Source organism: Halomarina salina (assembly GCF_023074835.1).
In the GTDB taxonomy this organism is placed as follows: Archaea; Halobacteriota; Halobacteria; order Halobacteriales; family Haloarculaceae; genus Halomarina; species Halomarina salina.
Genome location: NZ_JALLGW010000001.1, coordinates 278,322 through 333,957 on the forward strand (window position 1 = coordinate 278,322; position 55,636 = coordinate 333,957).

At 69.0% G+C, this 55,636-nt stretch carries 58 protein-coding genes (1 of these 58 running past the window's edge); 28 read left to right on the forward strand and 30 right to left on the reverse strand.

What is annotated here, in order from left to right; genetic code table 11:
- Positions 1–18: 18 nt before the first annotated feature.
- From MX571_RS01445 to MX571_RS22630, 5 genes are all read right to left on the reverse strand, one after another.
- Positions 19–975 (reverse strand): TIGR03557 family F420-dependent LLM class oxidoreductase, encoded by a 957-nt coding sequence (locus tag MX571_RS01445; protein ID WP_247413813.1) that lies wholly within the window; start codon positions 973–975, stop codon positions 19–21.
- Between the two features lie 103 nt (positions 976–1,078).
- Positions 1,079–1,573: a DUF7519 family protein gene (locus tag MX571_RS01450; protein ID WP_247413814.1), complete on the reverse strand. Its 495-nt coding sequence runs from the start codon at positions 1,571–1,573 to the stop codon at positions 1,079–1,081.
- Entirely contained in the window at positions 1,570–2,847 is a 1,278-nt protein-coding gene (locus MX571_RS01455; RefSeq protein ID WP_247413815.1) for a DUF58 domain-containing protein, read from the reverse strand. The genes MX571_RS01450 and MX571_RS01455 overlap by 4 nt, the downstream gene beginning before the upstream one ends.
- On the reverse strand, positions 2,844–3,392 hold the full coding sequence (locus tag MX571_RS01460) for a DUF7269 family protein (RefSeq protein WP_247413816.1): 549 nt from the start codon (positions 3,390–3,392) through the stop codon (positions 2,844–2,846). Before MX571_RS01460 ends, MX571_RS01455 begins: the two co-directional genes overlap by 4 nt.
- Positions 3,389–4,306, reverse strand: a complete 918-nt coding sequence (locus MX571_RS22630) for a DUF4129 domain-containing protein (RefSeq protein WP_247413817.1) — start codon at positions 4,304–4,306, stop codon at positions 3,389–3,391. Before MX571_RS22630 ends, MX571_RS01460 begins: the two co-directional genes overlap by 4 nt.
- Positions 4,307–4,388: 82 nt before the next feature.
- Between MX571_RS22630 and MX571_RS01470 the strand changes: the two genes are divergently transcribed.
- Positions 4,389–5,099, forward strand: coding sequence for a metallophosphoesterase family protein (locus MX571_RS01470; RefSeq protein ID WP_247413818.1), 711 nt, complete (start codon positions 4,389–4,391; stop codon positions 5,097–5,099).
- 229 nt (positions 5,100–5,328) lie between these two features.
- On the opposite strand, the gene MX571_RS01475 is transcribed toward MX571_RS01470, so the two are convergent.
- The gene (locus tag MX571_RS01475) at positions 5,329–5,562 is read right to left on the reverse strand and encodes a YgdI/YgdR family lipoprotein (protein WP_247413819.1); all 234 of its coding nucleotides are present in this window, start codon (positions 5,560–5,562) and stop codon (positions 5,329–5,331) included.
- Positions 5,563–5,766: 204 nt separating this feature from the next.
- Between MX571_RS01475 and MX571_RS01480 the strand changes: the two genes are divergently transcribed.
- Entirely contained in the window at positions 5,767–7,257 is a 1,491-nt protein-coding gene (locus tag MX571_RS01480; protein WP_247413820.1) for a helix-turn-helix transcriptional regulator, read from the forward strand.
- Here MX571_RS01480 and MX571_RS01485 read toward each other — a convergent pair whose 3' ends face one another.
- The 3 genes from MX571_RS01485 to MX571_RS01495 form a co-directional block, all read right to left on the reverse strand.
- Positions 7,258–7,881: a DedA family protein gene (locus tag MX571_RS01485; RefSeq protein WP_247413821.1), complete on the reverse strand. Its 624-nt coding sequence runs from the start codon at positions 7,879–7,881 to the stop codon at positions 7,258–7,260.
- A gap of 65 nt (positions 7,882–7,946) precedes the next feature.
- Positions 7,947–8,846: an ABC transporter permease subunit gene (locus MX571_RS01490; RefSeq protein ID WP_247413822.1), complete on the reverse strand. Its 900-nt coding sequence runs from the start codon at positions 8,844–8,846 to the stop codon at positions 7,947–7,949.
- A gap of 2 nt (positions 8,847–8,848) precedes the next feature.
- Positions 8,849–9,751, reverse strand: a complete 903-nt coding sequence (locus tag MX571_RS01495) for an ABC transporter ATP-binding protein (RefSeq protein WP_247413823.1) — start codon at positions 9,749–9,751, stop codon at positions 8,849–8,851.
- A 436-nt stretch (positions 9,752–10,187) separates the two neighbouring features.
- Here MX571_RS01495 and MX571_RS01500 point away from each other — a divergent pair, with 436 nt between their 5' ends.
- Positions 10,188–11,999 carry a BCCT family transporter gene (locus tag MX571_RS01500; RefSeq protein ID WP_247413824.1) on the forward strand — a complete coding sequence of 604 codons (1,812 nt, stop codon included), beginning with the start codon at positions 10,188–10,190 and terminating at the stop codon, positions 11,997–11,999.
- 15 nt (positions 12,000–12,014) lie between these two features.
- Here the strand turns inward: MX571_RS01500 and MX571_RS01505 are convergent, their stop codons facing one another.
- Positions 12,015–12,482: an ASCH domain-containing protein gene (locus MX571_RS01505; protein ID WP_247413825.1), complete on the reverse strand. Its 468-nt coding sequence runs from the start codon at positions 12,480–12,482 to the stop codon at positions 12,015–12,017.
- A 46-nt stretch (positions 12,483–12,528) separates the two neighbouring features.
- Entirely contained in the window at positions 12,529–13,356 is an 828-nt protein-coding gene (locus MX571_RS01510; RefSeq protein ID WP_247413826.1) for a PspA/IM30 family protein, read from the reverse strand.
- A 421-nt stretch (positions 13,357–13,777) separates the two neighbouring features.
- Between MX571_RS01510 and MX571_RS01515 the strand changes: the two genes are divergently transcribed.
- The gene (locus MX571_RS01515; RefSeq protein WP_247413827.1) at positions 13,778–14,023 is read left to right on the forward strand and encodes a DUF8593 domain-containing protein; all 246 of its coding nucleotides are present in this window, start codon (positions 13,778–13,780) and stop codon (positions 14,021–14,023) included.
- Positions 14,024–14,246: 223 nt separating this feature from the next.
- Entirely contained in the window at positions 14,247–14,978 is a 732-nt protein-coding gene (locus MX571_RS01520) for a CFI-box-CTERM domain-containing protein (protein WP_247413828.1), read from the forward strand.
- On the opposite strand, the gene MX571_RS01525 is transcribed toward MX571_RS01520, so the two are convergent.
- The 3 genes from MX571_RS01525 to MX571_RS01535 are packed head-to-tail and all read right to left on the reverse strand — an operon-like array spanning position 14,938 to position 17,747.
- Entirely contained in the window at positions 14,938–15,483 is a 546-nt protein-coding gene (locus MX571_RS01525) for a hypothetical protein (protein ID WP_247413829.1), read from the reverse strand. The genes MX571_RS01520 and MX571_RS01525 overlap by 41 nt on opposite strands.
- The gene (locus MX571_RS01530) at positions 15,476–16,000 is read right to left on the reverse strand and encodes a hypothetical protein (protein WP_247413830.1); all 525 of its coding nucleotides are present in this window, start codon (positions 15,998–16,000) and stop codon (positions 15,476–15,478) included. Before MX571_RS01530 ends, MX571_RS01525 begins: the two co-directional genes overlap by 8 nt.
- 7 nt (positions 16,001–16,007) lie before the next feature.
- Entirely contained in the window at positions 16,008–17,747 is a 1,740-nt protein-coding gene (locus tag MX571_RS01535) for an Nramp family divalent metal transporter (RefSeq protein WP_247413831.1), read from the reverse strand.
- A 302-nt stretch (positions 17,748–18,049) separates the two neighbouring features.
- Here MX571_RS01535 and MX571_RS01540 point away from each other — a divergent pair, with 302 nt between their 5' ends.
- A complete protein-coding gene (locus tag MX571_RS01540) occupies positions 18,050–18,241 on the forward strand; it encodes a hypothetical protein (protein WP_247413832.1) in 192 nt (63 codons plus the stop codon).
- 43 nt (positions 18,242–18,284) lie between these two features.
- Here the strand turns inward: MX571_RS01540 and MX571_RS01545 are convergent, their stop codons facing one another.
- Together MX571_RS01545 and MX571_RS01550 are read right to left on the reverse strand one after the other, a co-directional pair.
- Complete coding sequence (locus tag MX571_RS01545) at positions 18,285–18,980, reverse strand: hypothetical protein (protein WP_247413833.1); 696 nt, start codon at positions 18,978–18,980, stop codon at positions 18,285–18,287.
- Positions 18,981–19,161: 181 nt separating this feature from the next.
- A complete protein-coding gene (locus MX571_RS01550; protein WP_247413834.1) occupies positions 19,162–19,674 on the reverse strand; it encodes a GNAT family N-acetyltransferase in 513 nt (170 codons plus the stop codon).
- Between the two features lie 244 nt (positions 19,675–19,918).
- Here MX571_RS01550 and MX571_RS01555 point away from each other — a divergent pair, with 244 nt between their 5' ends.
- From MX571_RS01555 to MX571_RS22280, 3 genes are all read left to right on the forward strand, one after another.
- Positions 19,919–22,141, forward strand: coding sequence for a type II/IV secretion system ATPase subunit (locus tag MX571_RS01555; RefSeq protein ID WP_247413835.1), 2,223 nt, complete (start codon positions 19,919–19,921; stop codon positions 22,139–22,141).
- Between the two features lie 66 nt (positions 22,142–22,207).
- A complete protein-coding gene (locus tag MX571_RS01560; protein ID WP_247413836.1) occupies positions 22,208–22,624 on the forward strand; it encodes an EamA family transporter in 417 nt (138 codons plus the stop codon).
- A 217-nt stretch (positions 22,625–22,841) separates the two neighbouring features.
- Positions 22,842–22,976 carry a DUF7503 family protein gene (locus MX571_RS22280; RefSeq protein WP_282594446.1) on the forward strand — a complete coding sequence of 45 codons (135 nt, stop codon included), beginning with the start codon at positions 22,842–22,844 and terminating at the stop codon, positions 22,974–22,976.
- A gap of 15 nt (positions 22,977–22,991) precedes the next feature.
- On the opposite strand, the gene MX571_RS01565 is transcribed toward MX571_RS22280, so the two are convergent.
- Together MX571_RS01565 and MX571_RS01570 are read right to left on the reverse strand one after the other, a co-directional pair.
- Positions 22,992–25,085, reverse strand: a complete 2,094-nt coding sequence (locus tag MX571_RS01565) for a hypothetical protein (RefSeq protein WP_247413837.1) — start codon at positions 25,083–25,085, stop codon at positions 22,992–22,994.
- Positions 25,086–25,113: 28 nt separating this feature from the next.
- Positions 25,114–25,803, reverse strand: a complete 690-nt coding sequence (locus MX571_RS01570) for a DUF7504 family protein (protein WP_247413838.1) — start codon at positions 25,801–25,803, stop codon at positions 25,114–25,116.
- Positions 25,804–26,307: 504 nt separating this feature from the next.
- Here MX571_RS01570 and MX571_RS01575 point away from each other — a divergent pair.
- From MX571_RS01575 to MX571_RS01605, 7 genes are all read left to right on the forward strand, one after another.
- Positions 26,308–28,179, forward strand: a complete 1,872-nt coding sequence (locus tag MX571_RS01575; protein ID WP_247413839.1) for a type II secretion system F family protein — start codon at positions 26,308–26,310, stop codon at positions 28,177–28,179.
- Positions 28,176–28,931 (forward strand): DUF7289 family protein, encoded by a 756-nt coding sequence (locus MX571_RS01580; protein ID WP_247413840.1) that lies wholly within the window; start codon positions 28,176–28,178, stop codon positions 28,929–28,931. The genes MX571_RS01575 and MX571_RS01580 overlap by 4 nt, the downstream gene beginning before the upstream one ends.
- Positions 28,931–29,407 (forward strand): DUF7266 family protein, encoded by a 477-nt coding sequence (locus MX571_RS01585; RefSeq protein WP_247413841.1) that lies wholly within the window; start codon positions 28,931–28,933, stop codon positions 29,405–29,407. Before MX571_RS01580 ends, MX571_RS01585 begins: the two co-directional genes overlap by 1 nt.
- The gene (locus tag MX571_RS01590) at positions 29,404–30,102 is read left to right on the forward strand and encodes a DUF7263 family protein (protein ID WP_247413842.1); all 699 of its coding nucleotides are present in this window, start codon (positions 29,404–29,406) and stop codon (positions 30,100–30,102) included. Before MX571_RS01585 ends, MX571_RS01590 begins: the two co-directional genes overlap by 4 nt.
- Positions 30,095–30,556 carry a DUF7262 family protein gene (locus MX571_RS01595; RefSeq protein ID WP_368408968.1) on the forward strand — a complete coding sequence of 154 codons (462 nt, stop codon included), beginning with the start codon at positions 30,095–30,097 and terminating at the stop codon, positions 30,554–30,556. Before MX571_RS01590 ends, MX571_RS01595 begins: the two co-directional genes overlap by 8 nt.
- Entirely contained in the window at positions 30,553–31,086 is a 534-nt protein-coding gene (locus MX571_RS01600) for a DUF7261 family protein (RefSeq protein ID WP_247413843.1), read from the forward strand. The genes MX571_RS01595 and MX571_RS01600 overlap by 4 nt, the downstream gene beginning before the upstream one ends.
- Positions 31,087–31,256: 170 nt before the next feature.
- Positions 31,257–33,362: a WD40/YVTN/BNR-like repeat-containing protein gene (locus tag MX571_RS01605; RefSeq protein WP_247413844.1), complete on the forward strand. Its 2,106-nt coding sequence runs from the start codon at positions 31,257–31,259 to the stop codon at positions 33,360–33,362.
- A 187-nt stretch (positions 33,363–33,549) separates the two neighbouring features.
- On the opposite strand, the gene MX571_RS01610 is transcribed toward MX571_RS01605, so the two are convergent.
- The 3 genes from MX571_RS01610 to MX571_RS01620 all read right to left on the reverse strand — a co-directional run bounded on the left by MX571_RS01610 (position 33,550) and on the right by MX571_RS01620 (position 34,985).
- Positions 33,550–33,687: a lamin tail domain-containing protein gene (locus MX571_RS01610; protein ID WP_247413845.1), complete on the reverse strand. Its 138-nt coding sequence runs from the start codon at positions 33,685–33,687 to the stop codon at positions 33,550–33,552.
- Positions 33,688–33,914: 227 nt separating this feature from the next.
- Positions 33,915–34,262 carry a hypothetical protein gene (locus MX571_RS01615; protein WP_247413846.1) on the reverse strand — a complete coding sequence of 116 codons (348 nt, stop codon included), beginning with the start codon at positions 34,260–34,262 and terminating at the stop codon, positions 33,915–33,917.
- A gap of 381 nt (positions 34,263–34,643) precedes the next feature.
- Positions 34,644–34,985, reverse strand: a complete 342-nt coding sequence (locus MX571_RS01620; protein ID WP_282594526.1) for a CBS domain-containing protein — start codon at positions 34,983–34,985, stop codon at positions 34,644–34,646.
- 365 nt (positions 34,986–35,350) lie between these two features.
- On the opposite strand from MX571_RS01620, the gene MX571_RS01625 reads away from it, so the two are divergent.
- The 4 genes from MX571_RS01625 (at position 35,351) to MX571_RS01640 (ending at position 39,864) form a co-directional block, all read left to right on the forward strand.
- Positions 35,351–36,868 (forward strand): aldehyde dehydrogenase family protein, encoded by a 1,518-nt coding sequence (locus tag MX571_RS01625; RefSeq protein WP_247413848.1) that lies wholly within the window; start codon positions 35,351–35,353, stop codon positions 36,866–36,868.
- A gap of 104 nt (positions 36,869–36,972) precedes the next feature.
- Positions 36,973–37,614 (forward strand): helix-turn-helix domain-containing protein, encoded by a 642-nt coding sequence (locus MX571_RS01630; RefSeq protein WP_247413849.1) that lies wholly within the window; start codon positions 36,973–36,975, stop codon positions 37,612–37,614.
- A 103-nt stretch (positions 37,615–37,717) separates the two neighbouring features.
- The gene (locus MX571_RS01635; RefSeq protein WP_247413850.1) at positions 37,718–38,077 is read left to right on the forward strand and encodes a group I truncated hemoglobin; all 360 of its coding nucleotides are present in this window, start codon (positions 37,718–37,720) and stop codon (positions 38,075–38,077) included.
- Between the two features lie 263 nt (positions 38,078–38,340).
- The gene (locus tag MX571_RS01640; protein ID WP_247413851.1) at positions 38,341–39,864 is read left to right on the forward strand and encodes an alpha/beta hydrolase; all 1,524 of its coding nucleotides are present in this window, start codon (positions 38,341–38,343) and stop codon (positions 39,862–39,864) included.
- Positions 39,865–39,957: 93 nt separating this feature from the next.
- Here the strand turns inward: MX571_RS01640 and MX571_RS01645 are convergent, their stop codons facing one another.
- Positions 39,958–40,173, reverse strand: coding sequence for a hypothetical protein (locus MX571_RS01645; RefSeq protein WP_247413852.1), 216 nt, complete (start codon positions 40,171–40,173; stop codon positions 39,958–39,960).
- A 176-nt stretch (positions 40,174–40,349) separates the two neighbouring features.
- Between MX571_RS01645 and MX571_RS01650 the strand changes: the two genes are divergently transcribed.
- From MX571_RS01650 to MX571_RS01665, 4 genes are all read left to right on the forward strand, one after another.
- Complete coding sequence (locus MX571_RS01650; protein ID WP_247413853.1) at positions 40,350–40,916, forward strand: DUF6684 family protein; 567 nt, start codon at positions 40,350–40,352, stop codon at positions 40,914–40,916.
- Positions 40,909–42,441 carry an FAD-dependent oxidoreductase gene (locus MX571_RS01655; RefSeq protein ID WP_247413854.1) on the forward strand — a complete coding sequence of 511 codons (1,533 nt, stop codon included), beginning with the start codon at positions 40,909–40,911 and terminating at the stop codon, positions 42,439–42,441. The genes MX571_RS01650 and MX571_RS01655 overlap by 8 nt, the downstream gene beginning before the upstream one ends.
- A gap of 96 nt (positions 42,442–42,537) precedes the next feature.
- The gene (locus MX571_RS01660) at positions 42,538–43,050 is read left to right on the forward strand and encodes a DUF2243 domain-containing protein (protein WP_247413855.1); all 513 of its coding nucleotides are present in this window, start codon (positions 42,538–42,540) and stop codon (positions 43,048–43,050) included.
- Positions 43,051–43,230 (forward strand): hypothetical protein, encoded by a 180-nt coding sequence (locus tag MX571_RS01665; protein WP_247413856.1) that lies wholly within the window; start codon positions 43,051–43,053, stop codon positions 43,228–43,230. It begins immediately after the preceding gene.
- A gap of 66 nt (positions 43,231–43,296) precedes the next feature.
- Here MX571_RS01665 and MX571_RS01670 read toward each other — a convergent pair whose 3' ends face one another.
- The 8 genes from MX571_RS01670 to MX571_RS01705 form a co-directional block, all read right to left on the reverse strand.
- On the reverse strand, positions 43,297–43,764 hold the full coding sequence (locus MX571_RS01670; RefSeq protein ID WP_247413857.1) for a hypothetical protein: 468 nt from the start codon (positions 43,762–43,764) through the stop codon (positions 43,297–43,299).
- Positions 43,761–44,036, reverse strand: a complete 276-nt coding sequence (locus MX571_RS01675; protein WP_247413858.1) for a hypothetical protein — start codon at positions 44,034–44,036, stop codon at positions 43,761–43,763. The genes MX571_RS01670 and MX571_RS01675 overlap by 4 nt, the downstream gene beginning before the upstream one ends.
- A 270-nt stretch (positions 44,037–44,306) precedes the next feature.
- Positions 44,307–44,807: a YciE/YciF ferroxidase family protein gene (locus MX571_RS01680; RefSeq protein ID WP_247413859.1), complete on the reverse strand. Its 501-nt coding sequence runs from the start codon at positions 44,805–44,807 to the stop codon at positions 44,307–44,309.
- 590 nt (positions 44,808–45,397) lie between these two features.
- Positions 45,398–46,192, reverse strand: coding sequence for a TrmB family transcriptional regulator (locus MX571_RS01685; protein ID WP_247413860.1), 795 nt, complete (start codon positions 46,190–46,192; stop codon positions 45,398–45,400).
- On the reverse strand, positions 46,193–49,189 hold the full coding sequence (locus MX571_RS01690) for an MMPL family transporter (RefSeq protein WP_247413861.1): 2,997 nt from the start codon (positions 49,187–49,189) through the stop codon (positions 46,193–46,195).
- 285 nt (positions 49,190–49,474) lie between these two features.
- Positions 49,475–50,935, reverse strand: a complete 1,461-nt coding sequence (locus MX571_RS01695; RefSeq protein ID WP_247413862.1) for an MATE family efflux transporter — start codon at positions 50,933–50,935, stop codon at positions 49,475–49,477.
- The gene (locus MX571_RS01700; protein ID WP_247413863.1) at positions 50,932–51,540 is read right to left on the reverse strand and encodes a TetR/AcrR family transcriptional regulator; all 609 of its coding nucleotides are present in this window, start codon (positions 51,538–51,540) and stop codon (positions 50,932–50,934) included. The genes MX571_RS01695 and MX571_RS01700 overlap by 4 nt, the downstream gene beginning before the upstream one ends.
- Positions 51,537–51,956 (reverse strand): DUF7575 domain-containing protein, encoded by a 420-nt coding sequence (locus tag MX571_RS01705; protein ID WP_247413864.1) that lies wholly within the window; start codon positions 51,954–51,956, stop codon positions 51,537–51,539. Before MX571_RS01705 ends, MX571_RS01700 begins: the two co-directional genes overlap by 4 nt.
- 342 nt (positions 51,957–52,298) lie before the next feature.
- Between MX571_RS01705 and MX571_RS01710 the strand changes: the two genes are divergently transcribed.
- The 4 genes in view from MX571_RS01710 to MX571_RS01725 are tightly spaced (at most 47 nt apart) and all read left to right on the forward strand, a layout consistent with a single transcriptional unit that may run on beyond the window.
- Positions 52,299–53,333 carry an ABC transporter ATP-binding protein gene (locus MX571_RS01710; protein ID WP_247413865.1) on the forward strand — a complete coding sequence of 345 codons (1,035 nt, stop codon included), beginning with the start codon at positions 52,299–52,301 and terminating at the stop codon, positions 53,331–53,333.
- Positions 53,326–54,114, forward strand: coding sequence for an ABC transporter permease subunit (locus MX571_RS01715; protein WP_247413866.1), 789 nt, complete (start codon positions 53,326–53,328; stop codon positions 54,112–54,114). The genes MX571_RS01710 and MX571_RS01715 overlap by 8 nt, the downstream gene beginning before the upstream one ends.
- Complete coding sequence (locus MX571_RS01720; protein ID WP_247413867.1) at positions 54,111–54,965, forward strand: ABC transporter permease subunit; 855 nt, start codon at positions 54,111–54,113, stop codon at positions 54,963–54,965. Before MX571_RS01715 ends, MX571_RS01720 begins: the two co-directional genes overlap by 4 nt.
- Positions 54,966–55,012: 47 nt before the next feature.
- Positions 55,013–55,636, forward strand: partial view of a TetR/AcrR family transcriptional regulator gene (locus tag MX571_RS01725; protein ID WP_247413868.1) — the 5' portion only. 93 nt of this gene lie beyond the right edge of the window; only the first 624 of its 717 coding nucleotides appear in the window; the start codon lies at positions 55,013–55,015; the stop codon falls past the right edge of the window.

A 55,636-nucleotide genomic window follows, 5' to 3' on the forward strand; every position in this document is an offset into this window, starting at 1 on the left:
CCCGACGCTTCCGCCCGCTCAGAACGACGGCAGCACTTCTTCTTCGTAGAAGTCGAGCGCCGCCTGCTGGTCGTCGCCGATCTGGTGGACGTAGACGTGGTCGTAGCCCGCGTCGACGCTCTCCTGGATGCTGTCGATGTGCTGCTGGGCGTCGTCACCGAGCATGATGCTGCTCTCGCGCATGTCCTCTTCGCTCACCATCTCGCAGGCCTGCTCGAAGTGCGTCGGCGTCGGGAGGTGCGCGTTCAGTTCGCCGGGGAGCGCGCTGTTGGGCCACTGCTGGTGGGCCGTCCGGGCGGCTTCGTCCTCGTCCTCGGCGACGCAGGCGTGGAGCTGCGTGTACCGCGGCCCCTCGCCACCCGCCTCCTCCCACGTCTCGACGACGTCCTGCGGGCCGACCGACCAGAAGCCGTCGCCGAACTCGGCGGCGGCGGCCGCGGCGCGGTCGCCGAACGCCGAGACGCAGATGGGCGGGTTCTCCTCGGGCAGGGTGAACAGCTTCGCGTTCTGCACGTCGTAGAACTCGCCGTGGAAGCTCGTCTGGTCGCCCGTCCACAGTTCGCGGATGACCTCGACTGCCTCGTCGAGCATCCGCAGGCGGACCTCGTGTTCGGGCCACTGGTCGCCGAGGACGTGTTCGTTGAGCAGTTCGCCGGTGCCGACGCCGAACACGAACCGGCCGTCGAACATGTCAGCGGTGGTCGCCGCCGCCTGCGCGAGGATGGCGGGGTGGATGCGCATCGTCGGGCAGACGACGCCGACGCCCACCTCGACGTCCTCGGTGACGGCGGCGACGCCGCCGAGCGTGCTCCAGACGAACGGGGACTCGCCCTGCTCGCCGACCCACGGGTGGAAGTGGTCCGAGATGGAGAGGAAGTCGAATCCGACCTCCTCGGCCCGGCGCGCCTGGTCGACGAGCGCCATCGGCTCGTGTTCCTCGCTCGACAGCGTGTACCCCAGTGACAGGTCGCTCATAGTGGAGCGTCTCGGGGAGCCACCGTATTCGGTCTGCCCGCAGGTGAAAGGGAGGGCGGAGACATTTCACTCACCGAGCCTCTGCGCACAGGCCACAGTGCGCTCAGCGCAGCGCCGACGCGAGCAACACCGCACCCACGAGCAGCAACACGAGCGCACCGACCGGTCGCCCCCCGCCGACGGCGAGGTAGACGCCGTACCCGACCCCGGCGGCGACGCTGGCGACGCCGCCCGCGACGGCCGCGTGGACCGACAGCGCCCGCTGGGAGACCGCCTCGCGCCCGACCGTTTCCCCGAGAGCGAGCGCCTGGTTGGCGGCGTCCCACGCGACGAGGAAGCACGTCGTCGCCGCGACGACGAACACGACGCCGACGCCCGTCAGCGCACCGACGACGACGCCCCCGAGCGACGCGACGAGGCCGAGCGAGACGACGCGGCCCGCCCCGACGGCCGTCCCCCCGGCGAACAGGAGCGTCCCGAGCAGGCCGAAGACGAGCGCGTTCGGCGACGTGAGGAGCGTCACCGCGCCGACGGTGCCGACACCGCCGACCAGTGCCGCGTCGTTCGTCGACGGCCGGGTGTCGACGACGCTGCTCACGCCGACCACCGCCGGACGGCGTTGGCGACCGTCGACTGGAACGACTCCTCGCCCCAGTCGACGACCGGGATGCCCGCCTCCCGGAGCGTCGAACAGCGTAGCGACCGCTCGACGCGGGCGAGCCGCTGGCCCGACGTCCCACCGACCGTGGGGTCGGGGCTGACGACGGTGACGCGGTTCCCCGACGCGTCGATGCGTCGGGCGGCCTGCATCGCGTAGTCGTCGACGAGCGGCGTGCAGAACACCACCTGCGCGTCCGTCGGGAGCGTCCGGCGGAGCCGCCTGATGGCGATGACGCCGAAGAACGGGTCGTCGTCGTCGGGCAGCGGCGCGAGCGCCTCGTGCGTGCCGAGCAGGTCGCGGACGCGAGCGCGGTGGCCGCTCCCGGACCCCGGCGCGAGCCAGCACTCCGTCGGCGACAGCGCGGCGACGCCGACGCGGTCACCGACGAGGCGGCGACCCTCGTACACCGCCCCGGCCGCCTCGATAGCGCGTTCGAGGACGGTCCGGTCCGCCGCGTCGCTGGCGACGTACCCCGACGGTCGCGCGTCGAGGAGGAGGACGACCGTCGCCGAGCGCTCGCGCTGGAACTCGACGGTCGAGAGGTCGCCCGTCCGGGCGGCCCGGTTCCAGTCGATGCGGTTGAGCGGGTCGCCGCGGCGGTACTCGCGGATGGTGTGGAACGCGACGCCAGCACCGCCCTCGGGCGTGACCGTCTGGCCGGTGATACCGGCCGCCGTCGCCCGCAACGGGAGCGCCGCGGGAATCGGGAGCGCGGGCACACAGCGCAGGTCGGTCGCGACGGGTATCTCGGTGTGTCTGGCGGCGTCGCCGCTGCTGTCGTGGGCGACGACGTACAGCGGGTCGAACGTGTGGTGGCCCCGCTCGGCGGTCACCTCGTAGTCGAACGTCGTCGACTCGCCGGGGCGGAGCGCGGTGGCGTGTCGAGGCGACCCGTCGGCCACCGACAGCGCCTCGGGAACGCCGTCGATGAAGCGCAGGTCGGGGGCGGTCGACTCACCCTCGTTGGTCACCGAGACGCTGACGACGACGTCCTCGTCGCGTTTCGGACTCGCGGTCGACAGGGTCCGCTCGACGGCGAGGTCCACGCTCGGAGGCGTCCCCGCTCGACCGTGGGCCGCCAGCGCGACTGCGACCACGGACGCGAGCACGAGGCTCGCCTGCCCGGTGAGGACGCCGACACCCGCGAGTCCGAGGGCGGCGGCGGCCATCCCGCGACGCTGCCCGGTCCGGCGCGTGAGCGGGAGACTCATCGACCCCCCGCGACCCGTCGGTCGAGCACGGCGACGACGTGGGCGGCCTGTCGTCGGAACGCCGAGTCGCTGGTCACGAAGAACCTGACGCGGTCGGCGACGGTCACGCTGGAGTCGGCGTCCGAGCCGAAGAACGCCGCCGCGTGCGCGTCGTCGGTCCACGTCCCCTCCGCGAGCCGTCGGCGGGCCTGCTCGGGCGTGTCCCCGTCGTAGCGCGTGAGCACCTCGACAGCGACTTCTCGGAGTCGGTCGCGGACCGCGTCGCGGTCGGTCGCCCCGCCGATGCGGCCGTGGCGGGAGGCAGACGCCAGCGACTCGTCGAACTCGTCCCCCGGCACCGTCGCGGCCTGGCGACGCTCGGGCGTCGGCAGGACGGGCGCTTCGGAGGGGCCGAGCCCCTGGCGGGCGGCCTGGAGGGCGACGAGCACCGCGACGAGACCGACGACGGTGACGAGCGCAGACGGGAGCGGGACGGTCACGAGGCCGACGGCGGCGACGAGACCGACGACGACTGTCACCACGCCGACGGCGACGGCCTTCCTCATCGGTCGTCACCGTAGGTCCGCTCGATGCGGCGGAGGGCGGTGGTCGCTCGCTGCTCGCGGCCCTCGTCGACCGCGACGCCGCCGTAGCGAGTGCGCTCGAACAGGCGGGTCAGTTCGCCGACGTCGTCGCGGCTCATCCCCGCGTCGACGGCCGCCGCGGCGAACTCGCCGGGCGTCGACGTCTCGCGGGAGAGGTCGAGCGGGTCCGTCATCTCACGCCACGCGCGGTAGATGGCGTTCTCCACGTCGCCCGTGGCGTCGATGCGGTCGGCGGCGCGACCGGCCGCCGCGCCCACCTCCTGGACGCTCGGCTCGGGGTCGTCGAGGTCCGGGTCGGTCGGGGCCTCGTCGCCGTCGCTCCCCAGCAGCGACCGGAGGACGACGGCGACGACCGCGAGGAGGACCACGCCGATGACGGCGAGCATGACGACCGACGGGTCGGTGACGACCTGCGAGACCTCGGAGTTCCCGCCGCCACCGCCCGGCAGGACGGTGCGCAACTCGCCGAGCATCCCGTTCTCCCCGGAACTCCCCTGTCCGCTCGTGAGCCACTCCAGCAGGTAGTAGAGGAGGAGGAGGACCGCCGTCACGGCGAACGCGACGAGCGCCACCGTCTTGACGAAGTCGAGTCCCTCGGTCCAGATGCGGTAGAGGATGCCGACGAGACCGAGTAACAGGAGTACCCCGACGACCAGTTGCGCGAGCCACGTCGGGAAGAACTGCTCGTCCGGTTGCTCGGCGGGCGGCCGCCCACCGAGGTCCATCTCACCCTGTTCGCCGTCGGTGAGGCCCGGTCCCTCGCTCTGTCCGGTGAGGGGACCGTTCGTCGCCGAGTCGAGCGTCGCCGCGCCGACTGCGAGCGCGAGCACCGCGAGGATGGCGACGACGAGCGGTACGAGGCGTTCGCGCTGCACAATCCGGGTAACAGGTCACGTGGTTTAAGGATTCACACATCCCGTGCCAACGCTCAAACGGGAGCCGACCCGACGTGGAGACATGCGAATCGGCCTCGTCTCGGACCTCCACGCCAACGCCGTCGCGCTCGATGCCGTCTGCGACGCGCTGGCCGACGACACCCCCGTCGACCGTCTCGTCTGTGCCGGCGACATCGTCGGCTACAACCCGTTCCCGGCCGACTGCGTCGAAGCGCTCCGCTCGGGGCGGGCCGCCGACCGAGTCGGTGCCGACACCACCCACGTCGTGGAGGGGAACCACGACCGGGCGGTTCGGACGCCCGACCGCTACCGGCACAACGAGATGGCGTTCGCCGGGCTCCAGCACGCTCGCGACCACCTCGACGACGACCAGCTCGCCTGGCTCGGCGCGCTCCCCGTCGAGACACGGCTCGCGGACGGGCGGGTCCGCGTCGTCCACGACCACCCGACCGACCGCGACCGGTACGTCAGACCGGAGCAGTTCCCGGCGCTCGCGCCGCACCTCGGCGACGAGTCGGTGTTCGTCCTCGGACACACCCACGTCCAGCACCACGAGTGGGTGGACGACACGCTCGTCGTCAACCCCGGCAGCGTCGGCCAGCCACGCGACGGCGACCCGCGCGCCGCGTTCGCCGTTCTGGACCTGCCCGAGGACGGCGCGCCGTCGCTCACCGAACACCGGGTGCCGTACGACGTCGAGCGGGTGCGTTCGGCCGTCGCCGAGGCCGGACTCCCCGAACGGACGGGGCGCCGCCTGGTCGACGGTCGGTAGTCCCGCGTAGTCGTCACGCGCGCGAACGGACCCCGGGCTCTGGGCTAGAAGCAGCGTGCTACGGACCGTACAGCCGCGTCGTACGGCCCGCACGGTACAGCGACGGCGACAGGACGCTCGGTCCGGTCCGTCAGCGGGCCGGCGACGGCGCTCGCGATACGGTCCGAGACGGGTGCGTCGCTATCGGGTTCGGCAGGAACGTCGGGCGACAGCTATCGTAGCGTGTCGCTCAACCGACCGCGTCGTACGAGGCGAGCGAGTAGTCGCTCTCCTCGGAGGCGACGTCCTCACCGCCAGCACCGCTGTCGTTCGCTGGCGTGTCCTCGGGCGCTATCGTCGTGATGGTGCCGTTCCCAGCCCCATCGGTCGAGTTGTTCGTGGCACTGGGGCCAGCACACCCGGCGACGACCAGCATCCCGGTCAGGAGCAGCGCCGCGAGGATGGTTCGAAGAGTCGGTCTCATGTGCAACTGGACGGAGGACAGCATCCCGAATAAACCGGGTCAGTCGTCCCGACGTTTGCAGGCCCAGACACCTATCGTTGCAGACCGTTTCACGGGCAGAGTCCGGCCTCACAGCCCGAGAGACAGATAGACGCGCGAAAACAAGTCCGATTCGCGACAAAAAAGGTCTATGGTACCAGACGTTAAGGGATAGATTACGAGCACATGCAGAGGCCTCCGCACACGACCACCGGTCGAACCCTCGCTCTAGTCGTCTGTCTCCTCCTCTCTAGCCTCGCCGTCAGCGGTGCCGTCGGCGCCGCCACCCCCGTCGGAATCGACTCAGTCGAGTTCTCCGGAAACGGCGTCGTCGCGACGGACAGCGGTGTGACGTACATCGCCGGCTGGCAGAGCGAAACGATAAACGTCGGCCTCTCCGGGAGCGAGACGGCGCAGGTGTGCGCACGACTCGGCGGCGAGAACGCCGAGTCGCTCGCCTGCCAGTCGACCACCGGAGGTGGGAGCGTCAGTCTACGCGTCTCCAACTGGGGTTCGACCGGCGAACAGACCCTCACGGTCACCGCGAGCAACGGGTCCGGCGTGATGGACAGCGCCACGCGGACCGTCCACATCCTGTCGGCGGGCGGTGACGTCGACGAGGACGGCCTCTCGAACCGGGCGGAGTCCCAGCGACAGACGAACATCCTCTCCTCGGACACCGACGGCGACGGCCTGAGCGACGGTGACGAGGTGAACGTCTACGAGTCCAACGCGACGAACCCCGACACCGACGGCGACGGCATCCAGGACGGCGCGGAGGTCAGCAGCGAGAACGGCTACGAGACCGACCCCACGAACCCCGACACCGACGGCGACGGCATCGAGGACGGGAAGGAGCAGACGTCGCTCGGGACCAACCCCGCGAAACCCGACACCGACGAGGACGGCATCCCCGACGGCGAGGAGATCGTCAACGGCTCGGACGGCTACCAGACGAACCCGACGAACCCGGACTCCGACGGCGACGGCCTCACCGACGGTGCCGAGGTGAACCAGCACGACACGAACCCGACGGACCCCGACACCGACGACGACGGCATCGAGGACGGTGCCGAGTTGAGTTCCGACAACGGCTACCAGACGAACCCGAACAAGTCGGACACCGACGGCGACGGTCTCAGCGACGGCGAGGAGATCAAGAACTACGGGACGGACCCGACCGTCCCCGACACGGACGGCGACGGCGTCCCCGACGGCGAGGAGGTCCAGCAGGGCTCCGACCCCGCCGAGGGTATCGGTGGAACGGGCCTCGACGTGAACGGCCTGCCGATGGTCCTCGGTCTCCTCGTCGTCTACGCGCTCCTCGTCGGCGGCATCATCTGGGTCGGGCGGTCGCGCGACGACGCGGGCGACGCCGCACCGACACCGACCGACGGTGGGGGGAGCGAGGGCGCCGGGAGCGCGGTCAGCCCCGCGCCCGAGCCGATGACGAACGAGGACCGTATCCGGCAGATGCTGGACGCCAACGAAGGGCGACTCAGACAGGCGGACATCGTCGAGCAGACAGACTGGTCGAAGTCGAAGGTGTCGCGCCTGCTGTCGAAGATGGAGTCCGACGGCGAGATCCGCAAGATATCCATCGGCCGCGAGAACCTCATCGCCCGGCCGGGCGACGAACCCGAGAGCGCGCGCTCGCCATTCGAGGAGCAGGACTGACTAGCTCCACCGCTCGCGCCACTCGTCTGCGGACTCGTGGTACGCGACCGCCACGACGACGAGTGCCACGACGACCAGCGCCGAGACGACCAGCGGACGTTCGTGGACGACCGCCAGCGCCACCTCGTACACCGACTCCCGGACGCCGACGTAGACGAACCCGGCGACGGCGGCGTTGAACGCCAGCGCTCCGACGGCGGTGTACGCGGTGAACACGCCGCGATGCATCTCCGCGAACCCGGCCGGGATGGAGACGACCGAGCGCAAGACGGGGAGCAGTCGGCCCCACAGCACCGAGTGGCTCCCCCACCGGCGGAACCACCGTCGCGCCCGGTTCGCGTCGCGCCGGTCGACGCGAACCCAGTCGTGGTCGAGGGCGTGGTCGCCCGCGCGGCGGAACACCTCGTAGAGGACGGCGCTTCCGACGACGCCCCCCGCGGTGGCGACGAGCACGAACAGCGCGAGCGACGCGGGCGACGTGACGACGATGGCGGCCGACGCGGGCAGGACCACCTCGCTCGGCAGGAGCGGGAACAGCATCGACGTCTCCAGGAACATGAACACGAAGACGAAGAGGTAGCCGTAGGTGCGTGCGAGGTCGAGCGCCGTCGTCGTCAGGTCCACGACCGACCTACGACGGGAGGGGGTTTCGGCGTTCGGGCTTCGAACGCAGTCGAGCGAAGTACACCTCAGAGCGACGCGCGCTCGAACCGACGGAGGCCGAGCAGGAGCGGGGCGGCGAACCAGACCAGCAGGACGAGGAGCGCGGACCACGGTTCGCCGCCGAGGACGGGGGGCACGTCTCCGCCCTGGACGAACGCGGTGGCGAGCGTCTGGTAGGCGTCGAACGGACCGAGCGCGACGAACGTGTCGGCCCACGCCGGTTCTCCGGCCCCCTCGAACCCGTTGAGGAGGTAGGTGACGAGCCCCGGCAGGGTCGACCAGAACAGCTGTGTCACCAGCCAGACCCCGCTCGCGGCGACGACGGCGCGTGTCGTCGTCGGGACGGCCGCCGAGACGCCGACGGCGACGCCGACGTAGACGGCGAGTACCACGCACAGCAGGGCGAGGGAGACGAGCGTCGCGCCGAGGTCGACGGTACCCCCGCGAATCGAGAAGACGACCAGCGCGACGGCCAGCGACCCGAGCGCCGCCGCGACGAACCACGCGAGGCGGCCGAGGAGCGTCCCGACGACGACCTGTCGGCGGGAGAACGGCAGCGCCAGCAGTCCGCGGAGACGGCCGCTCTCGCGGTCGGCGGCCAGCACGTCCGCACAGCGAACCACGACGAGGAACGGTGCTACCTGGGTCACGACGGCCACGATGGAGGAGAACCCGACCTCCCCGCGGCCCGCCTGCGTGTAGGCGAACAGGCCGGCGACGAGGAGGAACAGGACGACGGTGACGTACCCGGTCCCCGACCGAATCGGGTCGACGGCGCTCCGCCGGACGAGGACCGCGAGCGAACCGGCCCGTGGAGCGGTGTCGGTGGGAGCGGTGTCGACAGTGGACCTGGCGGTGTCGTTGGCGGCGGCGGTGGAAGTCCCAGTGGCGTCGGCGTCGGTCGACGACGAGGTCGTGTCCGCCACGCTCACCGACCCCCGGTGTACGTCGCGAACAGGCGTTCGAGCGAGGCGTCCTCGCTGTCGATGTCGAGGACGGTCGCACCGTCGGTGCGAACGGCGTCGACGACGGCGGCCTTCCGGTCGTCCGGGCAGGTGACGGTCACGCTCGTCCCGTCGACGGTCGCCTCGGCGACGCCAGCGACGTCGCGGACGGCCGCGAGCGCCACCTCAGAGAGGTCGTCGACGGTGACGACGAACGACGAGCGAGCGCCGGTCGCCTCGCGCAGGTCGTCGATGCTGTCCTCGGCGACGACCTCGCCGTCCGAGAGGATGCCGACGCGGTCACAGACCGCCTCGACCTGTTCGAGGATGTGGCTGGAGAAGAACACCGTCGCACCGCGAGCGTTCTCCTCGCGGACGATACGTCGCATCTCGCGCGCGCCGTTGGGGTCCAGCCCCGCCGACGGTTCGTCGAGGACGAGCAGGTCGGGGTCACCGACCAGCGCCATCGCGAGTTTCAGGCGCTGACCCATGCCGGTCGAGAAGCCGTCGGCGGTGAAGTCGACCACGCGACCGAGGCCGACGCGTTCGAGCAGGGCCACGGGGTCGTCGTCGCTCCCCTTCGCGTCGGCGACGAACTGGACGTGCTGGCGGGCGGTGAGGTGGCCGAACAGACGCATGTCGGGAAGCGCGCCGACGCGCTCTCGGACCCGTTCGCCCTCCTCCTGGGCGTCGTGCCCGAAGACGCGGGCGCTGCCGTCGGTCGGCCGGACGTAGTCGAGGACGATGTCGATGGTCGTCGACTTCCCGGCACCGTTGGGACCGAGGAAGCCGAACACCTCGCCGCGACGCACCGTCAGGTCGACGTCTCTGAGGGCGACGACGTCGCCGTATCGCTTCTGGAGGGAACGCAGTTCGAGCGCGGACATATCTCTCGTCGTGACAGCGAAATCAAGTAACTATCGACACGTCCGAACGCAGTGAAAGGGGGGAAAGGGACGGACGGTCGTAGAACCGCCGTTGTGGGGGTGCGAAACCGGGGAGGGGGGAAAGGTCCCAGTCCGCTACCCACACGTTCTATTCGTACCCGGACTGTATTATATCTTTCCATCTCGTGTAAAATTAACAATCAGTGAGAACCTCGAAACCAGTCGAGCCGACGCCAGTAACGGGCGACGGGACGCCGATTTCAGGCGGCCGCCGCCTGAACCCCCACGCTTTTCCGACGAGTGGGCGTCTGGGGTGGCAGGTACGTCGTCGGTTCGCGACGGCGTCAACGCTGGCTCAGTGCCGATTCACGTCGACCGAGTTCATCAATGAACGACCGATATCGACCCGAAGACGGGCAGTGCGGGGCATCGATTCGTGGCTGACTCACCCGACGACACCGACGAGCAGTTGGGCGGCCTGTTCCGGGCCGACACCGAGCGCGAGCCGGGCGACGGCAACGTCCGGCGCTGGGGGTTCGACGTCCACCCGAGGGTGTTCCCCGCCGCGGCGGCGCTCGCGGTCGTCTTCGTCGTCCTGACCCTACTGTTCAGCGACGTCGCCGCGCTGTTCGGTCTCACCGGGCCCGAGGGCGCCCCGATGACCGCGGCCGACGCCTTCGGAGCCGTCCTCGGCGGCGTCTCCGGGACGTTCGGCTGGTTCTACATCCTCGCGGTGAACCTGTTCATCGTGGTCGTCCTCTACTTCGCGCTGAGCGGCTACGGGAACATCAGACTCGGCGGCCCACACGCCGAACCGGAGTTCAGCGACTTCGCGTGGTACTCGATGCTGTTCAGCGCCGGGATGGGTATCGGCCTGATGTTCTGGGCCGTCGGCGAACCGCTGACGCACCTCACGACGGTGCCGCCGTTCTTCGACGTGCAACCAGGGACGGCGGCGGCCGGACAGGCTGCCCTCGGCACGACGTTCTTCCACTGGGGGTTCCACCCGTGGGCCATCTACGCCCTCGTGGGCCTCGGCCTCGCGTTCTTCTCGTTCAACCGGGGGCTGCCGCTGACCTTCCGGTCGGTGTTCTGGCCCATCCTCGGCGAGCGTATCTACGACTGGCCGGGGGACGTCGTCGACGTGCTGGCGGTGGTGGCGACGCTGTTCGGCCTCTCGACGTCGCTCGGCCTCGGCGTCCAGCAGATCAACGCCGGCCTCACGTTCCTGTCGGGGCGCTACCTCCCGTTCGGGATACCCAGTTCGCCGCTCGTGCAGGTCGGTATCATCGCCGTCATCACGGCCATCGCCACGATGTCGGTCGTCGCGGGGCTCGACGGCGGCGTCAAACTGCTGAGCGAACTCAACCTCTATGTGATGGCCGCCCTGCTCGGCGCGGTGTTGCTCATCGGCCCGACGGTGTTCCTGCTCGGGACGTTCGTCGAGACGCTGGGATTCTACGTCAGCGTCCTCCCCGAACTCGCCTTCTGGAGCGAGTCGTTCACCGGCACGTCCTGGCAGAACACGTGGACCGTCTTCTACTGGGGCTGGTGGGTGTCGTGGTCGCCGTTCGTCGGCATGTTCATCGCGCGCATCTCGAAGGGCCGGACCGTCCGGGAGTTCCTGCTCGGCGTGCTCGTGCTCCCGTCGCTGTTCTCGTTCCTCTGGATGGCGACGTTCGGCGGGAGCGCGCTGTTCGTCCAGCTGAACGGGAACGGCGGCCTCGCGTCGGCGGCCGAGAACGACGTGGCGACCGCCATGTTCGAACTGTTCTCGGTCCTGCCGTTCACCGTCGTCACGAGCGTCGTCGCCGTCGTGCTGGTGACGACGTTCTTCGTCACCTCCTCGGACTCGGGGTCGCTGGTCATCGACCACATGACCGCGGGCGGGAAGCGCGAGGTGCCGACCACCCAGCGCGTCTTCTGGGCGACCGCGGAGGGGGCCGTCGCCGCCGTCCTCCTCGTCGGCGGTGGCCTGAACGCGCTCCGAACCGCCGCCATCACGACGGGTCTCCCGTTCACCGTCGTCCTGCTGGTGCTCTGTTACACGCTGTACCGCGGGCTCCGGAAGGAACGGGGGATGCTCGAATCCGACCGGTTCAGTGCGCAGGTCGAGCGACTCGTCAAGCGGGGGGACGTGGAGGTCACGACCTCCAACCAGACCGTCGTCACCGACGTCAGCGACGGCGAGTCGGGGGCGTCGAGCGAGAGCGGGGCCTCTGGGGGGTCGGCTCCGACCGACGACTGAGGCCGACCGCTCCCCTCAGTGGCCGTCGTAGACCACGCGGAACCGCTCGCAGACGACCGGCATTCGCTCCGTCGGCGAGCGGTCGTGAGCCGAGAGCGTCCGCGAGAAGTACTGCCAGTGGTCCTCGCGCCACTCCTCGACCGACTCGTACCCCTCTCCTTCGTCGCGGGCGAACGCCTCGTCCACCTCGTCGAACGGGACGACCCGTACCTCGACGGTCTCGACGACGCACAGCGGGTCGCCAGAGCCGTCGAGGACGACGCTGTAATCGCCGGGCGCGGGGGCCCGTTCTCCCTCGGCCTCGAACGTCCAGCGTGCCTCCGCCGTCGCCGTCTTCTCCCCGGCGACGACGAGCGCGCCCAGTTCGTCCGCTAGCTCGGGCGAGTCGCCGAACGAGAAGACGTTGTCGTACCCGTCGGGAGCGGACTCGTCGGGCACGCCGTCGAGAAACGCCGACCAGAACTCGTCGACGGAAGGTGTCATAGTCGGAGGAACGCGCGCCTCCGACATAGCGGTCGCGTCGCGGTAGTTACGACTCGTCGTCGTCCGCGTCGTCCGGGACAGTCGACGCGTCGTCCGCATCGGTCGGGTCGGCGGCGTCGTCGGCGTCGTCGTCAGGGCCGTCGGCGTCGTCAGCGTCGTCAGCGTCGTCGGCAGTCGCGTCGGGGACGTCGTCCTCGCCACGCACCTGACTGCGGAGCGTCTCGAGTTCCGACTCCACCTCGGCGTCGACGCGGGCCTGTTCGGCGTCGAGTCGCTGGCGTTCTTCCTCGTCGAAGAACCCCTCCGAACGGAGTTCCTCGAGGGCGGCCGCCCGCGCCTCGCTCTCCTCGACGTGGTCGGTGGCGTCCGCGACGCGGCGGTCCGCCGTCCCGTCGCCCTCCTGGCCGAGTGCGTCCGCGACGGAGGCTTCCGCGCTCGCGGCGCTCTGTCGGGCGTTCAGTTCGGCGCGCTCGGTGCGGAACCGCTCGATGCGCTCCTTGAGTTCGTTGCGCCGCGACTTGAGGTCCGACTCGGCGTCGTGCAGGTCGGCGATGCGCGCGTCCACGTCGTCCAGTCGGCCCATGTCCGAGCGCTTGTCCTCCAGGTGGTCGCGGGCGCGGGCGTCGTCGCCCTCCTCGACGGCCTCGCGGGCGCGGTCGTTGTGGTCCGCGATGCGGTCTTCGAGGCGGTCCCGCTCGCCTTCGAGGCGCTTGCGCTGGGTGACCAGGTCGACGAGCGCTTCGTCGACGCGCGCCAGTTCGTCCCGCAGTCGTTCGTAGGTGTAGTCGAGGCTCTCCTGTGGGTCCTCCACGTCGTCGAGGAGGCGGTTGACCTCGCGTTCGAGCGCCTCGGTCGTCCTGTCGAACAGTCCCATACCCGAGAGAGGGCTGTCGACCAACTTATGCGTTCGTGCGAGCGTGTCGTCGCTCACGGCATCAGGACCAACCAGACGTGCTCAGACGAGAGGCCGTGAGACGGCGCGGAGGCCGGACACCCGTCTCTCGTCCAGCGTCCGCTCCCGGCCCCTAACGCGAGTTAGAGCCGACTTGCGCCTCTTGGCCGGTCGAAGGGTTCCCGGAGTTGTGGACACCGCCGGGTCGACGGGCTACCGACGCGGTCGAGGCTGGCTGGGTCGCGTCGGCGTGGCGGACAGCGTCGTGGCGGCCGTAAGCCGTTCCGTCGCTGGTGGTAGCAGCCGTTCACGAGAACTGGCCCGAAGGTCGGTGGCTGGAAACTGCTTGCTGGCGCTAGCAGGCCGGAGACATACCCGCGCGTCGGGAGTCTCAGGGAACGCAATGGCACGAGACTTCACGACCGACGACCGCGACAAGCCAGTGTACACGTCCGCCGGAGACCGCGTGGGTACCGTGACGGACGTCAACGACGACACGGCTCGCGTCCGACAGGACGACGACTCCGAGGGGCTGACGGACAAGATCAAGGACGCCCTCGGCTGGGACGACGACGAGGACGAACACGACCTGCGAAGCGACGACGTCGACCGCTACGACGACGACGGCGTCTACCTGCGCGACCGATAGTCAGGACGTGACGGTCCGACCGACCCACTATTTCTCTCACTGATGGGATACCCCGGCAGTGACGACGCTGACGATGTTCGCTAGTGACGACACTGACGAGGCCTGCTGGTGACGACGTCAACGCCTCCGGCAGAGTACGCCTCACTCCGCGTCCGCGTCGGCCGACGGTCGCCGGTGAGCGACCGCACAAGCTTTTTTACTCGCCTCCGCGAGACGAGTGACCATGCCACACACGCCCGTCGACCCGGACGGGGGAGACGACGGCGGCGGTGCCCCCGGCGCCGACTCCGAACCCGAAGCGGACGGGCAGGACGCGGACGTCGTCGAGATAAGCGACGGGCGCGAGAAGTACGTCAGCCTGCTCACGACCGACGGCGACCGCGTCGAGCGCGGCGACGTGTTCCTCCAGCACTCGACCGACGCGTTCGCCGTCTCCGACGACCCCGCGTTCCCGGCCGAGTCGACCGACCGGTACGCGAAGGCCGACCTGCTGCGCTTCGAGGTCAAACAGCACCACTCGGCGTGTTTCGTCACCACCGCGGCGGCCGGCGACGGGGAGACGCTCGACGACCTGCGCGGGTTCCGCGACGGATGGCTCACCAATTCGCGTGTGGGAGGCACGCTCGTCGCGGGCTACGAGCGCGTGAGCCCGCCCGTCGCGCGGACGCTGGCGCGCCACCCCGACTCGCGGACGACGCGGGTCGTCCGTCGGCACGTCGACCGCTGCGCTCGACTCGCCCGGCGACAGGCTCGTGAGCGGTCGCGCGTTCGCGTCGCCGGGCTGGGCGTCGTCCTCGTCGTGCTGTACCTCGTCGGCGTCGCGCTGGCGGTGGCCGGTCACGCGGCCATCAGGGCGCGCGAACTGGTGGCCGGAGAGGCCGAGGCGGCGTACTCGGCCTCCGACTCCCCCCGGCTCACTGGCCGAAGAAGCGACGCAGACTCGCGGTCGGACTGAACCCGACGCCCGCGCGGCGTTCGAACCCGACGTCGTTGCGCCCGGTCCACGCCTCGACGGCGTCGAGGCTCTGGTCGGTGTCCTCGTCGTGGAGGCGGTACGCGAACGAGTCGCCGTCGGCGAGCGTGAGCGTAATCTTCTGCCGCCCGAACCGGCCGCCGTCGTGAACGACGACGCGGTCGAGGTGGTCGGCGCTGACCCAGTTCACGACGTTCGCCTGCAACAGCACCTCGTCGATGCCGTGGACGGCGTAGATGCGGGCCATCCCGGTCGCCTCGCGGCGGTGTTTCTTCGTTCCGAGGCCGAACATCGGCGTCACGTAGCCGTACTCCGCGACGTACGCGCCGTCGTCCGTGAAGAAGAGGTCGGCGAGGCGGAGCGGGAACGTCCCCGTCATCCCGAAGTGGACGTGCGCGTCCACCTGGATGGCCGTCGAGGGCAACTGCTCGACCCCCTCGGGGTCGATGTCGAGGTCTTCGTAGACGTCCTCCGGCGTCTCACCCACCGTTCTCACCTCGGGACTGGACGGCGAGCTGGGCGAACAGGTACGCGCCGACGACGAACACCACGCCGTAGAGGAGGTCCACGGCGACGGCGACGTAGACGCCGAGCGCGATGCCCGCGATAGCGCCCACGAGCGCCAGGCGGGTCCGCCAGTCGAAGGAGTCGCCGAACTGGTTCGCACCGCGCTCACCGCTCCTCTCGCCGTCGTCACGGCGGTCACTGTCAGTTCGGGCACCGTCGTCGTGGTCGCCTGCGTCGCTCCGGCCGCCTCCCCCGTGGACGAACCGGCGCTCGCCGAGGTAGGTCACGGCCATGACCGCGAGGACGATACCGACGACGAGACGGCGCGCAGAGAGCGGAACGGAGACGTCGGCGTACTCCAGCAGCGTCGGTGCCGCGATGGCCGCGAGACCGCCGAGGTACACCACGTACCGGAACTCGACGAGGACGTGGAGCAGTGCCGTCGCTCCGGCCGCCGGTCCCGTCGACGCCGTCGCGGAGGTGTCGTCGGTGCGCATCGGGGAGTCAGGCCAGGAAGCCGGACGCCTCGTCGGCGTTGGCGACGTTGCCGCTGGCCTGGAGCTTCGCCCGACCCGACCGGTACATCGTGTACACCTGCACGAGCAGGAAGACGAGCCAGAGGACGTACCCACCGGCACCGCTCCCGACGACACCCAGCGTCGTCTCCATCACTGGGTAGCTGAGGCCGTACTCGGCGTTGTTCAGCACGCCGCCGATGAGCAGGACGGTGAAGTACCCGAAGAACCCCGTCGCCCACCACATCGCGACGACGCGACCCCACCCCGGCTGGAGGTGTTCCGGCAGGCGCGTCGTGTTGTTGATGATGGTGAGGGCGTTGTACGGCCACATCATCGCACCCGCGATGGCCGCGCCGATGACCAGCAGGAGCCACGGCTGCTGGAACTGCAGCGCGATGATACCGATGCCCCAGAGCGTGAATACCGTCAGCAGCCCCAGGAACACCCGCGGGAGGTTCCAGCCGGCCTGTCGACCGTACCCCTCGTAGATGATGTCGACGCTGTTCCGGACGAACGACTCGACGATGGCGTACTGCGTGCTGAACAGCGCGATGAACAGCACCGCGTAGAGCAGGAACGCGTTGACCGCGTCCATCTCGGGGATGACGACGGTGAGCCACATGCTGATGGCTCCCTGGTCGGTACCCGAGGCGAACTCGGCCGCGATGGTCATCGCGATGGTCGCGACGACGAGCAGGCCGACGACGAACGTCAGGAAGTGCTCCTGCTGGACGACGCGCCACCACTCCCGCCAGCGTCGCAGGTTCTTGTCCGTCGGTTCGAACGTGAAGCCGTTCTCGTGGACCTCCTCGGGGTCGGCCCCGCGAAGCGGGTTCTTGATGCGACCCTGGTAGGTCCCCATCCCGAACCCCTTCTCCCGTGCCCAGACGCCCTGGGAGAGGTTGATGTACCCACCAGCACCCGCGTAGGCGAGGCCGCCGAGGAAGACGGCGATGTCCATATCCTCGGGCAACGCCCCGAAGTTGACCGCGCCCGCCGGCACGTTCGCCAGTTGGCCCGCCGAGCCGATGATGAACACCAGGACGACGGCCCCCGCGATGGCGCCGATCATCAGGGCGACCTGGATACGCTCGACGACGTTGTAGACGAGCGGCCCGGCCAGGTACGACAGCCAGATGAGCACCATCGAGGCGATGCCGATGCCGACCCAGTTCTCCGGCCCGAGACCGACCCAGGCCGCCAACACCTCCGACCCGCCCGCGGCCCACCCCGGCCAGCCGAGGTGGAAGAACCCCGCGACGAGGAAGAACCACGGCCAGAACCTGCTGATGCGCTCGAACGCGCGGAAGATGCTCTCGCCGGTCGCCAGCGTCCAGCGCTGGAGTTCGGTGTTGATGAAGAACTGCGTGAGGACGCCGACCCAGAACGCCCAGTACAGCCCCCAGCCGTTCTGGGCGACGAGCAGCGGCCAGAACTGCGTCTCGCCGCTGCCGAGCGACGCCCCGAGCATGATGGCGCTCGGGCCGACGAGGTGCCGGACCTTCGGCACCTTCGGCAGGTCGGCGATCTTGAACCGGCCCCCCTTGCTCGTCGACGGGTACTCGGCGGTCTCGGGTGCGGTCTCGAGGCCGTCGTAGTCGACGCCTCGATACACCGAGTCGCGATACTCTGCCCCGACCTCCTCCGTCATGAAGACGTCCGAATCCTGCGCCGCGCCGCCGTCGGGCGCGATATCGTCACCGTTGGTCTCGTTCGAATCACTCATGGTTCGATGTGCTGCGTCGGTGGGCGTTCTCCCCGCGGCCTCCCGCCACCTACTCTGGAACGCCCACTGGTCTCACCCCGATTCCGTCGCCGTCGTGGCATCGGATGTGGATGATACGCATGGGAGTATAAATCATACTTAATAGTGTAGAATATTAAGCCGGATAGAACATACATCGTTCGGCAAATATTGTCTTTGCCACAACATCGTAAAGCAGCGGGGCGGGCGGAGCGACCCGATATCCGACAGTTCGGCCGCTGGTTTCGCAACGCACACCCTCATCCGGCCCGTCTAGTACATCGATGTCAGGGCTCATGGGACTCGTCCTCCTCAGAACGATACTCGTCTCCACGGTCGTGCTGACGGCGTGGCTCAGCTGGCGCGGGTACTTCCTGCTCGCCGGGGGGATGGTCCTCCTGCTCGGCGGGTACGTCTACCTCTCGCTGTGGGGCGGCCGACCCGCCGAAGAGCGGTACGTGCGGGAAGCGAAGTAGCCTAACCGGAAGGTCGCCGCGACGAGTAAACGAACAGCTTCACTCAGCGCTCCCGGTCGCGGCCGGTGAACGTCCGCTGACCACGCAGCCCGGCGTCGAGCGACCGGGTCGCGACGACGCCCTCCTCGTCACCATCGGCTCCGTCCGCGCCGTCACGGAGTCGCCGGACCTGTCCCGGAAGCCCCGTCAGGGCGACGAGGGCGACGAGCACCGCGACGGCCCCGACCGCTGGCGCGAGGAGCGTGCCGGTCACCGCCGCGAGCGCACCCACGCCGAGTGCGAGCGCCCCCGCGACCGTCCCCAGCACGGCGAGCGTGACGAGCAGCGCCTTCTGCGCGTTCGTCCGGCGGTTGTAGCGGATCCAGTCGGCGTACCCGGCGACGAGCGACGCACGGAACGCCTCGGGGGAGGTCGTCGCGCTCTCGTCGAGCGCGCCCGGACCGACTCCCACTTGTCGACCGGCGACGCCGTAGGTGAGTCCGGCGGCGGCCGCCGAGAGCGCGAACAGGGCGACGCCGACCCCGACGGCCGGGTTCGTCAGGGCGACGGCGTCGGCGACGTCGCTCGCCGCGGCCAGGGAGAGCGCCGAGAGGAGGACGCCCGCGAGCGCGACGTTCAGGCGGAAGACGGAGAGCGCCTTGGCGTCGATGTCGTCGAGCGTCGCCAGTTGCCCGTCGAGCGTCAGGCGAGCCTCTTCGCGGGCGAGGTGCAGTGCGTCGTCGTCGGTCCCGTCTGCCATGGGGACAGTGCGGGCCGGCGGGTTAAAATTCCAACCGACAGTAGAGCGAGGAATAGTCCGGTGGCGGCCTCTCGGTTACTCTCGCTCGGTTACTCCCGCGGCCGCCGAACTCGGCAGCCCGCACGATGCTCCAGTCGAAGCGATGGGTGAACGCGCGCCGCCAGCGTGGTCGTCTCGCTCGCTACGCGTCGCTCACGTCGAGGACGTAGCGGCTCTCAGGGTACGACTCGCCACCGACGGTCGTCCGCTGTTCGTCGACGTGGTCGAACCCGAAGTGCTCGTAGAACGCCCGTCCCGGCTCGTTCGCCGAGAGAACCATCGCGTTGACGCGTTCGACACCGAGGCCTGCGAGTTCGGCCGTCGTCCGGTCGAGCAGTTCGCGGCCGAGGTTCTCGCGTCGATGGTCCGGGTCGACGTACAGTCTGAGGAGGTACCCCTCCCGGTCGGCGTCGGTCCACGTCGCGTGGGCGAAGCCGACCACCCCGTCGTCGGTCTCAGCGTCTCGTTCGGCCACGAGCACAAGCGTGCGCGAGTCCCGGAGTTCGGCCCGAATCTGGTCGGGCGCGTACCAGTCCTCGACCGCCTCCGTGGCCGTCTCGCGCGTCAGGATGTCCGGGTAGTCGGTCGTCCACGACCGCTCTGCCACCGCTCGAATCCCGTCGACGTCGTCCCCGGTCGCTCTGCGAACCGTCATGCGTGCCAGTACCACACCAGGCCGGTTAGCGTTTCGTGCTCCGGTGGACAGGTCGGCCGGTCGACGGAATAGGTCGTGCCGAGGTCGCTCACGGAGTCGCCGTCGGGGTACGCGCCGACACGTCGCGTCGAGCGCGACGACGTCGGCACGACTGTAGTCTACGGAGCGCCCGGGCGAGCGTGACGCTTCATTCCACCCAGTTCCATGGAAGGTTTTAAAATCCAACACCGACGCAGCGTAACACATGACCGATTCGAACTGTCTCTCGGAAGTGACAGTACCCGCGCCGCTCCCGCCGGACGACCCCGACGCGTGGTACGCGCCGGACGTTCGCCGACAGGAGGCGGTCCACCCGGGCGTCGTCGTCACCGTCCGGGGCGAGCGCGACGGGTTCGAGTACGAGACACGGACGCCGTCGCTCTCGGCGGCCGGTCACGACGCACTGGCGGACGTGGAGTCGTACTTCGAGGGGGCGAGCGTCGAGCGACCGCTCACCCGCGAGGGCGCGGCCGAGCGGATGGCCGACGGGTTCGCCCCGAAGTACGACCGGGCGATAGACCGACTGACGGACCTCACGCCCGCGATGCGTCGCCGACTGGAGTACCACGCGCTCGCGCGGGTGACGTGTCTCGGGGCGCTGACGCCGCACGCACTCGACGACAGCGTCGAGGTCGCCGAGGAGCGAGACGGCGAGGTCGTCGTCCACACGGAGTCGTTCGCTCCCGCGCGGACTGGGCTGACCGACGCGCCCTTCGCCGACCGGTTCGCCAACGAGCGCATCGCGCGCTACACCGTCCCGTTCCTCGACTTCGACGTGCCCGTGGTGCTCTACCGCGAACACGTCCTCGGCGCGGACCCGTTCACGACGAAGTACGCCGTCAGGGAACCGGACCTGCTGCCCGGCGACCGCGAGCGCATCGAGGAGTGCAAGGAGCGCATCTGGGAGGGACGGGTCGACGGCGTGGTCGAAGAGGCCGACCGGGCCGCGTTCGTCCGTGGCCGCGCCGAGCGCGTCCTCTCCCGTCGACTCACCGCCGACGGGACGAAGGCGTGGCTCGACGCGACGCGGTACCGACTGCGGTCGGTGCTGGCCGAGTACGACCTCGCCGTCCCGCCGGTCGACGACCAGTACGCCCCCGACCGACTGGACGACCTCGCCTACTACGTCCTCCGTGACTACGTCGGCTACGGGAAGCTGACCATCCCCATCCGCGACGGCCGACTGGAGGACGTGGAGGCCAACCGCGTCGGCGAACGCGTCAAGGTGGTCCCGCGAGGCGTCGACGAGCGCGTCCCGACGAACCTCGCGTTCGAGGACGAGACGGCGTTCGTCAACGTCGTCACCCAGCTCGCGGCCGCGGACGGCGTCGAGGTGAACGCCTCCACCCCCAGCGCGAAGGTGAACCTCAATCCGGAGCGCGTCGCTGGCGGGAGCGACGACGCCACGCAGGACGTCGACGAGACCATCCGCTGTGCCGTCGCGCTCCCGACCATCAGCGAAGGCGGCCCGCACATCTCCATCCGGAAGCAGTCCCGCGACCCGCTGACGCCCGTGGACCTCGTCCGGGACGGTAGCCTCCCGACCGAACTCGTGACGCTGCTCTGGTTGCTGTACGAACACCACGGCGTCGTCCTGTTCGCCGGACCGACCGGCGTCGGGAAGACGACGCTCCTCAACGCCCACGTCCCGTTCATCCCGTACGACGACCGCCCGGTCAGCATCGACGAGGGCTCTCGGGAGGTCAGACTGCCCCACGAAACGGGCGTCTCCCTCCAGACCCGCGACCACGAGAGCGGCTACAAGCAGGTGTCGATGGCCGACCTGATGACCGAGACGAACTATCTGAACCCCGACGTGGAGATAATCGCCGAGATAAACACGCCCGCGTCGTTCGAGACGTTCGGCGAGGTGCTGGCGACGGGCCACGGCGTCCTCGGGACGACCCACGCGGAGGACGTCGAGAAACTCGTCAACCGCGTCATCGAGCAGGGCCTGCCCCCGCACCTGCTCGCCGAACTGGACCTCGTCGTCTTCCCGCGACGCAACGACGGGGAGCGCTACGTCGGTCAGGCGGTCGAACTCGTCGGCGAGGACGACCACCACGACGGCGTCGTCGACCGACCGGGCGCGACGGTCCACTACAACACCGTCTTCGAACGGACGACCGACGGCGGGTTCGACGTGCAGTTCGGTCCCGATTCGCCGGGCCACTCGCGGACCATCGAGCGCATCGCGGACCGCACCGACCGGACCGCCGAGGCCGTCGAGTCGGAGTTCCGCGAGAAACACCGCTACGTCCAGTACCTCGTCCGGGAGGGCGTCGACGACGCCGACGACCTGTTCGGCTTCCTCGCCGACCTGCGGGCCAACGAGACGGCGACGGTCGAACGCGCGGCGGCAGACCGCCGTGCCACGGACGCTGCGGTCGAACCTGAGCACAGAGAGCGGGTGCCGTACGAGGAGTAGTTTCCAAGCTATCCATTGTGCGCAAGGAACCAGTCTTTTGGGCACGCCGCGAGTGGCAGTCAGACGATGGTCGACTTCTCGAATGCGTATACCTACGCCGTCGGTGCGCTGTTGTGCTGGGGTGTCTGGGGTATCGCCGCGAAGTACTCCGTCGAGCGACTGGACAACATGTCCGTCCTGCTGGTCACCTACGTCGTCGGTATCGGACTGGTGCTCGCGCTCGACCCGACCTCGCCCCTGGACGTCACGTTCGACTCGGGACTCGCGTTCTCGGCGCTCGCGGGGCTCTCGATGAGCCTCGGGAGCGTCATGTTCTACCGGGCGCTCGACCTCGGCCAACTGTCGGGCGTCACCGCCATCCCGGCGCTCTACTTCGTCGTCGCGTTCGTCTACGGGGTGGTCGTGCTCGGCGAACCCACGAACCCCTCACAGATCGGCGGCATCGGGTTGGCCTGCGTCGCCGTCCTGTTGCTCGTGCAGTGACCGGGGAGGCGGTCCCCGCGTCCCGACGAGGCTCACCGTAGCGACTCTCGCGCCCGTCCTCGAACCCAGGAACCCACCAGAACTGCGGGACGACTGTGTCTACTCGTCATCTGGCACCGAACCATGTTCATAGTTACCGTGGAACGGATATATTACACAACATCATTGTACACATTTTTTAGAAAAATTTTCGTTTAGATGCGGTGAACGGTTAGGTATGTCCGATGGACATTCCGTCAAGTCGTACGTCGCACAGCACCCCAAACTCGTCGGCATGCTGTTCACCGCCATGCTGTTCGGCAGCCAGCTCGGTACCGTCGCCGCCGACGGCAGCACGCACGTCGGCCCCTAGAGTCGACGTCGAGAATCAGCCGAACGGGACGTCTTCTGCGGCGATGCTGTCACCCCAGTAGAGACAGCCGTCGAACCGGACGGGCACCGACTGCGCCGTCTGGAGCAATTCGCGGAGTTCGCCGGCGTCGGCCACCCTACTCGTGATGTGTCCGGAGTTCAGGTAGAACGTCGTGTTCGACCCCATGTACGGCGTGTAGGTCGCCCCCAGCGGGGCCTGACGGGAGGGGTACCCGTAGTACTCCACCCGGAACGCGTCGTCGGTCTGCTCGATATCGTAGCGCAACGCGGTCCCGTCGCTGGTCGTCGTCACGGCCGCGTTGCCGTCGCCGACGATGACGTACTGGCGGCCGGTGGTCGTCTCCGACCCGACGACGTCCAGCGCACCCCCCAGCGAGAATCCGTTGTTCAACAGGCGTGCAATCTGTCGGCCCACGGTCGTCGCTGGCGAGTTCGCGACCGTCGAGAGGGTGACGACACCGCCGATGGCACCGCCGTCGACCAGCGCCCGGCCCTGCGCGTACGACCGACACGCGTTGAGTATGAACGCCCGCATCCCGACCGTCTCCAGCGTGCGAGCGTCGAGGAACCCGTCCGCACACTGGAGGCCCGCTTCCGTCACGTGGCCGATGTAGTGGAGGAGGTCGTGGTCGGACTGGAGGAGGGCACGGGTCTCCGCGACGGTCTGCTCCTCGTGGATCTCGACGTCCATCTCGATGAACTCCCGGAGGCCGTAGATCTCGCTCACCGAGCGTTCGTCGCGCATCTCCGGGGCGTTCGCCACCACCTGCACCTGGACGGGGCCCTCGCCGACCGGGTCGAGTCGCCGTTCACAGGCCGCGGCGGTCGGCTTCGACGCGCCGATGTGGACCCCCTCGCCGACCCACGCGTGTTCGATGGTGTCGACGGGGTCGGCCCCGACGAGTCGTGGCTGGGCCGCCTCGGTCGACTGGAACTCCTGGACGGTGCCCGACGGCTCCGCGCGGGAGAACTCCCGGAGACTGTCGGCGAACGCGTCGTCGGCCGAGACCGACGACTCCGTGGCTCGCGGCACGCGGACGTGCGCGAGGTCGTACGCCGCGAACGGGAGGAAGGCGGCGTGGCGGGCCGCCGGTTCGACGTCGGCGGTCAGTTTCCACCCCGGACGGACGTCGGCGATTCGGTCCCACGGGACGGAGAGGTACGCGTTCACCTGCGTCGCGAGGTCGGCGTCGTACAGCGCCGGGAAGTCGAGGTCGACCCGCCGCTCGACGACCGACCGCTCGTGGAGGTCGATGGGGTAGAACCCGTCCGTCCGGGTGACGCAGTCGAACAGGAAGAGCTGTTCCAGCGTCCGACGGACGGTCTGCTCGAAGTCACCAGTCCTCGTCAGCGAGTGTTCGACACCGTCGGCGACCAGCAGGGGCCGCTCGCCGGGGACGACCGCAGCGTCGAGGTAGTACGCGAGCGAGGCGACCGGGTAGACGTGTTCGAGGGTCGGCGGTACCTCGATGTGGACGGGGGTATCCGTCCGTTCGAGTCCGGCAGGTGCCTCGAAAGGACCGTCCTCGACCCTGATGAGCGGGGGGCAGCCCCGAAGCGACGGCCACGACCGTTCGGGAGAGGTCGTCTTCAGCGCGGAGCCGAAACACGAGACGGCACGCATGACGTCACGCGGGTCGTCGGGGGTCCGGACGGTCGCTTCGGGGTGGTGTTGCAACGACCGGATGCCGAGTTTGACGGCGGAGCTACCGAACACCAGCACCCGTTCGCCGTCGTCGACGAACGTCTCTATCGGCCCCTCGACGCGGAGGTAACAGATGAACCCGAGCGAGAGGACCTGGACGAGGTAGTCGCCGTCGGGGACGCACGCCGACGCTTCGTTGACGGCGTTCGCGACCGGCGTTCCGTCGGGCGTCATGACGAACACGTCGACCAGTTTCGGGACGCGGAGGTCGCCGGTCTCGACCCGTGCGGCGGCGTCGACCGGGAACCGGAACGCGTCGGTCGAGACGGCGGTCGGCGGCGCGTCGGGGACGGTGTCGAACTCGACGCTCAGGCCTTCGATGGGGTCGGTCACCAGCAGGTAGCCGCCGGTCGTCTGCCCGATCGAAGGACTCGCGGACGCCATCAGTTGGTACCGCTCCGTTGCGATGGCGTCACCAACAATCCATCGGCAGCCACCCGGTCTGCTCACCGTAGTTCAGGAGCGTCCAACGATGCTCAGGAGTGCCGTCGCGGGCTCGCCGGAGTTCGACGTGGACGTCGACGACGTGGAGGAGTGCGTCGCTCGCCGTCGTCCCGGACGGCATGCCGAGGTGGAAGTGCGCCATCCCGCGGGACCGGACCGTCTCGCCACCGACGACGCCGACGAACCGACGGGTCGCGTCGAGGCCGTGGTCGTCGAGGAGTGGGCGAAGCGTCGCGACCCCGACCCGGAGTTCGGAGGGTCCGGGCGTGCGGGTCGCCCGGTGCTGTGCGATAGCGTCGACCAGCCGGCGTCTGAACGGCTGCGTGCTGTCCGCTGCTGGCTGTCCCTGTGCCGCCCGACTCGCGCTGCTCCGGACAGCCGACCGCCGAACCAGGTCGAGGTCGGACGACCCGACGGCACAGGACGTCGGGAGGTGGTCGGCGACGACTCCGTCGCCGACGTCGGTGACGCCGACTATCCGGTGGCGGCCGTCGGCCGACCCGAACAGCGACCGACTCTCACAGGCGCGAACGGTCGTCTCGACGTCGCCGGTGAGCAAGAGCCGACAGCCGGACTGCTTCAGTTCCGTCAACGCGTCCCGGAACCGCCGCTGACCGCGAGTATCGTGGCCACCGTCAGCGCCCGACATGGGGGGCATCGTTTACGCTCTCAATGTTATCCAGCATAAATCATCCGGTCGTCGTGCTTGATATTAATCGACGCGTAAACGGTCCGTCGTCCGCCGAGACGCCAGGGCGTGTGAACGACTGTGCTCGTCGAATCGAAGCGGACAGCGTCACGACGAGACGAATCGGAGCGAGAGCGACGCCACTCACACGGTGGGATCAACGGCGCCCGTGTGGGGAACGGACGCCGAACTGGAAGCAGTTTCCGCGCGGTCCCTCACCAGCCTGGGCCACAGGTGAGCCAACGGCCGTGGGAGGGCGTTGGACCATGCCAACATATACCCTGCGGTAGCGGAGGGAACTGCGGGGCAGTTCGGGGTGCCCGAGGGGGAGTGAGTCGAGAAGCAACCATCGGTGAAAGTCACTAAATTCTAAAATTTTAAGTCAGAATAGTAACCGAGACACGGCTATGAACGCGAACGCCGAACGGGTCGTGCGCTATCGCGACTCACGTCCGGGGACCGGTGGGGTGCCCCATGGCCGACACTGAGGGCAGTACGCTCGACCGGAGCCTCTACGCGCTGTTCTCCCGACACACCGACCGCACCCGGCACGACCGGGACCGGCGTCGCTACCGGGCGGCGAACGTCGGGTCGAGTTTCGACGTGTTCCTCGCGCGGGTCTACGGCCTCTCGTGGGTGACGTTTCTCGCGGTGACGGTCGGTCTCACCGCACTCACGCTGACGGTTCCGACGGCCGTCTGGCGGGCACTCGGCGGGACGCTCCACGCCGCACTTCCGGTGGTGAATCGAGTCGGCGCGCCGGACGTACCGCGTCTGTACACCGCCCTCCTCGCGGCACTCGTCGGGGGACTGCTCGCCAAGCGGGGCGTCGTAACGGGCAGCGGCGTCTACCTTCGCTGGACCGCCAGCGCCCGTCGGAGCGACATCGAACGGACGCTACCGGGTGCGGTCCGGTACCTGCGGGCGCTCTCCGCCGGGAGCGACGGCCACAGGACGATGCTCCGGAAGGTCGCCGAACAGGACGCGTACGGCGAGACGGCCGTCGCGTTCCGGAGCGTGCTGAACCGGGCGGCGCTCACGGGCAGCCTCGACTCGGGGCTGGAGATGGTCGCGCGCGATACCCCCTCGCGGGACCTGCTGTCGCCGTTCCTCCTGAAGTTCCGCGAGCACGCCGCACAGGGTGAGGACGCGCTCGGCGCGTACCTCGACCTGGAGTCCCGGATGCTCTCGCACCGGCAAGCGCGGGCACGACAGCGTGCGAGCGACTTCCTCGAACTGCTCGCCGAACTGTTCATCGTCCTGCTCGTCCTGCCCGCGCTGCTGGTCATCGTGCTGACGGTGATGGCAGTTCTCTCGCCGGGGCTCTCCGCACCCGTGACGACGCCGTTCGGGTCGACGACGCTCCGGGCCGTGTTCGTCTACGGTGCGGCCGGGTTCTCGTTGCTCGTCGGGGCGGGCGCGGCGTGGCTGGTCGACGCCCTCCGGCCGCCGGATCAGGCTCCGCCGTCGTACTCGCCCGCGAAGACGGTGACTGGGGTCCTGTCCGGTGCACCGTCGAATCCGGCGAGTGCGGCGCTCGTCTGCGTCCCCGTCGCGTTGCTCGTCACCGCGGGGTGCTGGTCGCTCGGCTACCACCCGGTGAACGTCGGGCTGTTCGGCTACGTGGCGTTCGGCCTGCCCGTCGGTCTCGTGGCCGTGCGTCGCGCCCGCCGCGACGACGCGAAGGACCGCGAACTGAAGGACTTCGTCCACGCCGTCGCGGGGCACGTCAGCCTCGGGAAGCCGTTCTCGGCGGCCGTCGAGCGGGTCGCACGCGACGTCGACCTCGGACCGCTCCAGGCGGACGTCGACGACCTGGCGTTCAACACGAGCCTGATGACCGGCCGCGGCGCGGACGTGCGCACCGAGGCCCTCGACCAGTTCGTCGAGCGGGTCGGGACGCCGCTGGCCGCCCAGACGATGGGGCTGGTGACCGGCGCGCTCGACGTCGGGAGCGACGCCGAAGACGTCTTCGAGACGCTCCAGACAGAAGTTGGCCGCCTCGTGCATGAGCGAAAGGCGCTCCGGTCGTCCCTGATGGTGTACGTCGCCGTCGGGTGGACGACGGCGCTGCTCGTCGTCGGCATCACCGTCGCCGTCAACCTCTACGTCCTCGACGGGTTCGCGCAGTTGTCGACCGTCGCCGACGGCGGGATGGCGCTGGACCCGAACGCCGTCGACCCGGCCCGCGACCGCCTGCGCTTCTACGTCGTCACGCAGACGACGATGCTCGCGTGTGGCTGGTTCGCCGGAAGCGCCTCCCGGGGTCGGTACGAGGCGCTGCTCCACTCCTCGCTGCTGGTCGTGCTGACCTACGGCATCTACGCGGGGGTGGGACTGCTGTGAGCCGCGTCCCGTCCGAAAGAGCGCGAGCGACGGCCACCTCCACCGACCGCGCACAGTCACACGTCGTCGGCGTCGTCCTGTTGCTCGGTGTAACAGTCATCGCCATGGGGGCACTCACCGCCACCGTCGGCACCGTCGTCGAGCAGAACGCGGCGGCCGCCGACGCCGACCGCGTGGCGAACGACCTCGACGCCGCCCTCGACCCCGTGGAGGCGACGGGCCGCCATCGCGGGCACGTCTCGTTCGCCGACGGGCGACTGTCCGCCGCCTCCCGCGACCTGCGACTGCTCGACGACGACGGCGTCGTCCAGCACGTCGAGACGGACGCGCTGGTGTTCGAGGCCGGTCGGAACCGCATCGCGTTCGTCGCGGGTGCCATCGTCCGGGGGAGACCCGGCAGCGCGAGCCTCCGCGACCCACCGCTGGTGACCGCGTCGCGCGGTGACGGGGGCGTCCTCGTCGTCGGCGCACCGCGAGTCGGCGACCCGAACGCCGTCGGTGGCGAGCGCGTCTCGCTGACGCTCGCGACGAACGTGAGCCACGAGCGGTTCGACCACGGCGACGGCCACTGGCGCGTCGCCATCGAGACGACGACACCCGGGCCGTTCGCTCGCTGGTTCGACGAGACGGGAGCGACCGTCGAGCGCCGGGACATCGACGACGACGGCGTCACGAGCGTCGTCGCGTCGTACGACGGCGAGCGGAGCGCGTACCTCGTCGTCCACACACTCAGGACGGAGGTCGAGGCGTGATGCGGTCCCGCAGTGTCCGGCGACTCGTCGCCGACGACCGTGCCGCGACACCGGTCGTCGCGAAGGCGCTGGAAGCCGCCATCGTCGTGCTGTTCATCGGGCTCCTGACGAGTACGCTGTTCGGCGGCGTGCTCCCCGGCTACCGCTCGACGGCGGGCGACGCGGTCGGGGAACGAGCGCTGTCGGCCGCCGCCGCCCGGGTCGAGCAGGCCGTCCCGGCGACGGCCGACGCGACGGTTCGACTGCGGGTCGGCCTGCCCGACACGATTCGCGGCGACACGTACCGCGTTCGGAGCGACGACGGAGCGCTCGTCCTCGACCACCCGCACGAGGCCGTTGACGGGCGAGTCCCGCTTGCACTCCCGGACCGCGTCGCTCGCGTCGAGGGGACGTGGCGGAGCACCGGCGAGGCAGTCATCCGCGTCGAGTCGAGCGACGGGCGCGTCGTCGTTCGACTGGAGGAGGCCGAGCGATGACGCGAGGGCCAGCAACCAGTACGTCCCCCTCGCGCGGACAGGCGAACCTCCCGGCGCTGGCCGTCGCCTTGCTCCTCGTGACGACGGCGACCGGTCTCGGGTTGGCGATGGCCGACGGCGCGTTCGCGAGCGCGGACCGTGACCCCCGCGAGCGACACGTCGCCGTCTCGCTCTCGGAGCGACTCGTCGCCGCCGACGGTCCGCTGACGACTCGCGGGAACACGCTGAACCGGTCGCGCGTCGCGAACCTGACGGCCGACCGACTCGCGGACTGGTACCCCGTCGCCGACGGGAGCGACGTTCGACTCCGACTCGACGGGGAGACGGTCGTCGAACGGGGGGACCCGACGGGTGGCACGACGATACGCCGCGTGGTACTGCTCGAACGACGGTCGGCGACGACGCTCTCGGACGTCCCCGGCGATAGCGTCACGCTCCCGCGTCGGACGCCGCGAGTGACGCTCGTCGTCGACCCGCCGGCGGCGACGACGGTGACGACCGTTCGGGCGAACGACCGGGTCGTCCTCCACGACCCGTCGGGACTCGACGGCACCTACGAGGTGTCGCTGTCGCGGTTCGAGACGACGACGCTGGCGTACGAACACACCGGCCCGCTCCCGCGGGGGAGCGTCGAGGTGACGTACTACCCGGCCCGGACGACGAAGGCGGAACTGGTGGTGACGGTCGATGGGTGATCGGCGACCGAACGCTGGGCGGCGACCGACCAGTGTGTCGCCGCTCTCCGGGCCGCGCGGGCAACTCTCGCTGTCGGTCGTCGAAGCCGGCGTCGGCGTCGTTCTCGTCCTGGCGGTCTCGATGGGGTTCGTCCTCGGCGTCCCACAGCCGGACACCCGCGACGCGCAACTCGACGCGTACGCTCGCGACGCGTCGAGCGTCCTCGGGAGCGAACCGCCCCGACACCGCGGCGTGACGCGACTCGCCGAGGTCGCGCGCTCGGCGTCCGCGTTCGAGCGCGAACGCGCGGCGCTCGACGAGCGCGTCGACAGACTGCTCCCGGACTCGCTGCTGTACCAGGTCGAGACGCCCCACGGCACGGTCGGGTACGAGAAACCGGGGAGCGTGGCCGTCGGGACGGCGACCGTGACGACGGCGAACGGCCCCGTGACGGTACGGGTGTGGTACGTGTGAGCTGGCATCCGTGCGGTCGCGACCGCGCACAGTTCGTGCTCGCGGCGGCGGCCGTGGTCGCCGTCGCCCTCGCACCCGCCGTCCTCGCGTACCTCCAGCTCGGCTACCACCCCGACGTGGCGGCAAACGACGACTACGACGCACCGCTCGCCGACGCCGACCGGCTGCTCTCGCGGAGCGTCCACGAGGCGGGAACGAACGTGACCGGCGCGGACTGGACGAACCGAACCGCCGTCGCCGACCGCGTCCGAGAACTACTCGACCCACGCATACGGACGCTCGAAGGCTCGCGCGTCGCCGACGGCGTCGGGTACGAGGTCGAGTACAACGGGTCGGCCGCTAGGGAGTGGGCGAACGAGCGCTGTCCGGAGGGAGACGGCCGCCGGTTCGGCTCGTGCGAGACCGACGGCGGGGTAGTCGTTCAGGAACGCGCGAACGAGACGACGGTCGTGGCCGTCGCGTTCGACGTGCAGGTGACGACCGAGCGTGGCGCGTACGACGCGACGCTCGTCGTCCGAGTCGTGGAGTAGTCCCGACGCCGAGTCGACGACTCCCCGACCTCAATCGAGAGTGTTGCTCTAATTGTATTATTGCAACTAACAAGCCACGATAAATTACCTTCAAATACGAACTGTTTTAATTAACCGTGCTGGAGTCGGATGGCTCGATGTCCGGACAGAACGAAACCCGTCGAACCTTCATGAAGGTGACCGCGGCGACCGCCGTCGGGGTCGCCGCGGGGGCAACACAGAGCGTGACAGCAGCGGTGAACGGCTGGTCGGAGGTGTCGTCGCCGACCGGGAAGACCGTCTACGACGTCGTGATGACGACGGAGGGACCGTTCGCGGTCGCTGGCGGTGGCGACGTTCTCGCACGCAGAGCGGACGGGTGGGAACTGGTACTCGAGAAGGGTCCGGCGGTCCAGTCGAACCCCCTCCGCGGCATCGACGTCACCGACGACGGGTCGGTCGTCTGGTTCTGCGGGGGTAGCGGCGTCGTCGGCCGCTACGACGTGGTCGCCGAGGAACTCACGGACTACTCCGCGCCGAAGGGGAAGACCAGCAGTTGGCTGACGTGTTCGGTGACCGAGCAGGCCGGCGGCGAGAAGGTGTACTTCCTCAACGGCTCGGGGGAGTTCCTCTCGGGCGAGTACGACGACGGCGGGATGACGTGGGGCGAGGTGGTCAAGCCCGGCGGCGGGTCGAGCGCTCCCGGTCTCGACTTCCACGAGGACCAGGAGGGGTTCGCGTGTGACACGAACGGGAAGGTGTACGAGACGCTGGACGGTGGCGAGGACTGGTCGACGGTCGGTATCGACGAGGCGAGCGTCGCGCTGTACGACATCTCCGCCGCGAGCGCCGACACGGTCGCGGTCGCTGGCGGTGGGGGCTACATCTTCCGACGGGACGACTCGGGGGGCTTCACCGGCGTCCGTGTGGGCGAGAAGACGGTCCGCGCCGTCGATAGAACGTCGGGTGCTGGACTCGCGGGCGGTGGCGGCGGGTACGTCTACGAACTGACCGACACCGGGTGGGAGCAGTTCGAGACGCCCGTCTCGACCACCTTCCACGGCGTCGCCCTCGACACCTCGGGGAGCTTCCCGGACGTCGCCGTCGGCGGGAGCGGCACCATCGTCGAGCGAGGCGAGTACACGCGGACGCCGCCGAACACCGTCCGCATCGAGACCAGCGCGGACGCGACGACGGGCTACGGGTTCACCGTCGACGGCGCGGTGGAGAAAGCGAGCAGCGCCGACAGCGGCGACACCGTCGACGGCGACACGGTCACGGGCAGCGTCGGCGGCAGCGACACGGTAGACGCGTACGACTACTCCGGGGAGATAACCGACTTCGCGGTGACGAGCGGTGACGCTGAGGACATCACCGTCTACGTGAACGGGACCGCGACGGCCATCGAGGACCTCGACGACGACCCGTGGACCGAGGTCTCGTCGCCCACGTCGAAAGGCCTGAACGCAGTCGTCGAGTCCGCCGACGGCGCGTTCGCCGTCGGCAATGGCGGCGACGCACTCGTTCGACGCGACTCGGGGTGGGAGCAGGTGCTCGACTTCGGGCCGGGCGGCGAGTCCAACCCGCTCCGTGGAGCGTCGGCGTCCGACGACGGCCAGAACGTCTGGTTCGCCGGTGGCTCGGGCGTCCTCGGAAAGTACGACGTCGTCGCCGAGCGGTTGACCGACTACTCCGCGCCGCAGGGCAAGACCTCGACGTGGGAGGACGTCGCGGCCGCCGGACCGGCGGGTGGCGAGTCCATCGTCGTCGCCAACGGGTCGGGCGAGGTACTGCCCGGAACCGTCGACGACGGGGCCATCTCGTGGGGCGACGTCGTCAAACCGGGCGGTGGCGCGTCCATCAAAGGCGCGACGGCCTTCGACGAGGACACGTTCTTCGTCTGCGACACCAACGCGAAGGTCTACCGGAGCGACGACGCGGGAACCACCTGGACGGCCATCGGCATCGACGGTGGGTCGGTCGGCCTCTACGGCGTCGCCGCGGCGAGCGGCGACGACGTGAACGCCGCCGGTGGGGACGGGTCGGTGTTCGCGTACAACGGCGCGGTCTGGACGAAACTCGACGCCGGTGGTAACGGCCTCCTCGCCATCACCCGGTCGGGCGAGGACGGCCTCGCGGTCGGCTCCAGCGGAGCCGTCTTCGAGCGCACCGCCGACGGCTGGGAACCGGACGACGACGTCCCTGTGAGTAACACGCTGAAGGGCGTCGTCATCGGGTCGAGCGGCCCCGACGTGGCCGTCGGTGGGAGCGGCACCATCCTCGAACGCCGCGGCTGAGGCGAGCGGTAGCGGACGTGGCACCTTCCCTTTTTTCAGGCCTCGGTAGTCGCATGCGGCATCAGGTTCGCAGGGCGACCTGACGGAGGCTAGCAGTCAGGCGACTGAGTGAAAGAGGACGCCACGACGTTGGTGATTCGGGCCGCGGGAAACGGCGAACTGGAACGTCGACATCGGATTCGAGTGGTCAGTATGCGCGCTGAGCGACGACCGTCCCGTCGTCCGAGACGGTCACCGTGTCGCCGCCGTTGTTCCACACCGCGCCGGAGCGCCCCCAGTAGACGTCGCTCGATGTGTCGGTCCCCGACCCGGAGTGGAGCGTCACCGACTCGTCGGACGCGAGCGAGCGACTCCCGGACGGTAATCGGATGTCAGAGCCGTGTTCGAACGAGCAGTCGACGGTCGACCTACGTCGCCGTATCGAGTTCGGCGGGACGGCACCGAGCCAGCGTCGCCACTCGGCACGTGTGGGGTCTCCAGAAATTGCGGTTTGTCGCGTCTCCCGCGCGTTCCGCGCGTGAAGACAGGTACGTCCGGCGTTCGAAGGACGACTTACGCTTCGGTCGTCGTCTCGTTGCCGATGGTGAGGTTGCCCTCGGTCGTCATGTTGCCGGTCATGTTACCGTCGGTCATGTTGCCGTCGGTCATGTTGCCGTCAGTCATGTTACCGTCGGTCATGTTGCCCTCGGTCGTCTCCTCGCCCATGGTCGTCTCCTCACCCATGGTCGTCTCCTCGCCCATAGTCGTCTCCTCACCCATGGTCGTCTCCTCACCCATGGTCGTCTCCTCGCCTGCTGTCGTGTTGTTCGCGTCTCCGCCCGGACCCGCGCAACCTGCGAAGAGCAGGAGCGCAGCGACCAGGAGCGCAGCAACCGTCCGACGGCTTGGCTTCCAGTTCATTGCAATCCATCGAACTCCGGCAGACCGGATAAAGCGGGCCGAACGTGCCGACGCTTGCGACCGTTGGCGAGAACGTTCCCAGACTGTTTCGTGCCTGTGTTTAACAGCTTTATCGTCCGTTCAGCTGCATCTACAGAACTATGGCGCTGAGGGTCCAGAACCACCACAATACGGCGTGTCGGCTTCGATTAACAGCGACCGTATCGGGCGTAACCCGGAGTATGTCCGACCTAAACAGCGATATCGACCGATAGTAATACTATTCTAGTTGGTAACATGTAGCACGATTCTGAGCGAACCGTCGAGGGGCGGGCTGACCGGTGAAGGACGGTGACCGCCCGGCCGGTCCGACGGACCCACTGCCGCCCGGTCGAGTCGCCGTCAGTACGGCGGTGACCCGCCTCGACGACGGGGAGGCCGGACGACGTGATCCTCCATCGTCTCGGTCAGTTCGAACAGGCAGGTATCGAGGCCGACGGTCACGACGCGTTCGCTCATCACGTCGCGCGCCGTCGTCGAGGCGGCCGGATGGTCGTCGGCGACGAGACGCACGGTCAGGCCGCGGTCGGTGATCAACCCGACCGGCCGGTCGTCCTCCGTGACGACGACACATCCGACGGCCTCGTCGCGCATCGTCCGTGCGAGGTCGACCGCTGACGCGTCGGGTGGTACCGTCACCACATCGGTTCGCAAGAGGTCTGCTACAGTCGTGGACCCCAGCATGCTAGTCGTCGACACACACGCACACACCTCTTATCGTTCGAGTGACATCACAACGCCCTAGGACGAATCACCAGACCGGCCGGAGCAATCGACAGCGTCGTTCCGTGTCCACTCGCAGGGAGGGCTACCTCCAGGGCCGAGACCGCTGGCCGCGCCCCGGCGCGGGACTGTTCTCCCTGCAACCGACCCCCCGAGACGCCGTTTGGGCACCGCCTAACGGTCGCAACTGGGCGGCGGTTTCGGGTGAAACAGCGTGCGGAGGCGGTGGTGACCCTCGACCACCGCTCGTCGAAATCGTGGAGCGTTACGTCCGGCGGCATCGGGGCGAAACACGTTTGGCCGACTCGCGGTTGTGTTCGGTACAGATGTCAAGCGACACTCGTTCGGCGACGGAGCGACGTGACGAGGTACGACAGCGCCACCAGGAGGCCGCAGACGAGGTCCTCCCGGAACAGACCGGCCTCTACATCGACGGCGAGTTCGTCGACGCTGCCGACGGCGAGACGTTCGACACCGTCGACCCGACGACCGGCGAGGTGCTCGCGTCGGTCGCTCGCGGCAAGGAGGCGGACGTCGACGACGCCGTCGAGGCCGCGTGGACGGCGTTCGACGAGGAGTGGTCGGACTACTCGGCCGGTCGCCGCCAGCGCGTCCTCACCGCCATCGCGGACGCCATCGAGGACCACGTCGAGGAGCTCGCGCGACTGGAGACCCTCGACAACGGCAAGCCCATCTCGGAGGCGAAGATAGACATCCGGGGCGCGGCCGAGCACTTCCGGTACTTCGCGGGCATCGTCCGTGAGAACGGTGGTGAGACGATGAACGCCGGCTCGCGGTACGGCCAGGTCATCAAGGAGCCGTACGGCGTCGTCGGGCAGGTCATCCCGTGGAACTTCCCGCTGATGATGGCGTCGTGGAAGCTCGCCCCGGCGCTCGCGGCGGGCAACTGCACGGTCCTCAAACCGGCCGAGCAGACGCCACTGACGGCGCTCCGACTCGCGGAACTGATAGACGACATCGTCCCCGACGGGGTCGTCAACATCGTCCCCGGCTACGGCGAGGAGGCCGGCGCGGCGCTGACCGGCCACCCCGACATCCGTAAGGTCGCGTTCACCGGGTCGACCGCGGTCGGCAAGCAGGTGATGAAGAGCGCGGCCGACACCGTCACCGACGTGACGCTCGAACTCGGCGGGAAGAGCCCCGTCGTCGTCTTCCCGGACGTCCACCCGAAGAAGGCCGTCGCCCTCGTGAAGTCGGCCATCTTCTACAACACCGGCGAGTGCTGTGAGGCCGGCTCGCGGCTGTTCGTCCACGAGGACATCGCCGACGACGTGCTCGACGGCCTCGTGAGCGCAATCGACGACATGACCATCGGCGACCCGCTCGACGAGGAGACGGACCTCGGCCCGAAGGTCTCCCGCGAGCAGGTCGACCGGACGATGGAGTTCCTGGAGAAGGCCCAGGAGGAGGGCGGGCAGTTCCTCGCGGGCGGCGGTCAGCCGGAGGACGAGGCGCTCTCGGACGGCTGTTTCGTCGAGCCGACCCTCATCGAGGGCCTCGACCACGACAGCGAGGCCGTCCAGGAGGAGATCTTCGGCCCCGTCCTCGACGTGTTCCGCTGGGACGACTACGACGAGATGATGGCACTCGCCAACGACGTGGAGTACGGCCTCGCGGGCGGCGTCATCACCGACGACATCACGAAGGCCAACACCACCGCCCGCGACATCGAGGCGGGCTACATCTGGATCAACAGCTACCACGACCTGGTGGCGGGCCTGCCGTTCGGCGGCTACAAGCAGTCGGGCATCGGTCGCGAACTCAGCGCCGACACGCTCGACCACTACCAGCAGACGAAGACCATCAACCTCTCCCTGCGGTAGTCGGACCGCTCGGCCCCGAACGAGGCCGACCCGTTTTTCCGAACTCGCTCGCGACGAACCCACAGTCCGTCACCGGTTTGTCTCCGAGAGCACTCGGTTCACGTATGAGCCCCGGAGTGCACGTGCAACTGGCCGTCAGCGGCGTCGACGCCTGTCCCGCCAGTCTGGCGAGTCGGTCGGCGACCGTCGAGTCGGTGACGACGAGTCGGCCGTCGAGCGCAGACGGCGACGGTGTCGTGGGCGAACTGACCGTCACGGACGGTGACGCGGTCGAGGCGTCGACCGACCTCGACGGACCGGTGTTCTCCGACGGTGACCGCTCCGTCTACCGGTTCACCGCATCGGGCGAGGACTGTCCGTGCGGAACCGTCCCCGACCACGGCTGTCCGGTTCGCGACCTCCGCGCCGACGGGGGTCGCCTCGTCGTGACGTTCGTCGCGGACGACGCCGAGACGGTTCGGTCGGTCGTCCTCGACCTGCAGTCGTGCTGTGAGACGGTCCGGTTACAGCGGCTCACCCGGTCGGCAGACGGCGACGAACCGACACTCGTCGTCGTCGACCGGACCGCGTTCACCGACCGGCAGTACGAAGTGCTCCGCACCGCCCACGAGATGGGCTACTTCGACCGACCGAAGACGGCGACCTCGGACGAGGTCGCCGCCTCGCTCGACATCACCGTCCCGACGTTCAGCGAGCACCTCGCCGTCTCCCAGTCGAAACTCCTCGACCAGGTGCTCGCGACGTAGTGCTCCGCGACGTTAGTTACCACCCCACACGTTCCTTAAATAACACCTACTGTGCTAGCGATGGGCTGCAACCGGTCTCGCGACCGACCACCGAACGAGACCGATGTCACAGTCAGTGTACCACGAGATCGGTGGTCGAGAGGCAGTCGAAGCCGTCGTCGAGGCGTTCTACGACAGGGTGCTGTCGGACGACCGGCTCGCGCCGTACTTCGAGGGGATGGACATGACCGAACTGCGGGCCCACCAGGTCCAGTTCATCAGTTCGGTCGCCGGCGGTCCGGTCGACTACTCCGGCGCGGACATGCGCGAGGCACACGCCCACCTCGACATCGGCGACGCCGAGTTCGACGCGGTCGCCGAGCACCTCGAGTCCGCACTCCGAGTGAACGGCGTCGGCGACGAGAACGTGACCGCCATCCTCGACGAGGTGGAGTCGCTACGAGCACCCGTCGTCGGTCGGTGACGCTACTCACGCGGTCTGCTCTTCGAGAGAAACCACCGGAGTGGATGGGGACGAACGACTCCGATGGCTGGTGACGGAGACGGTCGAGGGGACGTGCTACCGTCGGCGACGTTCCCCCCACAGCCCCCCCACCGACTCGGTGATGAATCCGCAACTACATTTAGTTCGTACTTGCCTCTTCAGCAATCGTGGCCCGGCGGGCGCCGCGTCCCTGCGCGCAGCGTAACGAGCGCTTATTGTCCCGACTCGCTCACACGGAACCGATGCCCCGCAGAGACGACCAGACGCCGACCGGTCGCTCGACTCCCTCCCGGCGCACCGTCCTCCGCGCCGGTGGCGTACTCCTGACCAGCGCGCTCGCTGGCTGTGGGAGTGGGAGCGACCCGACGACGACGCAGTCGACGACCGCTCCGCCCACCACGTCGCCGCCGACGAGCGACGGGACCGACGCGGAGACGACGACGCCCGATTCGACGACCGGGACGCCGGACGACGAGGCGCTCCGCACCGCCGCCGAGCAGTTCGTCGGCCACCTCGCGGCGGGCGAGTACGACGCCGCGACCGAGCAGTTCGCGCCCGCGCTGGCCGAGCAGGTCGACGCGGCCACCCTGGAGACCGTCTGGAGCGACCTCCAGCGACAGTACGGCGCGTTCGTCGGTATCGAGGCGACGGACCTGACGACGGTCCAGGGCTACGACGCCGCCGTCGTCTCGACCCGGTTCGCCCAGGGACTCGTCGGCCTCCGGGTCGTCCTCGACGACGAGGTCCGGGTCGCCGGCTTCCAGGTCGTCCCCGTCGAGCAACCCGAGGAGTGGTCCCCGCCGGAGTACGTGGACACGGGCACGTTCGAGACGACGAGCGTCTCGCTCGCCGGGCCGGACTCCTGTACCCTCCCCGGCGAACTGGCGGTCCCCGTCGACGCTGGCGGGGAGACAGCGGAGTCGAGCGCCGGCGACAGCACCGACGGCCCGAGTGACGACGCGGGCGTTCCGGGCGTCGTGATTCTCGGCGGGTCCGGCCCGACCGACCTCGACGGGAGTATCGGGCCAAATCGGCCGTACCGCGACCTGGCGTACGGACTCGCCACGGACGGCGTCGCGTCGCTGCGCTACACGAAACGGACCGCGGTCTGTTCGGTCGACCCGGCGACGCTCACCGTCGGCGACGAGTACACCGAGGACGCCCTGACCGCCATCGACCGGGTGCGCGAGACACCGGGCGTCGACCCCGACCGGATCGTCGTCCTCGGCCACAGTCTCGGGGCGTCGCTCGCGCCGCGCGTCGCCGCGAGGGCGGAGGGTGTCGCGGGCGTCGCCATGCTCGCCCCGCCGGGGCGGCCGCTCCACCGACTGCTGGTCGAACAGACGCGCTACCTCGCCGAACTCGACGGCACCGTCACCGACGAGGAGCAGGCGCGCCTCGACGAGGTCACCGCCGCAGCAGACCGCATCGACGACCTCGCACTCGGCGACGACGAGGTCCTCCTCGGCGCTGGGAAGGCGTACTGGTCGAGCCTCGCCGAGTACGACGCGTTCGAGACCGCGCGGTCGCTGTCGGTTCCGCTGTTCCTCGCGTACGGCGGCCGCGACTACCAGGTGACCGCCACGGACCGCGAGCGCTGGGCGGACGCCCTCGACGGCGACGACGCTACGGTGACCGTCTACGACGACCTGAACCACCTGTTCGTCCCCGGCGAGGGGCAGTCGACGCCCGAGGAGTACACGACGCTTGGCCACGTCGCCCCGGCGGTCGTCTCCGACCTCTCGGCGTGGGTCGAGGCGCGCTGACCGAGGGGCCCGTTCGACGGACCACGTTCGAGGTTCGACGGACGACGACCGACGCACACGACCTGTGGCACACGACGACCGGAGCCGTGACGGCTACCCGGCGGTCACGGCGGTCGGTGCGAACGACGCGGCGACTGCGGACGTGGCGAGCGGCGACGCGACCAGTTCCGGCACGAGTTCCGACGGGCCGGGCAGGAACCCCAGGTAGGCCGCGGCGATGTACGCCGCGAAGAACAGCGCGATGAGCAGCAGTAGCACCATGAAGTAGTCGTACGCGCCCTGGATCGTGATGAGGCTCGGTATCTCCATTCGTTGACCACCTCCGTCCGACGGTCGGACGGCTCTACGGGTACGAAGACGGTACGTCCATACGTGTCGACGGCTTTCGACTGCAGGGTCGGCGAGCGGCAGCGCGCGGTTCGGAGACAGGGCGGTCGTCGTCTGCCAGCAACATCACTAACCGGGGTCGCGGTGTGAGACAGGGTATGGGACGGCTCGTTCCGACCGGGACGGACATCGACCGCGAGACGCTACTCGACATCACGGTCAACCTCATCCCGATGGGGATACTCGTGTTCTTCGTCGTCCTCTTCCTGGTGTTCACGCCGTTCCCGCCGAACCTGTTCATCGCGGGCGTGAGCCACTTCCTCACCATCTTCCCGCTAGTCCTGCTCGCGCTGTTGACCTACGTCGCCGCGAAGGTCATCGCCCGCGACGAGAAGAAACTGGAGGAGCGGTCGAACGAGGGGCAGGGGCTGGAGGCCCGTTCGACGGCGGGCGAGGAGCAGGCCCCGGCGACGGGCGGCGAGGGGCAGTCCGGCAGCTCGGTGAGCGACGGACAGGTCGACGAGTCCCGGAGTGCGACCGACGGAACGACCGCGGACTCGGCACCCGACGCGCGGTCCGACGACGACACCGTCGAGTCGGCGGTGACGCCGGCGGACGACGGCGGCGAACCGGCGTCGACGGACGGACCAGACGCCGAAGCCACGGACGACTCGGCAGCCGACGAGCGCAGCGGGGACGAGAGCGAACGGTCGACGGATGAGTGACGCTGACGGCCTCCCCGGCCGTCACGCGTCGCCGTGGCTGGCGAACGCACCGGAGACGACCTACGACTCGCTCGACGGCGACGCGACCACCGAGAGCGTCGTCGTCGGTGGCGGCATCGCTGGCCTGACGACAGCCACACTGCTGGCGGAGGGCGGCCGCGACGTCGTCCTCCTCGAACGGGACCGCGTCGGCGGGGGCGTCACCGGCCGCAGCACCGCGAAGGTGACGTCGCAACACGGGTTCCAGTACGCCACGCTCGAACGGCGACACGGCTCCGAGACCGCGCGCAAGTACGGTCTGGCCAACCAGCGAGCGGTCCAGTTCGTCGCCGACCGCGTCGAATCGTTCGACGTCGACTGCCGCCTCGAACGTCAGCCGGCGTTCGCGATGACCGACGCGACGGCGGAGATTCCGACCGTCCGTCGGGAGGTCAGGGCCTCACAGCGTGCTGGTCTCCCTGCCACGCTGGTCGAGGACGGTCCGGCCGACGCCGTCGCTGGCGTCAGGTTCGCCGACCAGTTGCAGTTCGACCCACAGCGCTACCTGCTCGCCCTGGCCGACGCGTTCGTCGACGCGGGCGGGCATCTGTTCGAGGGGACGCGCGTGACCGACGTCGACGGTGGCGCCCCCTGTCGCGTCGAGACCGAGTCCGGGAGCGTCACCGCCAGCGACGTCGTCCTCGCGACGCACTTCCCGCTGCTCGACCGGGCGGGCTACTTCGCCCGCCAGTACCCCAAGCGCTCGTACGTCCTCGCGGTGCGCGCGGACGACCCGCCGACCGACGGGATGTACTACTGGCCCGGCGAGACCTACCGCTCGACGCGGACCGCCGAGGTAGACGGCGAGACGCTGACGCTCGTCGGCGGCCAGAACCACAAGACGGGACAGGGCGGGCGCACCCGCGACCGGTACCGCCGCCTCGAATCGGCGGCCCGCGAGCGGTTCGACGTCGAGGACGTCGTCTACCGCTGGTCGACGCAGGACTACGTCTCCGTCGACGGCATCCCCTACGTGGGCCGACTCGGCGCGTTCGCGTCGAACGTCTACGCCGCCACCGGGTTCGGTGGCTGGGGGATGTCGAACGGCACCGCCGCCGGCCTGTCGATAGCGGGCACGATTCTCGACCGCCCCGAGGAGTGGGCGGACGCGTTCGACCCGCTCCGGGTGACGGTCCTGTCGTCGGTCCGGGAGCTCTCGGCGGAGAGCGCCAACGTGGCGCGGCGGTTCGTCGGCGACTGGGCCGAGGGCCTCGCGACGACCGGGGACCGCCTCGGACGCGACGAGGCGACCGTCCGTCGGCGCGGCACCGACGTCCTCGGCGTCTACCGCGACGAGGACGGCGAGGACCACGTCGTCGACGCCGTCTGTCCCCACATGGGCTGTCTCGTCCAGTGGAACGACGGCGAGCGCTCGTGGGACTGCCCGTGTCACGGCTCCCGGTTCGCGGTCGACGGCCGCGTCCTCGACGGCCCGGCGACCGAGGACCTCCCGACGGAGCCCTCGGAGGACCGCTCCCCGGAGTGAGGGCGGCGCGACCGGTAGGGCCGTCGAGTCGTCGCGTCGTGGGGTTGCACGTGCCAGCTTACCGCGTATTGGTCGGACGGTACAATCCCGTCACGAATGACGACACGGAACGACGCTCCCGGACGGTCGACGCGGAGTACAACGACGCGGGCGCTGCTCGGAGCCGGAACGTTCGGGTTCGGGTTCAGCGGTCTCGTCGACGTGCTGTTACTACACCACGTCCTGCAGTGGCACCACCTCGTCTCGGCCGTCTACTCCCCGTCCACGATGGACGGTCTGCGGACGAACATCCTCGCCGACGGCCTGTTCTCGCTCGCGATGGTCGTCATCGCGAGCGTCGGCGCGGGGCTCGTCTGGCAGGCAGAGCGACGGACGAGCGTCCCGCTCGCGATACGACCCGTCGCTGGAGCGGCCGTCGTCGGGCTCGGCCTGTTCGACCTGTTCGACGTGGTCGTCGACCACATGCTGCTCGGCCTCCACCACGCCGTCGGGCAGGGTGGGCGGTACGACCTGCACTGGGCCGTCGTCAGCCTCCTCATCGTCGCCGTCGGGGCGTACATCTACCGAACGAGCACTCCGGGGCGCGACGCCACCGACGAGGCGACCTGAATGGCGCCACCCCCAGGAGTGCTCGCACCGTTCCTCGCGCTCGCACCCCTCCACGGCGGCGCGACGGGCGGCCAGCCACACGTGCTCGTCCTCGCCGTCGCCGTGGTGGCACTGTGGGGCCTCGTCGCGGGGCTCGTGGCCGGTATCGACCGACTGCTCGTGGCCGTGGACGGTAACTGAAGGCAGAAGACGCGGACGACACGGGCGACGCGAACGGTCGCGTCCGTCCGGTCCGAGACGCGGTCGCTACGACTGCCCGGCCCGCGACCCGACCCAGACGCCGAGCGTGAGGCCGTAGACGAGGTGGCCCGCGTGGAACACGACCGACTCGTCGCCCTCCAGTTCCATCCCGACGAGGTACGGCAGGACGACCCGTTCGCCGAACACCGAGAGCGCGAGGCCGTACAGTGCGCCGGCGACCAGTCCGACCGTCTCCGGATGCTCCTCCCGCGGTTCGAGCCACCGCCACGCGAACCCGAACCCGATGCCGCCACCGACGCCGTAGAGCAGGTGCACGGCGAGCGCCGATAGCGGGTAGTCCTCGGGCGACCCGCCGAGCCAGCGACTGAGGAAGTGCGCCGTCGGCGGGAGCGACCGGGCGGCCGGTTCCCGGAACAGCGTCATCACGAGCGTCGCCATCGCGCCGCCGACGCCGCCCGCACGGAATCTCGACTGGCGGTCGTCGGCCGACGAACCGGTGTGGTCCCGGTTCACTCGTCTATCTTCGACGTGATCTCGGTCGCCCGGTCGCGCGCTTCGGCCTCGTCGTCGACGGCGTCGGTCGGGAGGAGGACGCTCTGGACGACCCAGTCGTCGCCGCCCTCCCGGTGGCCCGTCCGGACCTCGCTCCCCTGGACGACCGACTCGGCGGGCGACCGCGCCCAGTCGGGCGTCCGTATCTCGTCGAACTCGTCGGGGTCACGGAACCGGACGTGGTAGAACTCCTCGGTCCGTTCCACGTCGTCCACTGATGGCGTCTCGACCATGGACGCCGGTTCGAGGGAGCCGAGCAAGAACCGCCTGCCAGCAGTGGCCGCGTGGTTATACGACCCGACGCGGCGCGTCCGTCGCCGACGACACCCGCCGCCCTCACCGACGGTGGAGAGGCGCGGTGACGTGCGGGCGTGGCCGAGGTTCAGTTCGCCAGCAGACAGTGGTCGAGCGCGAGAGACCGGACCCTGCTGGTGGTCGTTGGTATCGACTGGGACTCGGCCACCTGTAAAAATAGATGTGTCGTGAGGAGTCGGACTACGGAGTTACGCCAGGTCCGTCGTCTCCGCCTGCTCGTCGAACTGCTCGCCCATCTGCGAGAGCTCTTCGAGCGCTTCCTGCTCCTCGCGGAGCGTCTCCTCCAGCGTGTCGGCGACGTCGTCCAGGCCGAGGTCCTGCGCCATCGGCGTGAGGTTGCCGTAGAGCGCGATCTCGTAGTGCTCGGACTTCTGCCCGGCGGCGACGTTGAACCGGTCGAGGATCTGCTGGTCGGGGTCCTGGCTCGTGAACTCCTCGTGGTCCTGGATGAGCCCCTTCACCGCGTTGTCCTCCTTCTCCTCGGGCGACTCGCCGATCTCGTCGAAGACGTCTTCGAGTCGCTGGACGTGCTGCTCGGTCTCCTCTCGGTGCTCCGAGAACGCGTTGCTGATCTCCTCGTCGCTCGTTCCCGAGGAGAGCTCCTCGAGCGCGTCGAGCAGCTGGTTCTCCGTGTAGTACGCCTCTTTAAGGCCGGCGACGAACAGGTCGTCTAGACTGTTTACACTCATCGTTTTCTCCATCCGAACGGACTCCTGCAGTTTCAGTAAGTACCGGGCTTGTTCAGGCCAGTGCAGTCGGGGCGGACTGTTCGCCACTGTCGGTACTCTGCGTCACCGACCGTTCGGCGACGCTCCCCACGAGAGCGACGGCCGAGACGCTCGTCGGCAGGAGAGTGAGAGAGAAAACGACCGGCGTTGGGGCGCACGCGACCCCTCGTCGCGTGCGCCCCACGAACCGGTGAGCGTCCCCGGGGCGTCCGTACTCGAACCGGGGTCAGGGAGTCGTCATCATCCCGTCGAGTTCGATGAACTCGGTACTACCACAACGACAGTTCTCGTCTGCCGTCGGGAGCATGATACTGCCGTCGTCGTGAACGACCGCTGACGACCGGCGTCTGCAGTCGACGCATCTGACGAATGTGCGTTTGGGCATGTCTCTGGTGTCGAGTCGCCGGACGGTGACCGAAGCCCCCTCCGGTGGCGTGGCCCGGTCGGGGCGACTCGATACCGAGAGGTCACTCGCCTTGACACATACACTCACGCCTTGCGAAATGGAGAACTGCTCGACTGCGGGAGGGTCGAGGGCGGACCGGTCCGGGTCAGTCCCCGTCGTACTCGTCGGTGAACTGCTCCGTCTTGCTCTCGATGATGCGTGCGAGCATCGTCGCGAAGCGCGTGTTCGCGCTCCACATCGCGCTCTCGTCGTTCGGACTCGCCGTCGCGTCGAGCATCCCGATGAGCAGGGTGTGACCGTCCACGATGAGCATCCGGTTCGACTCGGGGTCGTGGAACCGCTCTTCGGTGACGCGGACGGACTGGACGCCCTCGATGTCGCTGAACCGTTCGAGGACGGCCGGGTTCTCGCTCATCCCGACGACGCTCACGCCTCGCTCGACGAGCGACTCGAGCGTCGCGACGAGCGACGGCGGGAGCAGCGCCGGGTCGCTCGCGGCGAGCAGGACCCGCTCCTCGGCGTCGCCGAGCAGGTCCTCGACCCGGTGCGTGACGTTCTCGGTTCCGCGCGTCACCCAGATGTCGGGTCGGTGTTCGTCGGTGTCGCTGGCGAGCGACCCCTGGACCTCGCGGAGGTACTCGGTCGCGCGGCGGCGTTCGCGCTCGAAGCGCTCGGAGAGGCGGGCCATCGCCTCGTCGAGGTCGACCGCACGGAAGCGCGTCGGCGAGGCGTTCTGCACCTCCAGCAGCCCTCGCTCTTCGAGGGAGTCGGCGGTGCCGTACACCTGCGAGCGCGGCACGTCGGTGACGCGAGCGATCTCGCTCGCCGTGGCCGTCCCCAGTTTCTGGAGGCCGACCAGCACCTTCCCCTCGTAGCTCGTCAACCCGAGGCGTTCGAGGGCGTCGAGGGCGTCCGACTCGTCCATCGTCGAGTCACCCATCTAGTCCTCCGCGGTGGTCGACGTCGTCTTCCCACCGGCGGTGGTCGACCGTCCCGGGCCGAGGTAGCGATACCAGACGACGAGCAGACTCGGGAGCACCAGCACGCTCGCGAGGAACGCGTAGATGATGGTCAGCCCCGTGATGATGCCGAACTGGCGGAGCGGCGGGAGGATGGCGAACGCGAGCACGCCGAACCCGCCGACCGTCGTCGCGGCGCTGCCGAGCAGTGCGCCTCCCGTCCCGGTGACGGCACGGCGCATCGACTCCCAGAGGTCGCCCGTCCGTTCGAGTTCCTGGTTGAACCGCTCGGAGAGGTGGATGGAGTAGGCGACCCCCAGCCCCACCGTGAGGCTGGTGATCATCCCCGTCAGGATGTTGAACGGGATGTCCATCAGGTACATCGTCCCGAGAATCCACGAGACGCTGAGCGCGACGGGGAGCAGGGTGACCGCCCCGAGCGTCGCGCTCCCCTCCGTGATGCGGTAGGTGAGCATCAGGAAGGCGAACGTCGCGACCAGCGTGATGATGAGGCTCTCGACGACCGTCTGGAGCAACTGGTCGGAGACGATCTTGAACAGGATGGTCTGACCGGTCGCGGTCGCGGTCAGGCCGTCGACGTCGACGTCGCTCGCGATGGCGCGCATCTCCTCGGTGACGGCGTCCATCGACGCCGACCCCTTCGTGGAGACGACCATCCGGACGGCCTCGTACTCGCCGTCCTCGGTCTGAGAGATGACGCCCGCCGCCTGGTCGGGCGCGACCTGGAACAGCGTGTCGAACACCTCGCCGACGTTCTGGTCGGGGACGCCGTCGCCGTCGGTGTCCGCGGCGGTGAACGTCGCGTTGAACGTCTCGTTGCTGGCGGCGACGGACTCCATCACCGACAGCGGACTGCGAATCTCTGCCTCGTCGTTCGAGAGGACGACGACCACGCCGCTGGAGGCGGCGCGCTCCTCGGCGTCACCGAGCTTCTGCATGGCCTCGGCGCTGGCGACGCTCGTCCCGCCACTCTCGACGAGTATCTGTGACTGCGAGTCCTGCCGGACGAAGTTCTCGTTGACGTAGTCGAGGTTGTCCTTCGCGGAGTACTGACTCGGCTTGAACGGTTCGGGGAGGTCGTACGTCCACTGGGGCGGACTGTCCGCGATGAAGTCCTCCTGGTTGAACGACGTGTCGACCTGCGACGCGCCGTACGCGCCACCGGCACTGATGAGCAGTGCGACGAGGATGACGACGAACGGCGCCTTCCGGGCGGCGGTCGACCCGGCGGCGAGCACCGAGGAGAACCGGCCGCCGCCGGTCCCGAACGCGCTCTTCGTGCGGTCCCAGCCCCGGCCTTCGAGGAAGCCGTCGACCTCGATCTTGATGGCCGGGATGAGGATGCCGAACACGAGCAGGGCGGCGGTGATACCGAACGCGCTGACGACGCCGAACTCCTGGATGGGTGGGAGCGGACTCGTCAGGTTCGAGAGGAACCCGATGACCGTCGTCGCCGTCACCCAGACGAGCGCGATGCCGACGCCCGTCAGGGCGATGCGCATCGACTCGCGGACGCCCGCCGAGCCGTGCTCGTTGCGCTCCTCGCGGTGGCGCATGAACACGTGGATGGCGTAGTCGATAGAGAGGCCGATGAGCAGGACGGGCACCGCGACGAACAGCTGGTTGAACGCGATGTCGGCCCAGCCCATGAACCCGAACGTCCAGATGAGCACGGTGAAGATGCCGAGCAGGCCGAGCACGATGTCGAGCACGTCGCGGTAGGCGACGATGAGCGCCAGCAGGACGAACAGCAGCGCGAGCGGCCCGACGATGGCGAGGCTGTCGGTCATCGACTGGGTGATCTCCTCGCCGATGATGCCGGAGCCGAAGACGAGCACCTCGTCGACGCTCCAGTCGTTCTCGGTGGCGATGTCCTGCATCGCCAGCTGGGAGTTCGAGATGGCGTCGCTCGTCTCGCCGGTCGGGGCGCTCGACTGGCCGTCGGTGGTCTGCGTGACGACGACCATCGTCGCCTCCGCCTCGGTCGTCCCCCTGTCGAAGTCCGTCGGCACGAGCGCCAGCACGGCCGAGCTACCGCCGTCGCCGCCGTTCTCGCCGAGCAGCAGCGAGAGGACGCCGTCGATCTGTGACTGGTTCATCGACTGGAGCTGTTCGAGCTGCTCGTCGAGCGTGGCGTTCGACGCGTTCTGGAGCTCCCCGTTCAGCGTCTGGAGTTCGCCGCCGAGTTCGCGGAGGCGTTCACCCTGCGCCTGGAGCTCCTCACCGCGCTCCTGCAGGTCACTGTACTGGTCGCGGAGCACGCCCTGGGTCCCCAGCTGGTAGGCCTGTTCGACCTGCGACTGGTTCTGGGCGTTGCGGACGCCCTGTGCGGCCTGCTGGAACGTCCCGTAGTCCTCCTGGTCGAGTTCGACGCTCGTGTTCGAGCGCACCTGCTCGAACGCCGCCTCGACGGAGGCGTTCGGGTTCTGCTGGAGCATCCCCAGTGCGCGCTGGAGGTCCGCCGCGGTCGCGTTGAGCGTGTCGCTGCGGTTCTGGAGGGCCGCGCGCTCCTGGGAGACGGTGGCGTTGAGCTGCTGGAACTCCGCGTTCGTGCGCTGGAGTTCGCCGCCGACCTGCTGTTGCATGGCGGTCGTCGCCACGATGTTCGGGAGGCCGACGATGGAGTCGTTCTCCACCAGCGTCCCCTCGATGGTCTCGTTGGTCTGGAGCCGCTGTTCGAGTTCGAGGATGCCGACCATCGACTCCTTGTCGAGGACGTTGTCGTCCCTCGCGATGAGCTGTACCGACGTCGTGTTCTCCGCGCCGGTCGAGAAGTTGCCCTGGATGTAGGTGAGCTTCTGAGACTCGGGGGAGTCGCTCTGGAACTGGTCGAGCGACGACGACTGCTCGATCATCCCGGCACCCGCGCCGAGGACGACGGTCAACACGAGCATCACCGCGATGGCGATGCGGGTGTGTCCGGCCACCGCGTCGACGAACCGGTCGAAGCGGCTCACGGAAGCACCTCACACGTCGGCGAATAATTGTGTAGTATCATACTGACAGCGTTGTTGTTCGGTCGCTACTAACAAGTAGAGATATATGAATACATCGGAACTGGTCGAGGGGTCCGGCGAGTCAGAACGACCACCACACGGGCCAGAACGCCCCGATTCCGTGATATCGGTGTCGGCAGTCGGGAGACGGTCGTGCGATACAGCGGTCCGCTGGTCCCTCGGTCTCTTCGGGACCCGGTCCTCGCGGGACCCATCCTCGCAGAAGACGCAGTTCTCCCGGAAGCCTCAGTCGTCGGTCGCCGCGACGGTCGGCGGCGAGTCGTCGACCACGCCCTCCGCCCACCGGCCGCGGAGGAACCACGCCGTCGCGGCGAGCATGCTGAGGACGTTCGACGCAGCGACGGCGTACCAGACGCCGGTCGCGCCCATGTCGAACCACCGGAGGAACGCGTAGGCGAGCGGGAGGCGGAACACCCACAGCGAGACGATGGCGAACGCCATCGCGGTCCGGGTCGACCCGCTCCCGCGGAACCCGCCCTGGACGACCTGAAACACGCCGATGAACAGGAACGTCGGGCCGATGATGCGGAGGTAGTCCGCACCGATGGCGATGACGTCGGGCGCGCCGGGGATGAACACCGCCGTGATGGGTTCGGCGAACGCGTAGGCGACGACGCCGAGGAGCGCGAGCACGACGGCGATGATGGCCGAACTGTAGCCGACGGCGCGTTTCGCGCGGTCGGCCTGGCCGGTGCCGAGGTTCTGCCCGACCACCGTCTCCGTCCCGCGCGCGAGGCCGAGCGCCGGGAGGAAGACGAGCGAGTTGATGCGGTTCCCGATGCCGAGCGCGGCGACGGCGTCGTCGCCCGCGAACGCGACCAGCGCGGTCAGCACCATGATGCCGAGCGCTCGCGTGGACTGCTCGACGCTCGCTGGGGCGCCCAGCGAGACGATGCGCTTGACCATCTCGGGGTCGAGTCGCAGGTCGTCGACCGAGAGGTGGATGCCCACCGCGCCGGAGAACAGCCACGCCATCGCCAGCACCGTGGCGACGCCCCGCGAGAACACGGTGGCGATGGCCGCCCCCTGGACGCCGAACCCGGCGAACCCGGTGAGGTCGAACAGCCACGTCTGGAGACCGTCCAGACCGAGCGACGTGAGGAGGACGTTCCCCTCGAACCCGAGCACGAGGAACGGGTCGAGGAACACGTTCAGCGCGACGCTGAGCGCCATCAGGTAGAGCGGCGTCCGGGTGTCGCCCCAGCCCTGGAGGAGCGCCTGGAAGACGAAGAAGCCGAACATGAACACGATGCCGACGAAGATGGTCCGCGTGTACTCGACGGCGAGGGCGTACTCGAGGGACCCCGGCGACGCGCCGACGAGCGACATCAGCCACGGGCTCAGGACGTAGCCGAGCACGGAGAACCCCGCCGCGACGAGGAAGACGAACGCGATGGTCTGCCCCGCGACGTAGTTCACCCGGTCGTCGTTGCCCGCGCCCTTGTTCTGGGCGACGAGCACCGTCCCGGCGACGGTGAACCCGCCGGCGACCGATATCATCAGGAAGACGACGGGGAAGGAGTACGACAGCGCCGACACCGCCTCCTGGCCGAGTCGGCCGACCCAGAACGTGTCGGCGACGTTGTAGCCGACCTGGAGCAGCTGGGCGAGGACGATGGGCAGCGCCAGCACGACGAGCGGTTTCAGCAGGTCGCCGCCGGTGACGTCGACGTCGCGCCCGCTCACTGTCGCCCCCGGAGCGTGCTGTCGAGGTACGACGCGAGCGAGACGCGGACGGCGGCGGGGGCCTGGTCACGGTTCGTCGTCGTCCGGGAGGCGCGCGCACCGTTCACCGTCGCGACGACGTGTTCGGCGACGCGGGTGGGGTCGACCTCCCGGAACGACCCGTCCTCGACGCCGCGTTCGACGATGTCGCGGACGGTGTCGACCAGCAGGTCGTCCATCTCGGTGAACTGCTCGCGGAACGCCTCGTTCGTCACGGCCTCCGAGCGGAGTTCGCTCATCACCGTCCCGATGGCCTCCTGCTCCTCGTTCAACTGGATGGGGAGCAGTTTCTCGACGATGTGTTCGAGGTTGGCCATCGGGTCGTCCTCGGGCGTCGAGAGGACGGCCTCCTCGAACCGGTCGCTGGCGAACCCGAGGAAGGCGACGAGCAGGTCGTCCTTCGAGTCGTAGTGGTAGTACAGCGACGACTTGCTCATCTCGAACTCGTCGGCGATGTTGGCGATGGAGAGGTCGTTGTATCCGTGTTTCAGCAGCGCCCGGAACGTCGCCTCCATGATGCGTTCCTCGGTAGTCGGTGGTTCCTCGCCCGACTGGTCGGCGTTCATCGCTCCCCCTCCGCGGGCCGCGCGACGCGGAACTCGTCGAACTCGGTGGTACACCAGTGACAGAAGCCGAGGTCCGCCTCCAGTTCGCCGCCGCAGTTCGGACAGTGGGTCAACTCCCCACCGGCGGTCGGTTCGGCGCGCGACCGGAACTGCTGGTACTGGGCGATGAGGTACGCGTCGAGCGCACAGAGCGCCCCGACGAAGAAGATGGGCGCGAGCGCGACGACGTCGAACGCCTCGCCGGCGGCGGCCGCGTCGAGGGCGGCCTGCGGGACGACGAGCGTCGCTCCGGCAGTGATACCGAGCCACGCGACGGCGCGGAGCCACCGGCGCAGGTAGAGGTGACCGAGCCCCGAGACCGCCACGCTGAGCGCGACGGCGAGCCACGGTCGTCCGGTCGTGGACCTGTCGTTCATACTCTGACTGAACGTTCAGTCAGATAAAAGACTTGTGTTCCGACGGGGTTCGGGGGAGGTCGTCCACCGTAGGACGACGGGAGCCGGCGTCTTCGTCGCCTATCGATGACGGTGGGGAGAAGATGAGCGGAGGGACCAGCGTCGTCGACCGACCGTTCAGTCAGACGACTCGGTCGTCCCCTCGACCACCAGACGAGAACGACGCGACAGTTGGCCCCAGAACCGATTCCGCCAGCAGGTCGGGACTCAGACGATGTACCGACCGACGAGGGGACCCACGTCTGTGAAAACGAAAAACTGATAGATTCATAGATTCAACGTCCGTCAGAGAGAGTGTCGTACATGCCAGTTATCCAGACCGAGGGGCTGACCAAGTACTACGGCGACGTCCGTGGTGTCGAGGACCTCTCGTTCACCGTCGAGGAGGGCGAGGTGTTCGGCTTCCTCGGCCCGAACGGTGCCGGGAAGACGACGACCATCCGGACCCTGATGGGGTTCCTGTCGCCCACCGACGGGACCGCCAGCGTCCTCGGTGCGGACATCCGCGACGCGTCGGCGCTGCAGGCGGCCCGCGCACGCGTCGGCTACCTCCCGAGCGAACCGGGGTTCGACGAGGGCGTGACGGGCCGACGACTCGTCGAGTACCACGGCGCCCTGCGTGGCGACGTGCGCAGCGAGGACCTGCTGGAACTGTTCGACCCGCCGCTCGACCGGAAGGTCGGCGAGTACTCGCGCGGGAACAAGCAGATGCTGGCCATCGTCATCGCGTTCATGCACGACCCGGACCTGGTCGTCATGGACGAACCCACCTCGGGGCTCGACCCGCTGAAGCAGGAGCGGTTCCTGGAGTTCGTCCGGGCCGAGCAGGCGCGCGGGAAGACGTTCTTCTTCTCCTCGCACATCCTCGGCGAGGTCCGGAAGGTCTGTGACCGCATCGGCATCGTCCGTGACGGCCTGCTGGTCGAACTGGAGGACGTCGACTCGCTCATCGACCGCACCGGCAAGACCGTCCGCGCCAGCGTCGGCGGGTCGGTCACCGCCGCGGAGTTCGACATCGACGGCGCACACGACGTGACGGTCGGCGGCGACGGCGACGTGCCGACTGAGGCGGGCGCCGACCACGCAGGCGTGAGCGACGCCAGCGCAGGAGACGACGACTGGTCCGACGAGGAGACGACGGTGTCGTTCACCTACACCGGCGCGTACGAACCGCTGCTCCGCCACCTGCTGGAGTACGACCTGCGTGACCTCGCCATCGAGGAAGCGCCGCTGGAGGACGTCTTCATGCGCTTCTACGGCGAGGACGACGCCGAGGCGGTCGTCGAACGCGTCGAGTCCGGCCGGGCGAATACCGAGACGGGGACCCCCGATGCTTGAGACCGCCCGCTACGACGCGGAGCGACGACTGTCCGGGTCGGTCGTCCTCGCCCTCGGCCTGTCGGCGTACGCGGCGCTGATGATACTGATGGCCCCGAGCCTCCTCGGGGACATCGACCTCGCCGCGCTCGTCGAGCAGTACCCGCCACAGCTCGTCGAGGCGTTCAATCTGGAGCTCATCGGGACCATCGAGGGCTACCTCGCGCTGGAACTGTACCAGTTCGCGTGGGTGCTCGGACTCGGCGCGTACCTCGCGTACAGCGCCGCCGGGAGCGTCGCTGGCGACGTCGACGACGGCCGGATGGACACGATACTCGCCGCGCCCGTCTCGCGCGGGCAGGTCGTCGTCGAGAAGTTCCTCTCGCTGCTGGTGCCCGTCGTCGTCGTCAACGTCGTCGTACTGGCCGTCGTCGCCCTCGGGACGTCGCTCGTCGACTACCCCGTCCCGGCAGCCGACCTCGTGGCCGTCCACGCGCTGTCGATTCCCTACCTCCTGTTCTGTGGGGGGCTGGGGATGCTCGCGTCGGTCGTCGCCCCCCGGCGGTTCGTCGCGGAAGGGGTCGCCGTCGGCCTGCTGGTGGGGACGTTCCTCCTCGACTCGGTCACGGCCGGGACGGACCTCGACTGGCTGAGCGCCGTCGCCCCGATGCGCTACTACGACCCGGTCGCCATCCTCACCGCGAGCGAGTACGACCTCGTCGGGGCGGTGGTCCTGCTCGGGGTCGCCGTCGCCCTGCTGGCTGCGAGCGGCGTCTGGTTCCGGCGGGTGGACGTCCGATGAGCGACGCCGCCACCGGGTCGGTCGACGACGTCGAACGCGCCGACCGCCGCGAGCGCCACACCGCGAGCGCCCGCGACGTGTTCCGGTTCGAGGCGGAGCGACGCCTCCGCGTCACCGCGGTCGTCGCCGCCGTACTCGGCCTGTACGCGGCCATGTTCGTCTGGATCGGTCCGCAGTTGACCGGCGGCGAGGAGCTCCAGGCGTTCGTCGAACAGCTCCCCCCGGCGATGACCGCGCTGTTCGGACTGGAGCACATCGGGTCGTTCGAGGGCATCCTCGGCGAGTTCTACAGCATCGCCTGGCTCGTCGGTCTGAGCGGGTACGTCGCCTACAGCGCCGCCGGGAGCGTCGCCGGGGCGCTCCGTGACGACCGGATGGACACGCTGCTGGCGGCGCCCATCTCCCGGACGAGCGTCCTGCTCGGGAAGTACGCCGCGCTGCTGGTGCCCATCGTCGTCCTCAACGTCGTCGTGCCGGTCGTGCTGTACGTCGGGTCCGTCGTCGTCGACGACCCGCTGTCGTTCGTCGACCTCGTGACGCTGCACGTCCTGTCGATTCCCTTCCTGCTGTGCTGGGCCGCCGTGGGGCTGTTCCTCGGCGTCCTCGTCCGCGGCGGGCGACGGGCCGGACGACTCGCGCTCGGCCTCGTGTTCGCGGGGTGGCTCGTCGAGTCGGTCGTCGTCGGCAGCGACTTCGAGTGGCTCGGCAACGCCTCGCCGATGCGCTACTTCGAACCGACCGAGATTCTCGTCGACGGGTCGGTCGACCTCCTCGGGACGGCGCTCCTGCTGGCCGTCGCCGCGGTGGTCCTCGTCGCGAGCCGAACCGCGTTCGAGCGGAGTGATCTGTGACCGGCGAACCGTCAGGCGAAAGCACGCCGGGGCCGGAGGGTCGGTAGATGCGGAGTTTCAGCGACGACGAACGCTCCCGAATTCGCCAGCAGATACGCGAGACGGGACGGGACCTGTTCTCGCGCTACGGCCTCCGGAAGACGACCATCTCGGAGCTGACGGAGCCGGCGGGTATCGCGTCGAGCACGTTCTACCAGTTCTACGACTCGAAGGAGGAGCTGTACATCGAACTGCTGGAAGAGGAGGGCGAGGAGACGACCGAACACCTGCTCGCCATCTCGTTCGAGCGCTACGACGACCCGCAGGCGGCCATCGAAGCGTTCCTGCTGGGGATACTGGAGGTGATAGAGACGAACCAGCTCGTCCGTCAGATAATCGTCAGCGACGAACTCGACCGACTGCGCGAGCAGTTCACCGACGAGGAGATGGAAGAGAACCGGCAGCAGGAGCTCGCCATCTTCCTGCCGTACCTCGAAGCGTGGGACGAGGCGGGGCTGCTCCACGACGTCTCGCCGGAACTCCTCGCCTACACCATCCACGCGATAATCTTCGTCGGTCTCCACGAGGACGAGATTCCGATGTACCAGGAGGTGAAACAGACCCTCGTCGGGTCGTTCGCGCGCGGCGTGACGAGCGACGACCCCGACCTCGACGCGGTCGACGTTCCGGAC

Bases quoted from the DNA above. Each gene is read 5' to 3' on its own strand.
- MX571_RS01530 (WP_247413830.1), bottom strand. From the start codon at position 16,000: ATGCGCACCGACGACACCTCCGCGACGGCGTCGACGGGACCGGCGGCC.
- MX571_RS01515 (WP_247413827.1), top strand. From the start codon at position 13,778: ATGGCACGAGACTTCACGACCGACGACCGCGACAAGCCAGTGTACACG.
- MX571_RS01675 (WP_247413858.1), bottom strand. From the start codon at position 44,036: ATGGTCGAGACGCCATCAGTGGACGACGTGGAACGGACCGAGGAGTTC.
- MX571_RS01550 (WP_247413834.1), bottom strand. From the start codon at position 19,674: ATGACGGTTCGCAGAGCGACCGGGGACGACGTCGACGGGATTCGAGCG.
- MX571_RS01475 (WP_247413819.1), bottom strand. From the start codon at position 5,562: ATGAGACCGACTCTTCGAACCATCCTCGCGGCGCTGCTCCTGACCGGG.
- MX571_RS01535 (WP_247413831.1), bottom strand. From the start codon at position 17,747: ATGAGTGATTCGAACGAGACCAACGGTGACGATATCGCGCCCGACGGC.
- MX571_RS01625 (WP_247413848.1), top strand. From the start codon at position 35,351: ATGTCAAGCGACACTCGTTCGGCGACGGAGCGACGTGACGAGGTACGA.
- MX571_RS01520 (WP_247413828.1), top strand. From the start codon at position 14,247: ATGCCACACACGCCCGTCGACCCGGACGGGGGAGACGACGGCGGCGGT.
- MX571_RS01685 (WP_247413860.1), bottom strand. From the start codon at position 46,192: ATGGGTGACTCGACGATGGACGAGTCGGACGCCCTCGACGCCCTCGAA.
- MX571_RS01660 (WP_247413855.1), top strand. From the start codon at position 42,538: ATGACGACACGGAACGACGCTCCCGGACGGTCGACGCGGAGTACAACG.
- MX571_RS01700 (WP_247413863.1), bottom strand. From the start codon at position 51,540: ATGAACGCCGACCAGTCGGGCGAGGAACCACCGACTACCGAGGAACGC.
- MX571_RS01620 (WP_282594526.1), bottom strand. From the start codon at position 34,985: ATGCTGGGGTCCACGACTGTAGCAGACCTCTTGCGAACCGATGTGGTG.
- MX571_RS01585 (WP_247413841.1), top strand. From the start codon at position 28,931: ATGCGGTCCCGCAGTGTCCGGCGACTCGTCGCCGACGACCGTGCCGCG.
- MX571_RS01635 (WP_247413850.1), top strand. From the start codon at position 37,718: ATGTCACAGTCAGTGTACCACGAGATCGGTGGTCGAGAGGCAGTCGAA.
- MX571_RS01575 (WP_247413839.1), top strand. From the start codon at position 26,308: ATGGCCGACACTGAGGGCAGTACGCTCGACCGGAGCCTCTACGCGCTG.
- MX571_RS01480 (WP_247413820.1), top strand. From the start codon at position 5,767: ATGCAGAGGCCTCCGCACACGACCACCGGTCGAACCCTCGCTCTAGTC.
- MX571_RS01595 (WP_368408968.1), top strand. From the start codon at position 30,095: ATGGGTGATCGGCGACCGAACGCTGGGCGGCGACCGACCAGTGTGTCG.
- MX571_RS01615 (WP_247413846.1), bottom strand. From the start codon at position 34,262: ATGAACTGGAAGCCAAGCCGTCGGACGGTTGCTGCGCTCCTGGTCGCT.
- MX571_RS01555 (WP_247413835.1), top strand. From the start codon at position 19,919: ATGACCGATTCGAACTGTCTCTCGGAAGTGACAGTACCCGCGCCGCTC.
- MX571_RS01680 (WP_247413859.1), bottom strand. From the start codon at position 44,807: ATGAGTGTAAACAGTCTAGACGACCTGTTCGTCGCCGGCCTTAAAGAG.
- MX571_RS01640 (WP_247413851.1), top strand. From the start codon at position 38,341: ATGCCCCGCAGAGACGACCAGACGCCGACCGGTCGCTCGACTCCCTCC.
- MX571_RS01590 (WP_247413842.1), top strand. From the start codon at position 29,404: ATGACGCGAGGGCCAGCAACCAGTACGTCCCCCTCGCGCGGACAGGCG.
- MX571_RS01710 (WP_247413865.1), top strand. From the start codon at position 52,299: ATGCCAGTTATCCAGACCGAGGGGCTGACCAAGTACTACGGCGACGTC.
- MX571_RS01605 (WP_247413844.1), top strand. From the start codon at position 31,257: ATGAAGGTGACCGCGGCGACCGCCGTCGGGGTCGCCGCGGGGGCAACA.
- MX571_RS22280 (WP_282594446.1), top strand. From the start codon at position 22,842: ATGTCCGATGGACATTCCGTCAAGTCGTACGTCGCACAGCACCCCAAA.
- MX571_RS01565 (WP_247413837.1), bottom strand. From the start codon at position 25,085: ATGGCGTCCGCGAGTCCTTCGATCGGGCAGACGACCGGCGGCTACCTG.
- MX571_RS01510 (WP_247413826.1), bottom strand. From the start codon at position 13,356: ATGGGACTGTTCGACAGGACGACCGAGGCGCTCGAACGCGAGGTCAAC.
- MX571_RS01495 (WP_247413823.1), bottom strand. From the start codon at position 9,751: ATGTCCGCGCTCGAACTGCGTTCCCTCCAGAAGCGATACGGCGACGTC.
- MX571_RS01650 (WP_247413853.1), top strand. From the start codon at position 40,350: ATGGGACGGCTCGTTCCGACCGGGACGGACATCGACCGCGAGACGCTA.
- MX571_RS01540 (WP_247413832.1), top strand. From the start codon at position 18,050: ATGTCAGGGCTCATGGGACTCGTCCTCCTCAGAACGATACTCGTCTCC.
- MX571_RS01630 (WP_247413849.1), top strand. From the start codon at position 36,973: ATGAGCCCCGGAGTGCACGTGCAACTGGCCGTCAGCGGCGTCGACGCC.
- MX571_RS01705 (WP_247413864.1), bottom strand. From the start codon at position 51,956: ATGAACGACAGGTCCACGACCGGACGACCGTGGCTCGCCGTCGCGCTC.
- MX571_RS01455 (WP_247413815.1), bottom strand. From the start codon at position 2,847: ATGAGTCTCCCGCTCACGCGCCGGACCGGGCAGCGTCGCGGGATGGCC.
- MX571_RS01645 (WP_247413852.1), bottom strand. From the start codon at position 40,173: ATGGAGATACCGAGCCTCATCACGATCCAGGGCGCGTACGACTACTTC.
- MX571_RS01445 (WP_247413813.1), bottom strand. From the start codon at position 975: ATGAGCGACCTGTCACTGGGGTACACGCTGTCGAGCGAGGAACACGAG.
- MX571_RS01720 (WP_247413867.1), top strand. From the start codon at position 54,111: ATGAGCGACGCCGCCACCGGGTCGGTCGACGACGTCGAACGCGCCGAC.
- MX571_RS01505 (WP_247413825.1), bottom strand. From the start codon at position 12,482: ATGACACCTTCCGTCGACGAGTTCTGGTCGGCGTTTCTCGACGGCGTG.
- MX571_RS01715 (WP_247413866.1), top strand. From the start codon at position 53,326: ATGCTTGAGACCGCCCGCTACGACGCGGAGCGACGACTGTCCGGGTCG.
- MX571_RS01570 (WP_247413838.1), bottom strand. From the start codon at position 25,803: ATGCCCCCCATGTCGGGCGCTGACGGTGGCCACGATACTCGCGGTCAG.
- MX571_RS01560 (WP_247413836.1), top strand. From the start codon at position 22,208: ATGGTCGACTTCTCGAATGCGTATACCTACGCCGTCGGTGCGCTGTTG.
- MX571_RS01545 (WP_247413833.1), bottom strand. From the start codon at position 18,980: ATGGCAGACGGGACCGACGACGACGCACTGCACCTCGCCCGCGAAGAG.
- MX571_RS01460 (WP_247413816.1), bottom strand. From the start codon at position 3,392: ATGAGGAAGGCCGTCGCCGTCGGCGTGGTGACAGTCGTCGTCGGTCTC.
- MX571_RS01655 (WP_247413854.1), top strand. From the start codon at position 40,909: ATGAGTGACGCTGACGGCCTCCCCGGCCGTCACGCGTCGCCGTGGCTG.
- MX571_RS01665 (WP_247413856.1), top strand. From the start codon at position 43,051: ATGGCGCCACCCCCAGGAGTGCTCGCACCGTTCCTCGCGCTCGCACCC.
- MX571_RS01470 (WP_247413818.1), top strand. From the start codon at position 4,389: ATGCGAATCGGCCTCGTCTCGGACCTCCACGCCAACGCCGTCGCGCTC.